This window comes from Streptomyces sp. a15 (genome assembly GCF_059026085.1).
In genome coordinates this window covers 1-42,220 of the sequence record NZ_JBWLKM010000056.1, presented here as the reverse complement: position 1 = coordinate 42,220, position 42,220 = coordinate 1, and the positions used below count along the sequence as shown (strand labels likewise).

Below are 42,220 nucleotides of genomic sequence, written 5' to 3'. Positions count from 1 at the left end.
ACCCCCCGGGCAGGACCCACCCCTCGACCCACCGAGACGAACGGCGGGCGGGCAAAGGCCCGGGGTCTGAGGGCGGAGCCCCCAGGGCGGCGGTCACCTCTTGGCCGACCGAGTCGGGTGGTGGGTGGGCAAAGGCCCGGGGGTCCAGGGGGCGGAGCCCCCTGGGGGCGCGCTAAAAGGGGCCGGCTCAGAAGCCGAGTTTGCGTAGTTGCCGAGGGTCCCGTTGCCAGTCCTTGGCGACCTTGACATGGAGGTCGAGGAACACCGGCGTACCCAGCAGCGCCTCGATCTGCTTGCGCGACTTGATGCCGACCTCCTTCAACCGCTTGCCCTTGGGACCGATGATGATCCCCTTCTGACTGGGCCGCTCGATGTACACGAACGCGTGGATGTCGAGGAGGGGCCTGTCGGCGGGACGGTCCTCGCGCGGGAGCATCTCCTCCACCACCACGGCGATGGAGTGGGGAAGCTCGTCCCGCACACCTTCCAGCGCGGCCTCACGGATCAACTCCGCGATCATGACCTGCTCGGGCTCGTCGGTGAGATCACCCTCGGGGTAGAGGGCCGGGCCCTCCGGCAGAAGCGGGACGATCAGATCGGCCAGCAGACCCACCTGCGTGTCCGCGACCGCCGACACCGGCACGATCTCCGCCCACTCGAACCCCAGCTCCCGCCCGAGCTGGTCGATCGCGATGAGCTGCTCGGCCAGCGTCTTGCCGTCGACGAGGTCGGTCTTCGTGACGATCGCGATCTTCGGCGTCTTCTTGATGGCCGCCAGTTCCTTGGCGATGAAGCGGTCACCGGGACCGAGCTTCTCGTTCGCCGGCAGACAGAAGCCGATCACGTCGACCTCGGCCCAGGTCGTACGGACGATGTCGTTCAGCCGCTCGCCCAGCAGCGTGCGCGGCTTGTGCAGCCCGGGGGTGTCCACCAGGATCAGCTGGGCGTCGGGCCGGTGCACGATCCCCCGTACCGTGTGCCGCGTCGTCTGCGGCTGGTTGGCGGTGATCGCCACCTTCTGCCCGACCAGAGCGTTCGTGAGGGTGGACTTGCCCGCGTTGGGGCGGCCCACGAAACAGGCGAAGCCCGCGCGGTGGGCGGCCTCCGACGATTCCGACGGCTCGGATGACTGGCTGCGAACGCTCATGCGGCCCATTCTCCCTGATCCACAGAGCCCCGCCGCACAAGCGTCCGCCCGCACTCATCACCGCCGGACTCCGCACCGTCGGCCGCGCGCGAGCGAGGAGCGGGAGCAGACCGGTCCGGACCTTACGGTGCCTGCCGAGACCGCATACGATCACGGCGTCCCGGGCCACGCCGCCCCGGTCACCGCCTCCGTCCCCTCCGCCCGGAAGGTCAAGTCCCAGGCATGAAGCTCATCACCGCGATCGTCAAGCCGTACCGCCTCGACGAGGTCAAGACCGCCCTCCTGGAGCTCGGCGTGCACGGTCTGACCGTGACCGAGGCCAGTGGCTACGGCCGTCAGCGCGGCCACACCGAGGTGTACCGCGGCGCCGAGTACCAGATCGACCTGGTCCCCAAGGTGCGCATCGAGGTCGTCGTCGAGGACGCGGACTCGGACGCCGTGATCGACGCGATCGTCAAGGCGGCGCAGACGGGGAAGATCGGCGACGGGAAGGTGTGGGCCCTCCCGGTGGAGACCGTCGTACGGGTACGGACGGGCGAGCGCGGCCCCGACGCACTGTAGGCAGCGGGGCCGCGTTCGCGCGCGGCTCAGTCGAACACGAACGGACCCGGCGACTGCGGGCCGGCCGCCGTGCAGGTGATGGTGATCCCGAGGACCGTCATCTGGAGGGAACCGCCGAAGGCCTCCAAGGTGTCGCCGGAGGCCACGGTGCCGTCGAGCGGGCCGACCGTGACGGGGTCGCCGGCCGCCATGGCCGGGTTCTTCGTGCCGGTGAAGGCGGTGGTGCCGCCCGCGGTGTTCACCAGGGTGAGGGTGGAGCTGATCGAGTCCTGCCCGAGGGCGATCGGCGCGGTGATCGCCGAGGACGTGACGGTGACGGTGGCGGCGGTGCCGTCCTGCGTCGCCGTCAGGGTGGCCTCGCCGCCGCCGAAGGTGCCGCAGTCGGCGGTGATGGTGGCGGTGTCCGGGGTGACGGCCACGGCCGTGGGTGCGAGGGCGAGGCCGGTGAGCGCGAGGGCTCCGACCAGGACTGCCGCACCTGTTCCTGTGCGCTTGCGCTTGCCTCTCATGGGGTCCGGCTCCCTTTCCGTAATCTCCACGAATCTGACGGGCCATCAGAACTACTGGTTTCATTGATGCGCAGGGGACTGATGACGGCAAGAGCGATATTCGGCCGGTCACGCCCGCACTGCTACAAACAGTGCACGTTAAGTATTTTCGGCGCATCGACAAATTGACGGCGGACCGAACAAACAGAGCGGAACAATAAAGTCCGGATTCGCGTCTCCCGGCGAGAACTGCCAGGTCGTAGGGGAATTTCCGCGCCCGCACGGCCGACCTGCGGAACAGCGGATAAACGTCCGTCGTTACGGTCGGGATGATCCTCCCAATTCTGACCGAAACGAACCAGCGAGTACGTGTAGCATCGACTGACAGCGGCCCACTAATTCACCGGCGAAGGAAGTCGGGCCATCAACGGGGGCACCACCGCTGCACCCGCGCACTCTCTTCACGCACGCGAATGTTTGACGCGAACGAAGGGATCGCATGTCATCGATTCGAGTCCTGCTCGTGGACAGCGAGCGCCTAGTGGCCGAAGGGTTCCGGAAGTTACTGGAGGGCTTCTCCGAGTTCTCCGTGGTTTCCGTCGCCCGCGACGGGATGTCGGCCTTGCAGGAGGTACGCCGGGAGCGGCCGCATGTCGTCGTCATGGGCCTGTGTCCCGCCGGGTCCGACGGGGCGCAGGTCGCCCGGGCGATCCGCCGGGACTTCCAGCACGTACGGATCGTCGTCCTCGCCACCAACCAGCAACCGGTCTACATGCGCGAGGCGTTCGCCGCCGGCGCCAACGCCTACCTCTCCCGGAACATCGGCGCGGACGAGCTGCGCGACACGCTGCTCACCGTGCACCGCGAGGGCGCCGCACTGTCCACCGTCGCGGCCGGCCAGGTCCTGGAGCTTCTGTCCGGGCGTCCGGCGGACGGCGGTTCACCGCTGTCCCAGCTCACCGAGCGCGAGCGGCAGATCCTGTTCCTGGTGGCCGACGAGCAGGCCACACACCGCATAGCCAAGCGTCTGGGCATCAGCCCGAAGACGGTCCGCAACTACCTCAGCCGTATCTACGCCAAGCTCGGCACCCAGAACCGCGTGCAGACAGCGCTGTACGCCAAGCGCTCCCTGGATCCGCAACCGGTCACCGAGCTCTGACCCGTCCCACCTGCCGTGTTGGCGCGCCTGGCCTTCTCCTGAGCAAATACGATACGCTTCTCGTAGCGTATTTGAATGGTTCGCATATGAACGACCGGAGGAGGGGGCATGGCGCCCAACCGGTGGTGGACGCTGACAGTGGTGTCCGTGGGCAGCTTCATGCTGCTGCTCGACGTCACGATCGTGAACATCGCACTGCCCGACATCGAGGAGGCCCTGGACGCCACACTCACGGACCTGCAATGGGTGGTCGCGGCCTACGCCGTGGCGCTGTCCGCCGCCCTGCTCACCGCCGGCTCCCTCGCCGACCGGTTCGGCCGGCGGGCCGTCTTCTCCTGGGGCATGGGGATCTTCACGCTCGCCTCCCTGCTCTGCGGCATCGCACAGGACCCGCTCACGCTCATCGCGGCCAGGGTGCTGCAAGGGGTGGGCGGCGCCGCCCTGCTGGCGACCTCGCTGGCACTGCTCGCCGCGGCGTACCCCGACCACCGCGACCGGCATGTGGCCCTCGCGGTCTGGGGTGCCGTCAGCGGTGCCGCGCTCGCCGTGGGGCCGCTCGCGGGCGGTGTCCTGGTCGAGGCCGCCGGCTGGCGGTGGATCTTCCTGGTCAACCTGCCCGTGGGCGTCCTCGCCCTGCTCGCCACCGCGCTGCGCGTCGCCGAGTCCCGGGCCGAGAGCGCCGGGCGAATCGACTGGCCCGGCTTCCTCACCTTCGGCACCGCACTGGGCGCCCTGTCGTTCGCCCTGCTGCGCGCCAACGAGGAGGGCTGGAGCAGCACCCAGGTGGTGAGCGGCTTCGTGCTGTCCGCCGTATCGCTGGCCGCGTTCGTCCTGGTCGAGCGCGCCCGGCGCGACCCCATGCTCCCCGGCGCCCTGTTCCGGAAGCTCACCACCACGGGTGCCGCCGTCGGCGTACTGGCGATGAGTTCCACGGCGTTCGCGCTGCTGCTGTATCTGACGCTGTATCTGCAGACGGTCCTCGGTCACGAACCGCTGGCGGCCGGGCTACGACTGCTGCCGCTGACCCTCTCCATCTTCGCGGCCTCGGCGATCGCGGCCCGGGTGGGCACGGTGCTGCCGGCCCGCTGGCTGGTCTCCGCGGGACTCGCCTGCATCGGTGCCGGCCTGCTGCTCATGGGCGGGCTCGACGCGTCCGACGACTGGACCGCCCTGCTCGCCGGGCAGTTGGTCACCGGCCTCGGCGTCGGCCTGGTCAACCCGAACGTGGTCGCCGCCGCGATGGGCGCGGTGGAACCGGCCCGGGTCGGGGTCGCCTCCGGGCTGAGCAACACCTGCCGGTCGCTGGGCATCGCCGTCGGCATCGCCTCCCTGGGTGCGGTCTTCGCCGACCGGGTGCGCGACGCGGTGCACGAGGCGCTCGCGGGCACCCCGCTCCAGGAACGGGCGGGCGAGCTGGGCCATGCCGTCTCCTCCGGGCAGATCGGTCCCGCCCTCGCGGAACTCCCGCCGCAGCAGCGGGGGATCTTCACCGACGCGGCGCACTCCGCGTTCGTCGACGGGCTGAACTCGATCCTGACCATGGCGGCGGTGGTGGCCTTCGTGGGCGCGCTCGCCGTGATCCCGCTCATTCGCAGCCGCGACCTCGCCACGACCGCGCCCGACGGCGAGCCCCTGCCGATCGCGGCCGGACACTGACCGGTGCCCGCCCGCACCCGATCCGCACCCACCCCAGGAGCGATCCATGAAGACCGAGACCGCCCAGTGCTGTGTGGTCGGCGGCGGCCCCGCCGGCATGATGGCCGGACTGCTGCTCGCCCGGCAGGGCGTGCGGGTGACCGTCCTCGAGAAACACGGCGACTTCCTGCGGGACTTCCGTGGTGACACCGTCCACCCGTCGACCCTCCAGGTCATCGACGAACTCGGGCTGCTGGACGAGTTCCTGCGGATCCCGCACACCAAGGTCACCGACATCACCGTGCGGACCCCCGCCGGACCCACCACGTTCGCCGACTTCTCCAAGATCCGCGGCCGCTTCCCGTACATCGCCTTCATGCCGCAGTGGGACGTCCTCGACTTCCTGGCCCGCAAGGCCGGCGAACTGCCCGGCTTCACCCTGATGCAGAAGGCCGAGGCGACCACTGTGATCCGGGAGGGCGACCAAGTGCGCGGGGTCCGCGCGGACACCCCGGAGGGCCCGCTGGAGATCCGCGCCGACCTCGTGATCGCCGCCGACGGCCGCCATTCGGCCATGCGCAAGGCCGCCGGGCTCACCGTGTCCGCCAGTGCGGCCCCCATGGACGTGCTGTGGTTCCGGCTCGCCCGCGAACCCGGGGAGACCATGAGCTTCCTGCACACCGGGGCGGGCTTCGTGCTGATCACCATCGACCGCGGCGCCTACTGGCAGGTCGCGTACGTCATTCCGCAGGGCCAGTACGACGCCGTACGCGCCGAGGGCCTGGGCCGCCTCCGGGCCGACGTCTCCTCCGTGCACCCGCCCTTCGCCGGGCGCGTCGAGCGGGAGATCCACGACTGGGACGACGTGAAGCTGCTCGGCGTCCGGGTCGACCGGCTGCGCACCTGGCACCGGCCCGGCCTGCTGTGCGTCGGAGACGCCGCGCACGCCATGTCACCGGCCGGCGGGGTCGGCATCAACCTCGCCGTGCAGGACGCGGTGGCCGCCGCCCGGATGCTCGGACCGGTGCTGCGCACGGGACGTACGCCGACACCGCAGGAGCTGCGCCGAGTACAGCGGCGGCGTGAACTTCCGGTGCGGGCCGTGCAGTTGGCGCAGGTGCACATGCTGGCGGACCTGTATCCGAAGGACCGGCGGTCGGTGGTGGAGCGGCCGTTCGCGGCACGGCTGGTGCGGCGCTTCCCGTTCCTGAACCGGTGGACGGCCCAGTTCATCGGGGTGGGACTGCGGCCGGAGCACGTGTCCTGAGTCCGAGGTCTCAGGCGGCCCGGATCGCCGGCCAGATCGTGTCGACCACCGACTCCGCCCAGTCGGCGGGCGGCGGCGCGCCCTGAACGGCGAACCGGGCGATGAAGGAGCCGGCCAGCATGCTGACGACCGTCTCGTAGTCGGCGTCCGCCCTCAGCTCGCCGGCCTCCACCCCGGACTGAAGGGTCCTGAAGATGACCTCCAGGCGGGGCCCGAGGATGGTCTCGCGGAAGACCTGGGTGAATTCCGGGTCCTCGTCGCCGTGCAGCAGGGCGACCAGGGCCCGGAGCCCGACGACCTCTTCGAGACCGTACCGAAATTGCTTGAGCAAATATACGAGCCGCTCACGCACCGGAAGTCCGGGGGACGGTTCCGGGATGTCCTCGACGAAAGCGAGCGAGGACCGAAGAAGTTCATAACGGTTCTTGTACCGGCGGTAGATGGTCGTCTTCGCGGAACCCGAATACTGGGCCACCGCCTCCACCGTGACACCCTGCGGGCCGCGTTCCCGCAGCAGGGCGAGAGCGGCCATATTGATTCCTCTGGACACTTCCGCACTGCGGGGGCGGCCCGGAGCGGACCGGGCGATATCTTCTTCAACCATTGCGCCCAGTATAGGGACGGCTCCCGGGCGTTTCGTGGCGGCTCAGGGTGGCTCGGAGACCGTTATACGGCGGAACGGGACCCCGGGTAGACGCGGTTCCAGCTCACCGGCACCCCCGCCGTGTGCAGTCGCCCCAGCGCCATGAGCATGGGGGCCGTGCCGTCGGTGCTCCGGCCGAGCGAGGCCAGCCACATGCGTTCCTCGCCGGGCAGGCAACGCGCCCCGAGCCCGGCCAGCGCCCGGCCCGGGCCGACCTCCACGTGGGCGCGTACGCCGAGTTCGTCGAGGGCGCGGACCGCGTCCAGGAACCGCACCGGGCCGCGCAGGTGGCGGCACCAGTGCTCGGGGGCGAGCGGGCCGGTGACCCCGGTGCCGGTGACCGTGGAGGCGAAGGGGATGCGCGGCGGCCGCGTGGGGATCGTGGCGGCCACGGCGCGCAGTTCGGCGAGCGCCGGTTCCTGGAGCGGTGAGTGCAGGCCCGACGACACCGGCAGGCTGCTGGTCCGTATGCCGGAGGCCGTGAGCCGGTCCACGATCCGGGCCAGCGCCGTGGCCCGGCCCGACAGGGACACCTCGCCCGGGGAGATGACCGCCGCGAGGCCCACCGACGGCTCGGTGTCCGCGAGGAGTTGGAGCGCGGCCTCCTCCCCCAGGGCGACCACCGCCATCGCGCCGTCGGTGACCCGCTCGGCCAGCGTGACCTGCGCGCCGAGCAGCCGCACCGCGTCCTCCGGGGCGAGGATCCCCGCCCAGCAGGCGGCGGCGTACTCGCCCGAGCTGAAGCCGAGCACCGCCGCGGGTTCGATGCCCCAGCTGCGCCACAGCTCGGCGAGGGCGATGCCGACGCAGAACGTGCCGAGGGCCGCGTGGGCGAGCCGGTACACCACGGACGGCCCGGCGCCCGGGTCGAGCAGCTCCTGGAGGGGGACGGCGACGAAGGGCCGGGCGGCCTCCGCACACCGGTCGAAGGCGTCCCTGAACACCGGTTCCGTGCGGTGGAGGCCCTGGGCCATGCCGGCGTACTGCGCTCCCTGGCCGCTGAAGAGGAAGGCGACCGGCGGCCGACGGGCCGGGTCGGCGTGTCCCGCGAAGACCTCCCGGACCGGCTCGCCCGCCAGGTGGGCACCGATCCGGTCGGCCATCTCGTCCGCCGTACGGCCCACCACGCCGAGCCGGTGGCCGGAATGCGGCCCTCCGGCGGCCCTGGAGCACAGCGGGGCGGGGGAGGCGTCGCCGAGCGTGGCGAGGTGGGCGGCGGTGTCGCGGGCGGTGGTGGTCAGGGCGTCCGGGGTGGAGGCGGAGAGGGTGAGCAGGTGGGTGGTGCGGGAGGGGTTGGGGACGGAGGGGTTGGGGTCGGAGGGGTCGTAAGCCATGGTGGGAGGCCCTTCACCTGGGGGCGGGGTCTGTGGGCCCCGTGCGCGCCACCGCCCTGCACCAGGCCGCGCCCGCGTCGGCGAGGGCGATCGGGAACGCCATGAACGTGAACGGGCCGTCGGGGAGGGTCCGCAGCCTGGCCAGGCCCTCGATCTGGATGAACTCCCGTCGCCTGCCGTGCAGATGGGTGGGCCACAGGGCACCGGAGTCGCCCGTGGCGAAGAAGTCCTCGACCATCCGGCGGGCCGGCCCGTCGAAGCTCCAGCAGTCCGTGCCGAGCACCTTGACGCCGAGGTCCAGGAGGAGGTCGACGGCCTCGGGAGTGATCGCCGTGGACTCGGTGTAGTACGCCGGGGTGCCTAGCCGCAGATCGGAGTCGGTGCGGAACAGCGTCACCCAGCCGGGTCCGACCTCCGGACCGGCCGTGCGCAGCGCCTCCTTGACGTCGGCCGCCGTCACCCGGCCGCCGCAGCCGCGTACGTCGAGGACGACGCCGGGGCCGTGGAACCACTCCAGGGGCAGGTCCATGACCTTCTTCGCGGGGCGTCCCTCGCACTCCGGGCCGTAGTGGAAGGGGGCGTCGACGTGGGTGCCCTGGTGGACGGACATCCGGTAGAACTCGTTCGACATGAAGCAGCCGTCGGGCAGGTCCTGTTCGCGCAGGCGGCGGCTGCCGGTGAGCCAGCGCAGGTGGTTGAGGAAACGGTCCCGGCGGCTGTCACCGGGCAACGCCCTGATCCTGCGGGAGAGGTGGCGGATGCCGTCCCGGTGGAGCCACTGCTCGAACTCGACGCCGGGGGCGCGGCGGCTGACGGGGATGCTCAGATCGACGAACACGGGCTACTCCTTGGTCGGTCCCGGCTGCTGCTCTCCGGTCGGTCCCGGCTGCTGCTCCTCGGTCGGTCGCGGCTGCTGCTCTTCGCGTGCGTTCCGCTGCCGGCGGACGGCCCGGCGCCGTCCCGTGCCCGCCCTCGTGCCGGGTATCCACGCGGGCACGGCGCGCCGGTAGGCGGCGTACTCGGCACCGAAGGTCTCGGACAGTCCCGGCTCCTCGATCCGGCGGGCGGTCGTCCAGGAGACGGCCAGTACGAGCGCGGCCCACAGGGCGATGACCGGCGCGGACCACAGCAGGGTCTCGGCGGCCAGCACGAGGGTCATCCCGGCGGCCATGGGGTTCCTGATCACGCCGTACCAGCCGGAGCGCACGAGGTGTTCGGGCGGCCGGTCGCCGAGGAGCGTGGGCTGGCGCAGATAGACGCGGTCCACGGCGTCCACGGTCATCCAGGCGCCCAGCAGGACGAGGAGGACCCCGATCGGCAGCGACAGCGCGCGGGGCAGGGGCAGTTGCGGGCGGGGCAGCCACAACCCCAGCACCGTGGGCACGATCCCGGCGACGGTCACGGGGATCAGGAGCGGACCGGGGCGTATACGGCGACGGCGGTTCACGGGCTCGTCGCCGTGTACGCGGTTCACGGAATCCTCACTGTGGCCCTTGTACACAGGGCCGTCCGCGCACACTGGGCTCGCGGGGCCTTGCCCGCGTACCGGGTTCACGGAGCCCTCCACGTGCACTGGGTTCACAGGCCCATACCCGCACCCCTGATTCACGGCCTCCTCGCCGCGGCCCCTGTTCACAGGCCCCTCCGCACGCACCGGGCTCACAGGCACATGTCCGCGCCGGCGCTTCACAGAAGCCTCCGCGCCGACGGCGCGCACACCGTGGCCAGCGCCGGCACCTCGGCCAGCATCGACATCACTCGCTCGCCGTAGGCCTCCCGAACCCGCCCCGCCACCGCCCGCGCGCCCGGCGCATACGTCTGCGTGCCGATCGACTCCAGGGCGAAGGACGCGAGGGCGCAGCCCAGCCGGGCCGCCGCCTCGACCGGTACGCCGAGCGCGAGGGCGGCGAGCATGCCCGCCCGCAGCGCGTCTCCCGCCCCCGTGGGGTCGGTCACCGCGACGCCCGGCACGGCGGGCACGACGACGCTTTCGTGGCCGGCACGTTGCAGGCGTACGCCGCCCGCGCCGAGCGTGGTCACCCAGGTGCCGACCCGGTCCAGGACGCTCGCGGCGTCCCAGCCGGTGCACTCCTGGAGCAGCCCGGCCTCGTACTCGTTGGTGAACAGCCAGCGGGCCTCCCCCAGCAGGAACCGGACGTCCGCCCGGTCCATGCGGGCGAGCTGCTGGGAGGGGTCGGCGACGAACGGCAGTCCGGCGCCGCGGCACTCCTCGGTGTGCCGCAGCATCGCCGCCGGGTCGTTCGGCGACACCACGACCAGGCCGAGCTCCCCGACGCGTTGGCGCACGTCCCGCAGGGCGATGGTGTACGCAGCCCGCATCGCGCCCGCGTGGAACGTGGCGATCTGGTTGTGGTCCGCGTCGGTCGTGCACACGAACCGTGCCGTGTGCTCGCCCGGCACGACCAGTACGGAGTCGGTGTCGACGCCGTGCTGCTTGAGCCACACCTGGTAGTCGGGGAAGTCGGCCCCGGCCGCGCCGACCAGCACCGGGGCCATCCCGAGCCGCCCGAGGCCGTACGCGATGTTGGCCGCGACGCCGCCACGCCGTATCTCCAGTCGGTCGCAGAGGAACGACAGGGAGACGCTGTGCAGGTGGTCGGCGACGAGCTGCTCGGCGAAACGGCCCGGGAAGGACATGAGGTGGTCCATCGCGATGGACCCGGTGACGGCGATGCGCGCCGCGGACGGGCGTCGGGTCACGGCCCCACGGCCCCCGACTCGATCTTCTTCTTGATCCCGGCCTGGTTCTGCCGCGTGTGGGTGTTCATCCGCTCCAGGACGGTCGCGAGCGGGACGTCTAACTTCTCGTCGAGTTCGAAGTCCTGGATCCAGGTCATCCGCGTCCCCTCGGGGACCACCTGGTAGCTCCACCGCAGGTGCATGTAGCCGAACGGGTAGAGGGGGTCGCGGCGTTCGGCGACCACGACGAGCTCGCGGTGGTCCATGATCCGCCAGGAGCGCCAGCTGGCCCCCTCCTCGTTGGTCAGCTCGAACACGATCTCCGTCCAGCGGCCCTCGCGTTCCTCGGAGAGGACCTTGGCGTCGCTGTACTCGTCGAAGATCTCCGACCAGCGGGCGATGTCGTTGGTGACGTCGAAGACGAGCCGGGCGTCGGCGCCGATCACGATGCTGTTCTCGATCCGCGGCATCCCGTCACCCCCGCGCGCCGGTGCCGACGGACAGCAGCCGCCCGACGCATGCCACCAGGTCGCCCACCGTGGTGAACCCGCCCTCGGCATCGGCGTCGATACCGATCCCGAAGTGCTGTTCCAGGGCGACGACGATCTCCACCAGCTCGGTCGAGTCGATGTCGAGGTCCTCGGCCAGCCGTCGGCCGTCCTCCAGTTCGGCCCCGTCGAATCCGACGCCGCGCATGACGGCGACCACCTGCTCTCGTACGTCCATTGCTTCCCTCTCCTGGTTCGTGTGTTTTCTGTGGTTCTTGTGGTTCCTGTGGTTTCGTCTAGACGGCGAGGGCGATCGCCACCGCGAGCCCCGCCTCGTGCGTGATGCTCAGGTGCAGTCCGGTGAACGAGGCCCGCCGGAACGCCTCCTCGGCCCGCCCGGACACCCGCGGCACCGGCTGCCCGGACACCGCGCGGCCGATCTCGATGTCCAGCCAGCCGCAGCCCCGGCCGTGCTCGCCGAGCGTCTTGCGGACGGCCTCCTTGGCCGCGATCCGGCCGGCGAGGCGGTACGCCCGGTGGCGTGGCGAGCCGCCCTCGCACAGGGCCTGTTCGGCGGGCGTGAACAGCCGGTCGTACAGGGGCTGTCCGCGGCGTTCGAGCATCGCCCGCAGCCGTTGTACGTCCACGATGTCGATGCCGATTCCGCGGACCGCCGCGGGGGCGTCCCGGAGGGCTTCCGCGATCAACGCCTCAGCAGCAGACACGCGTTCACACCCCCAAGACCTCGGGACACGACCAGCGTGTGCTCCCACTCCGGGACCGGCCGTCCCTCGCCGCGCACGAGGTCCAGGTCGATGCCCGGCGCCTGGCGGTCGAGGTTCACCGTGGGCGGGACCGAGCCCGCCGCCATGGCGCGCAGGGCGAGGGCCGCGTCGGCCGGGGCCGCCGCGCCGAGCAGGTGGCCGAAGCCGGACTTGGGTGCGGTGACCGGGAGTTGGGCCGCGTCCTTGCCGAACGCCTCGTGCAGTGCGTAGCCCTCCGTCACGTCCTCGAAGGGGATGCCGGAGCCGTGCGCGAAGACCGCGCCCAGGTCGCCGCCGGTGATCCCGGCGCGCTCGGTGGCGGTGCGCATGGCGCGGCCCAGCACCTGGCCGGTGGGTTCGACGGTGTAGTACGGCAGGTAGCCGTCGGTGCTGACGCCCCAGCCGGCGAGTTCGCCGAGGATGCGGGCGCCGCGCCGCTCGGCGTGCTCGCGCCGCTCCAGCACCAGGAACACCGAGCCCTCGGCGAAGACGCTGCCGCCGTGCCCGGCGTCGAAGGGCCGGTACAGCTGGTGCGGGGCGAGGGAGCCGCGGGCCTTGGCGACGAGCCCGCTGGTCTCCAGGCACAGCCAGCCGTACGGCGACAGCGGCGCCTCCACGCCGCCCGCGAGGACGACGTCGGCCCGGTCGCGCAGCAGGGTCTCGGCGCCGCCGATCAGCGCGTAGGCGCCGCTGGCCCGGTCGGCGACGAAGGTGCGGGCCGGGCCCTTGATGCCCTGGTCGATGCAGATGTTGCCCTGCGGGGCCGCCGGGAACCAGGCGGTGGCCTGGTACGGGCTGACCGCGCGCGGTCCGTCGGTCCACAGCTTGCGCAGCTCGCGCTCGGCGAACTCCCAGCCGCCGAGGATGTTGCCCACCATGACGCCGGTGCGCTCGGGCGCCACGTCGGTGCCGACCGTGACCCCGGCGTCCGCGAGGGCGCGGCGGACGCTGTGCACGGCGAGGTGGGTGAAGCGGTCGGTGCGCTTGACGAAGCGGGAGGGCAGTTCGGCCTCGGCGTCGAAGTCGGCCTGGCCGGCGACGGGGCAGGCGTAGTCGCCGGCGTCGAAGCGGTCGATGGCGGCCAGGTGCGAGGTGCCCTCGCGGGCGCTGTTCCACAGGGGTTCGAGGCCGTCGCCCGCCGGGGTGACGGCTCCGGCACCGGTGATGACGATGCTCATGACCGGCCCCCGTCCCGCACGGCCCGGAGGACCATCGCCGCATGGAGCCCGGCGAAGCCGCTGGCGTCCTTGAGGATGACCTCGCCGTCCCAGGGACGGCCGGTGCCCGGCACGTAGTCGAGGTCGCAGGTGGGGTCGGGGGTCTCGTAGTTGGCGGTGGGGTGCACGAAGGAGTGGCGGCTCGCCAGGGCGCACAGCACGATCTCCATGGCGCTGGCGGCGGCCAGGGCGTGGCCGAGCATGGACTTCGCGGAGTTCACCGGGATCTCGTGGGCGCGCTCGCCGAGCGCCAGTTTGAGCGCGCTGGTCTCGCAGGTGTCGTTCTGCCGGGTCGAGCTGCCGTGCGAACTGACGTGGTCGATCGCGCCGGGCGCGACCCCGGACGCCTCGACGGCCTGGCTCATGGCCCGGGTCAGGTCCTCGCCGTCGGACAGCAGGTCGGTCATGTGGATGGCGTTGGAGGTGTGCGAGAAGCCGCTGATCTCGAGGTAGGCGGTGGCGCCGCGGCGTAGCGCGTGCTCCTTCTCCTCCAGTACGACGACACCGCAGCCCTCGCCGAGCACGAAGCCGTCCCGGTCCGCGTCGTAGGGGCGGGAGGCGGCCTCGGGGTGGTCCCGATGGGCGCGGGAGAGGCAGTTGATGATCTCGAAGGAGGCCACGGTCACCGGGGTGATGGGGGCCTCGCTGGCGCCGGCGATCATGACGTCCGCGTCGCCGTGGGCGATCGTCTCGAAGGCGTGGCCGACCGCGTCGATGCCGCCGATGCAGCCGGTGGACAGGGTGACGCAGGGCCCCTGGGCACCGAGCAGGGCCGACAGGACGGTCCCGGGCGTGTTCGACATGGACGCGAGATACAGGTCGCGGCCCGCCTTCGCCGGGTCGATGGGCTTTCGGCCCTCGTCCGTGACGGCGAGGAACTCCTCCTCCATCTTGGGTGTGCCGCAGATCGCCGTGGAGAGCGAGATGCCGGTGCGTTCCGCGTCGTAGCCGCCCGCGTCGAGGCCCGCGTCCCGTACGGCCTGCAAGGCCGCCGCGACCGCGAACTGCACATAGCGGTCCAGCCGTTGGACCTCCGGGGGAAGTGAGGGTATCTGATCCTCGAATCCGGGAACCTCGGCTATCGCGTCGGAGGCGAATTCGAAGGACGTGAAGAGCGTGGAACTCGTGATGTCGGAAAGGGATTTCGTGACGCTCTTTCCTGCCGAGACCGTGTCCCAGAAAGCGTCTTTCCCGATTCCCGCCGGGCTGATCACGCCGAGCCCGGTGACGACCACTTCTCGCATGGTTACCGCCTTTCTCCTGTCTGGGCCGTCACCAGCCCGCGCGTTACGCATTCCTTCGCCGTCACTCCGGCTTCTTCCATGAGGGCGCGGTATTCTTCCGCCGCCATTACGGCCCCGTCCGCGGTGTTCACCCGGAGGCTGAGCCCGAGCATCGGCCGGCTCAGCGCGGGCCGCCCCGGCTCCGGCCGCATCACATCCGCCAGCAGCAAGCTGCCCCCTGGGCGCAGCAGCCGGGCGCACTCCCCGACCAGCCGGGCCGTGGCCGAGGGCCCCGCGAAGCGGCCGGCGTGCGCCAGCACCACGGTGTCGAAGCCGGCGTCGGCGAAGGGCGGGGCGGCGAAGTCGGCGGACACGAACCGGAACCTGTCGGCCACCCCGAACTCCGCCGCCCTCGCCCGGGCGGAGCCGAGCAGCACCGGATCGTCGTGCGCGGTCACCTCGGCGAGCGGATCGGCGGCGGCCAGGGCGATGCCCCACTCGCCGCCCCCGCAGGCCAGGTCCAGCACCCGGCCCGTCCGGCCCGCCCCGCGCAGCCCCAGCGCCTCGACCGCCGCGAAGGCGACCCGTACGGCGATCGGGAAGCCGCCGCCGAACAGTCCCGGGTGCCGGCCGCGCGAGGCCGGTGCGCCGAGGTCCCCGGAGCGTTCGCCGGAGCGGACGACCGAGGTCAGCGCGGTCCAGCGGTCCCACTGGCCGAGCACCTCGGCGAAGTGGTCGCCCAGGTAGGCCGGTTCGCCCTCGACGAGGTAGGCACGGGACAGCTCGGTCGGTTCCTGCCCGTCCTCGGTGAGCAGCCCGAACTCCGTGAGGACGGCCAGCAGGTCGCCCAGCGCCCGGGAGTCGCAGCCGAGGGCCGCCGCGAGGTCCCCGGCGGTGCGCGGGCCCCGGGCCAGTTCGGTGAAGACGCCCAGGTCCAAGGCCGTACCGAGCGCTCTGGCCCGGGCGAAGCCGAAGTTCAGGGCCAGGAGCGGAGCGGGGTCGGGGGCGGTCGTGTAGCGGGCGAGGGCCGCGGCAGGGGAAGCGGGGGGCGCGGCCGGCGCCGAGGTGTCCGTCATCGTGGCGTCCTACTTGGTGGCCGTGAGCAGGCCGGAGAGCAGGGACACCGTGCGGGTCCCGGTCTCCCGGAACCCGGCGTCCTCCACCCAGGCGCGGATCTCGTCCACGTCGCGGACCTCGCCCTCCTCGGTGTTGACCAGGAGGATCAGCCCGAACATCGACGGGAAGAGCCCGGTGGCCAGGGCGGGCATGTGGGAGTGCACCAACAGGAGCCCGTCGTCGGGGAGATGGGCGTGGATGCGCTTCACCAGGTGCGCGGCGCGCTCGGGGCCGTAGCCGTCGAGCACGTGGGACAGGAGGACCGCGTCGGTCTCGGGCCAGGGGTCCTCCATGATGTCGGCGGGCCGGACCTCGATCCGGTCCGCCAGACCGGCCTCCCGCACGTTGGCGCGGGCCAGGTCGGTCACCGCTGGGTAGTCGAGGGCGGTGACCTTCAGCTCCGGGTGGTGCGTGGCCAGGGCGATCGAGTAGTCGCCCGAGCCGCAGCCCAGGTCGACAACGCGGCGCACACCGGTCAGCGGGGCCGCGGCGGCCAGCTTGCCCGCCTGAAGACGCGAGCTGACCCGCATGGCCTGGATGAGCCGCCCGGTGCCCTCACGGCCCTCGCCGGCCGCGGCGCCCTGGTCGCGGTAGCCCTGCTTCAGGACGCGCTGGTTGAGCGAGGTGTTGGTGCGTACGGCCTCGTCGAGGCGGGAGAAGTTCCCGAAGTGGGTGTTCTGGTGCGCGGCGAACCCGCCCATGTACTCGGGCCGCCCGGCGACCAGGTAGCGGCTCGCCTCGTCGGAGTTGCGGTACGTCCCGCTCTCGGTCCGCACCAGGTCGAGGCCCTTGAGCGCGACCAGGAGGGCACGGGCGGGACGTTCCTCCAGCTCCAGCCCGCGGGCCAGTTCGGCCAGGGTGCGCGGGCGCTCCTCCAGCGCCTCGAAGACGCCGAGGTCGAGCGCCGTGAACACGGCCTTGGACTGGAGGTAGGCGGTCAGGATGGAGTGGACCCGGGACGAGGCCCCGTCGGCGGAGGCCTGCGCGGCCTGAGGGCTGGTCACTTGCTCTCCAGGAGGTTGGTGTACTCGGGCATCTGCGTGTACTCGTAGGGGTCCTCGGAGAGGAACACGTTGCGCACCGGCGGCCGCTCGCACGGGGCGACCACGAGGAACCGGCACGTCTGCCCGGGCCCGGTGACGAAACCGTGCGGCTCGCCCCGGGGTATGAAGATGGCCTCGCCCGGCCCGACCTCCTCGGTGCGGCCCTGGTCGGGCAGCACGAGCCCCATGGAGCCTTCGAGCACATAGATCTCGTGCTCCCACTCGTGGAAGTGGGGCGGGGTGGAACCATTGGGCGACACCTCGAACTCGGTGAGCACGAAGCGGTCCGCGCCGTCCGGGGTGTCGATCAGTTTCCGGTGCGTCGTTTCCTTCGCTCCCGGCTCCCTTACGATTTCCGCCTTCACGTCGGTTCGGTGCACGCGTTTCATCGGCCGCCTTTCGCTCGCCGGTACCCGGAAGCTGTGATCCGGAATCTCGTTCGGAAAGCGACTCTAGGGCGGTCATGCGAAACACCTCTACGGGCACCCGTCACCGCACATCCGTGACAATCACCCAGCACCGACCGGGACATACGCCCACCCGGCCGGGACACCCACCCACGCCGCACACCGACCGGAACTTTGCCGGAATTCGACTGTGGCCGACATGTGGAAGCCGTAATTCTGAATCCGTGAACAAGGACCGAATTCTCAGCGCGGCCCGTCAGTAACTCTGCCGAAACGGCTTCGAAGGGACGACACTGCGCGCGGTGGCGCACCGGGCGGGGGTGGGACGCACGGCTGGTGAGCTACTACTTCGCGGGCAAGGAGCAGCTGTGCACCGAGGCCGTCCGGCTGCCCTGGGACTCCCCCTCCGCCGGCCGCGCGGCGCTCGCCGCCGCGCTCACGCACCGGCCCTCGGCCGCGCGGCTGAGCGACGCCCTCGGGTCCGCGCTCGGCGAGATGTGCCGGACGGCGGGGGCGCGGGACCCGGAGCTCGGGGCGGCGACGACGGCGAGCGTCCTGCTGGGCCTGGCGCTGCTCTCCTGCGCCGGGGTCCCCTCGCTGGATCCGCCCGGGCCCGGGACGGCCGCGGCGGTGTCGGAGTACATCGGATTCCTGCTGGAGGAGACGCCGTCATGAGTCGTGGCAGCAAGGGCCGGCGCCCGGGCACCGGCAGTGCCCGGGCGGAGATACTCGACGCGGCCCGGACCGCCTTCGCCGAACACGGCTACGAGGGCACGACCCTGCGGGCCATCGCCTGCGCCGCGGGGGTCGACGCCTCCCTCATCCACCACTTCTTCGGCCCGAAGGAGGACGTCTTCCTGGCCGCGATCGGCCCGGCGCCGCGCCTCACCCCGCCCCCACCGGGCGCTCCTGGTGAAGCCGGGGAGCGGATCCTGCGGTCCTGCCTCGACCAGTGGGAGTCCCCGGAGCACCGCGCCCCCGTCCTGGCGATCCTCCGCTCCACGGTCTCGCACGCCCAAGCGGCCGCGCGGCTACGGCACTTCGTCGCCGCCGAGCTCCACGGCGCCCTCGCCCGGACCCGCTCCGGCCCCGACCCGGCGGTCCGGGCCACCCTGGTGGGGTCCCAGCTGATCGGCCTGATGGTGGCACGGCACGTGGTCCCGATGGAGCCCCTGGCCTCGGCCGACCGGGACACGGTGGTGCGGCTGCTCGCGCCGGCACTCGGGCGGTGTCTGAACACGCCCCCGGGCCGGTGACGAGATCAGCCCGCGGAAACCCGCACCCGCACAGCCCCGTCCGGCCCCGCCACCAGCACCGGCGTCTCGGGCCCGCCCAGATCCCGTACGGCCGCCCGGTCCTCGGGCGCCGCGGACTCCGCGTCCGTCACCACCGCGGCCGCCTCCAGGGACTTGGCGCCCGAGGCCACCGCCATCGCCACCGCCGTCTGCAACGCGCTGAGCTTCAGCGAGTCGAGGTCGACGGTCCCGGCGACATACGTCCGCCCGGTGTCGTCGCGTACGGCCGCCCCCTCGGGCACGCCGTTGCGGGCCCGCGCCGAACGGGCCAGGGTGACGATCTTGCGGTCCTCGGGGTCGAGCGCGCTGCTGTCGGTCATGAGGCGAGCATACGTAGCACCGCCACGGCTACCCCGCCACGGGGTACATCGCCCCGCGCCGCCCCTCCGGCGAGGCCGGCCACTCCGGCTTGCCCGCGGTGTTCGCCTCTCCAGCGGGGTGTGCAGGACGACCGTCAGACCGGGCCGGGCGTGCACCTTCATCGCCGTGGACTCCACGCACACCGCTCCCACAGCGCGGTGAACTCCGGGCTCGCCACGTGCATGTGTCACCTGGGCGCGATCATCTCCTACGGCCTCACCGTCATCTCCGGCGTCCCCGACGGGGCAACAGAGCCTGGCCACCGGCCTGGTCACCTCCACCCAGCAGGGGGGCATCATGATCGGCCTCCCGCTCCTCGGCGTACTCGCCACGACGTCGGGCGCCCTGATGTCCGGCGTCCACACGGTGCCGGCACTCGACGCGGCGATCGTGCCGACCGCGGCGGGGCTGGTGGCGACGGAGCTGGTGGCGACGGGGCTTCGGGTCCGCCGGGGCGGCTCAGGGGCGGTCGAGGCGGAGGCGGTCGGCGCGCGGTAGACGGGCCGCCACCAGGTCGTACGAGTCCTCGACGAGCTCCCGGACCAGCCGGTCCGGGAGGCCGCCGTCGACGGTGACCGTGTTCCAGTGCCGCTTGTTCATGTGGTAGCCGGGGATGACGAGCCCCGGGTACTCGCCGCGCAGGCGGATCGCGTCCTCCGGGTCGCACTTCAGGTTCACCGTGAGGGGCCGCGCGTCGAGGTTCGTCAGGGCGAACAGCTTGCCCTGCACCTTGAAGACGGACGTCTCCGGGTTGAACGGGAAGTCCTCCACGGCCGCGTTGAAGGACAGGCAGAACGCGCGCAGCTCCTGCGGGGTCACTCCGCCTTCGCCTCCTCGTCCGCGGGGGCCCCGACCGGGTCCACCGGCTCCACCAGCACCGTCACGATCTTGTTCCGGCGGCCCGCCGCGGCCTCCGCCGTCAGCCGCAGCTCGCGCCCGTCGGGAAGGTCGACCACGGCCGACGCCCCGGCGATCGGGACCCGGCCCAGCGCCTTGGCCAGCAGCCCGCCGACGGTCTCCACGTCCTCGTCGTCGTACTCCTCCAGGCCGTACAGCTCGCCCAGGTCGGTGATGTCGAGGCGGGCGGTGACCCGGTGCCGGTCGTCGCCCAGGTCCTCCACGGGCGGCAGTTCGCGGTCGTACTCGTCGGTGATCTCGCCGACGATCTCCTCGAGGATGTCCTCGATGGTGACGATGCCGGCCGTGCCGCCGTACTCGTCGATGACGACGGCCACGTGGTTGCGGTCCTGCTGCATCTCCCGCAGCAGGTCACCGGCGTTCTTGGTGTCCGGCACGAAGGCGGCCGGCCGCATGGCCGTGGACACCAGCTCGCTCTCCGCGTCCCGGCTGATGTGCGTCTTGCGGACCAGGTCCTTCAGATACACGATCCCGACGATGTCGTCCTCGCTCTCCCCGGAGACGGGAATCCGCGAGAACCCGGACCGGAGCGCCAGGGTCAGCGCCTGACGGATCGTCTTGTAGCGCTCGATGACGACGAGGTCGGTCCTCGGGACCATGACCTCCCGCACGAGCGTGTCGCCCAGCTCGAAGACCGAGTGCACCATACGGCGCTCCTCGTCCTCGATCAGCGACTCCTTCTCGGCGAGGTCGACCAGCGCCCGCAGCTCCGCCTCGGAGGCGAAGGGGCCACGGCGGAAACCCTTGCCTGGGGTGAGCGCGTTGCCGATGAGGATCAGCAGCGACGGGATCGGGCCCATGATCCGGGCGAGCGGCACCAGGATGTACGCCGCTGCCGTGGCCGTGTTGAGCGGATGCTGGCGGCCGATGGTCCTCGGGGAGACCCCGACGGCTACGTACGACACCAGGACCATCACCCCGATCGCGACGAGGAGCGCCTCGGTGGTTCCGGCGAACTCCTGCAGACAGGCGTAGGTGATGAGGGCGGCGGCCGCCATCTCGCAGGCGACGCGCACCAGCAGCGCCACGTTCAGATAGCGGGTCGGGTCGGCGGCGACCTGGGCAAGCTTCACGCTGCCCCGGCGGCCGGTCCGTACGGCCTCCTCGGCCCGGAAACTGGAGACCCGCGCGAGGCCCGCCTCCGCGCAGGCGGCGAGCCAGGCGACGACCACCAGGGCGATCGCGCCGGAGACGAGCGTCGCGCTCATGAGACAGTCGGGGCCGGGGACGGACCGGTCAGGCCCTTCTCCGCACGCCAGCCGTCCACGATGGCCGCCTGCAGACCGAACATCTCGGCCTTCTCGTCGGCCTCCTCGTGGTCGTAACCGAGGAGGTGCAGCACTCCATGGACGGTGAGGAGCTGGAGCTCCTCGTCCATGGAGTGCTGCGTGTCCGCGTCCTTGCCCTGCTTCTCGGCGACCTCGGGACACAGCACGATGTCACCGAGCAGCCCCTGCGGGGGCTCGTCGTCGTCCTTCGACGGCGGACGCAGCTCGTCCATGGGGAAGGACATGACATCGGTCGGCCCCGGCAGGTCCATCCACTGGATGTGGAGCTGCTCCATGGCGTCGGCGTCCACGGCGATCACCGAGAGCTCGGAGAGCGGGTGGATGCGCATCCGCGCGAGCGCGTAGCGGGCGATGTCGAGGATCGCCTGCTCGTCGACCTCGGTTCCGGACTCGTTGTTGACGTCGATCGACATGGTCGTGCTGGTCTACTTCCGCTTGTTACGGGCGCCCTTGTGGGTGCCGTTCTCCGTACCGTTCTCGCTGTCGTACTTCTCGTACGCGTCGACGATACGGCCGACCAGCTTGTGCCGTACGACATCGTGGGACGTGAGCCGCGAGAAGTGGACGTCGTCGAGACCCTCCAGGATCTCCTGGACCTGCCGCAGACCGGACTTCGTCCCGGTCGGGAGGTCCACCTGCGTCACGTCACCCGTGACCACGACCTTCGAGTCGAAGCCGAGGCGGGTGAGGAACATCTTCATCTGCTCGGCGCTGGTGTTCTGGGCCTCGTCCAGGATGATGAAAGCATCATTAAGGGTTCTACCGCGCATGTATGCCAGCGGCGCTACCTCGATCGTCCCCGCCGCCATCAGCCGCGGAATCGAGTCCGGGTCCAGCATGTCGTGCAGGGCGTCGTAGAGCGGGCGCAGGTACGGGTCGATCTTCTCGTACAGCGTGCCGGGCAGGAAGCCCAGCCGCTCCCCCGCCTCGACCGCGGGCCGGGTCAGGATGATGCGGTTGACCTGCTTGGACTGGAGGGCCTGCACCGCCTTGGCCATGGCGAGGTAGGTCTTGCCGGTACCGGCGGGGCCGATGCCGAAGACGATCGTGTGCTTGTCGATCGCGTCGACGTACCGCTTCTGGTTGAGGGTCTTGGGGCGGATGGTGCGGCCGCGCGAGGAGAGAATGTTCTGCGTGAGCACTTCGGCCGGGGTCTCCTGGCCGTCGCTCTCGCCGTTCTCAGTCGCTCTCAGCATGGCGATCGAGCGTTCCACTGCGTCCTCCGTCATCGGCTGTCCGGTGCGGAGCACCAGCATCATCTCGTCGAACATGCGCTGGATGAGGGCGACTTCGGCGGCGTCGCCGACCGCGCTGATCTCGTTGCCCCGGACGTGGATGTCGGCCGCCGGGAAGGCCCTCTCGATGACACGCAGAAGGGCGTCGCCGGAACCCAGCACGGTCACCATGGGGTGCTGGGCGGGGACGGTGAACTGTGCTCTCGCCTGTCCCTGCGCGAGGGTGTGAGCTGTGGGTGTCTGAGTCATGGGCCGGCGCTGTAGGCCTGCGGTTCCTCCTCATCACGGCCGCGTAGCTGAGAGCGGCCTCGCGATACCAAGGGTACGACGGTGGACTGACAACGCCGTAGGGCTTTTATGGTTGCCCATTCATCCAACCGAGTCGGGTGGTGAATGGGCAGAGGCTCACGCCGACCGCCCGAACCCGATCGTCGGCACAGCCCTCCGCAACGGCCACGGCCGCGCCGCCGCCTCCGGCACCAGCCCCGCCAGGAACCCGTACCGCTCCAGCGCCGCCGGATCCTGACCGTCCACCGACTGCACCTTCCGCCACCACGCCCCGATCTCGGACCACCCGGGCGCCGACAGCGACCCCCCGAACTCCTGCACCGACAAGGCGGCCGTCAGCCCCGCGAAGGCCAGCCGGTCGGCCAGCGGCCACCCCGCCAGCGTCCCCGTGACGAACCCCGCCACGAACACGTCCCCCGCCCCGGTCGGATCGAGCGCCTCCACGGCGATCGCCGGCACCTCGGCCGTCTCCCCCGTCCGCCGGTCCACCGCGTACGCCCCCTCCGCACCGAGCGTGACGACAGCCACCGGAACGTAGTCGGTCAACGCATGCGCGGCCTCCCGCGGACACCCCGCCCCCGTGTACCGCATCGCCTCCTCGGCGTTCGGCAGAAACGCCTCGCAGTGCTCCAGGTCGGCCAGCCCCGCCAGATCCCACGCCCCCGTGTCGTCCCATCCGACATCGCCGAAGATCCGCGCCCCCTTGCGGGCGGCCTGCGCGATCCAGGGCGCGCGCTTGCCCGGCGTGAGGGAGGCGATGGCGGCACGCGCGCGGGGCGGGCAGTCGGGCGCGGGCTCCTCGGGGGGCGGCTCGTGGCCGTGGGAGACCATGGTGCGCTCCCCCTCGTAGGCCATGGAGACGGTGACCGGCGAGTGCCAGCCGGGGACGGTCCGGGACGGTGCGAGGTCGATGCCCTCGCCCGTCTCCAGCGCGTCCCAGCAGTACTCGCCGTAGTGGTCGTCGCCGAACGCGGCCGCGAGGGAGGTCCGCAGGCCGAGGCGGGCCAGCGCGGTCGCCATGTTCGCCACGCCGCCCGGGCTCGACCCCATCCCGCGCGCCCAGGACTCGGTCCCGCGCACCGGGGCTGAGTCGAGGCCGGTGAAGATGATGTCGAGGAAGACGGTGCCCGTGAGGTAGACGTCCCAAGGCGGGTCGCCGGGTGTGCGCAGGGCGGTGAGCGGGTCGACCTGGGCCCGAGGGTGCCCGGCCTCTCCGATGTGCGACGGTCCCTTTCCGGTGGACGCGGTGGACGCGATCACGGTGCGCTCCCTGACGTGGTGCCGATCAGGCCAGTCTGCACCACACGACTGACAACCCGCCGTCGTCACACGGTCGCCGCAGGTCGCCGCGGGTCGCGGCAGGGCGCGGCAGGGCGCGGCAGGGCGCGGCAGGGCGCGGAAAGTTGCGGCAGGCCGCTGCAGGCCGCTGCAGGCCGCGGCCGGTGCGGCAGGCCGCTGCAGGTGCGGCAGGTGAGGCAGATCGCCGCAGGTGCGGCAGGTGAGGCAGGTCGCGGCCCGTGCGACAGGTGCGGCAGGTCGCGGCAGGTGAGGCAGGCCGCTGCAGGTCGCGGCAGGTGAGGCAGGTCGCGGCCCGTGCGGCAGGCCGCCGCAAGTGCGGCCGGCGGGGCCGGTCGCGGCAGGCCGCCGCAGGCCCGTAGGTCCCGGACGGGCCGTACCGGACGGACACGCGCCCTCCCGACCGCGCCCGGCGCGCCCTCCGGCGCCGCGGCCGCCCCGAAGCCTTCCCCGCCCGTGTCCGGATCTGGTCGTGCCGGGCGCGCACGCGGGCGCACATGATGCCGGCGCTCTTGCCGCACCCGCAGCTCCGCCGCGCCCGCCGCCCCCAGGAGCGGGACACGCGGCGCGACGGACCCGCCCGGGCCGCCGATGCCCTACCAGCGCGGCACGGTCGGCGTGACCCACCCCGGCTCGGCGACCCGCATCGCCGCCGCGTCGTCCCGCTCGCGCAGCGACCCGTCGCCGTCCAGCCAGCGCCGGTGGAGGAACCGAAGCCTGTCCCGGTCGAGTTCGACGCCCAGGCCGGGCGCGTCCGAGACGATGACCTTGCCGCCCTTGAAGGTGAGGCGTTCGGTCAGCACGTCCTCCGACTGCCAGGGATAGTGGGAGTCGCAGGCGTGGTGGAGGTCCGGGACGGTGGCCGCGACATGGGTCATCGCGGCCAGCGAGATCCCCAGGTGGGTGTTGGAGTGCATGGACACCCCGACGCCGAAGGTGCGGCAGATGGCGGCGAGTTGCTGCGTGTTGCGCAGCCCGCCCCAGTAGTGGTGGTCGGAGAGCACCACCTGGACGGCATCGCGGGTGAAGGCCTCCTTGATCTCGGCGAAGGTCGTCACGCACATGTTGGTGGCGAGGGGAACATCCGTCCGGGCGGCGACCTCGGCCATGGCCGGTGTACCGAGCGCCGGGTCCTCCAGGTACTCGAGGACGTCCCCGAGTTCCTGCGCCACCTTCAGCGAGGTCTCAACGCTCCACGCCCCGTTGGGGTCGAGCCGCAGCGGATGCCCGGGGAACGCCTCGGCGAGCGCCCGCACGGCCGCGATCTCCTCGTCCGGCGGAAAGACACCGCCCTTGAGCTTGAAGGAGGTGAAGCCGTAGCGCTCGGTGAACTTCCGGGCCTGCTCGACGATCCCGGCCGGGTCGACGGCGGCACCCCAGTCGTCCTTCTCTGCCGTCACGCCCTCGGGATGGTCCGCCCACTCGTAGAAGAGGTACGCGCTGTACTCCACCGCATCCCGCAGCTTGCCGCCCAGCAGCGCGTGCACGGGCAGGCCGAGCGCCTTGCCCAGCGCGTCGAGGCAGGCCACCTCGAAGGCGGACACGACGGACAGCCGCAGCTTGTCGGCGGTCTGAACGCCGCGCAGCCCGCCGACGTCGACCTGACCGGCGACGCGGGAGCTGTCGACGACCACCTCGTCGGCGAGGACGAACAGCCCGTTCAGGTCGCTCACCTGGCGTCCGACCAGCTTCTGGGCGAACGGCCGTGCCAGCTCCAGGTACTTGGTGTCGCCGTACGTCTCGCCGACGCCGGTGACCCCGTCGGCCGTCACCACCTCCACGATCAGCCGGGGCGTGTACGGCTGGTGCACGCCCTGCGTGTTCAGCAGCGGCGGGTCGGCGACCAGGATCGGCGTCAGCCGTACGTCCGTGACGGAGAGGTTCACAGGGCGGCTCCTACGAGGTCGAGTCCGGCGGTCAGCAGCAGCTCGAGGTCGGCCAGGTCGGCGGCCGAGGGATCGGTGAGCGGGGCGCGGACAGGGCCCACCGGGCGGCCACGCAGCCGGGCCGCCGCCTTCACCAGGGACACGGCGTATCCGGGCACCCGGTCGCGGAGTTCGACGAGCGGGACGTAGAAGTCGCGCAGCAGCTTGTCGACCGTGCCGTCGTCGCCGCCCTGGAACGCGGTGAAGAAGGCGTTCGCGATCTCGGGGGCGAAGGCGTGCACGGCGGAGGAGTAGGCGGGGACGCCGACGGTGGCGTACGCCCGGGCCTGAATCTCGGCGGTGGCGGCCCCGTTGAAGAAGAGGAAGTCCTCGGGGGCGGCCAGGGTGAGGCGCTGGAGCCGGTCGAGGTCGCTGTGGCCGTCCTTGAGGCCGACGACGGTCGGGATGTCGGCGATGCGCTTCAACGAGGCCACGGAGAAAGCGACTTGGCCGCGCTGGTAGGCGATGAGCGGCAGCCGGGTGCGGGCCGCGATCTGCTCCACCTGCGCGACCAGCCCGTCCTGCGGGGCGGTGACCAGGTAGTGCGGCAGGACGAGGAGGGCGTCCGCCCCGGCCTCCTCGGCGATGCGCGCGAACCGTACGGCCTGCGCCCAGCCGTAGCCGGTCCCGGCGACGACGGGCACGCGTCCGCCGGCCTCCTCGACGGTGATGGTGACGACCTGCCGGTACTCGTCCTCGTCCAGCGAGAAGAACTCGCCGGTGCCGCACGCGGGGAAGACGGCGCCGGGGCCGGTGGCGATCCGCTCCGCCACGTAGGCGCGGAAGCCGTCCGGGTCGAGGGAGCCGTCGTCGTGGAAGCTGGTCAGCGGGAACGACAGCACGCCGTCCGCCATGCCCTTCCGCAGCCTCCGCACCACGGTGCCCGTCTCAGGACTCACCCTCATTCATCTCCCTATGTAGACGACATCCACGTATGAGGATGAAGATTAGGCACGCGAACGATCCCCGTCAATGGGCCCGGCACCCGCGCTTACGATCGACGCATGTCAGAGACAGGGGGCGTCCGCGAGGTGAAGTCGGCCGCGCGCACGGTCGAGCTGCTGGAACTGCTCGCCACGCGGGGCGACCGTCCGGCGCGGCTGCAGGAACTCGCCGACGAGCTGGGCGTGCCGCGCAGCTCGATGTACGCGCTGCTGCAGACCCTGATCTCGCGCGGCTGGGTCCGCACGGACGTCACCGGCTCCCTGTACGGCATCGGCCTCCACGCCCTGCTGACCGGCACCAGCTACCTCGACTCCGACCCGCGCGTGCGCGTCGTACGGCCGTATCTCGACGAGGCGTCCCAGGCGCTGGGCGAGACGATCCACCTGGGGCGCCTGGACGGCCGGGGGGTGGCGTATCTGGCGACGCGCGAGTCGCACGAGTACCTGCGGACCATCAGCCGGGTCGGGCGCCGGCTGCCGGCCCACGTCGGCGCGCTGGGCAAGGCACTGCTGGCCGAGCGGGACGACACCGAGCTGCCCGAGGGGCAGTACGAAGCCCTCACCCCGAACTCGCACACCGGCAGGGAATCACTGGCCGCGGATCTGGCGCAGGTCCGCGCCCGCGGCCACGCGATCGACCGCGAGGAGGGCGTCCTCGGCATCGTCGGTTTCGGCTTCGCCCTGCGCTACGACTCCCCCGCCCAGGACGCCATCAGCTGCTCGGTACCGGTGGCCCGCCTGACGCCGGAGCACGAGGAGCGGATCGTCGCGGTGATGCGGGAGATAAGAGGCAGGATCGAGGCGACGGCGCCGGGCACGGGGGGCGCGCCGCACTGGCGTTAGCGGGGACACCGGAGCCAGGAAAAGGCCCTCACCTACCCGACCTCACCCACCCCAAACACAACGTGTGCCACATCACATGCCCCCGGCTTCTTTCCCGAACCACGTGCTTGATACAAATTGCCCGCGCGTTCCTGTCCGTCGACGGTCGTCGCCCACCCCCTTTCTGAGCCGCTTCTTTCGCATGCCCTGGGAACGCCCGTGTTCGCCCGCACCACCCCTTGGTCCCTCGTTGCCCTTTTCACGGCCGGGTACCTCGCCCCGTACCTCCTCCCGACCACCGTCGGCAGGCTCGACTCGGGGCTTCCGCTGTCCGCCACGCAGGCGGGCGCCATCGGCAGTGCCCTGCTGCTGAGTTCGGCGTCGGCGGGCTTCCTGCTCGCCTCCCGCGTCGAGCGGATCGGCGCCCGGACCCTGGCCCGCGCCGGACTGGCCCTGGCCTTCGTCGGCTACGGCACCGCCGCCCTGACCGCCTCCGTCCCGGCCGTGGTCGCGGGCGCCCTGCTCGGCGGCTTCGGCTCCGGTACGGCCACCACGGTCGCCGCCACCGGGATCGCCGCCCAGCCGGATCCGCACCGCACGACCACACTGGGCCTGCTGAGCGTCTCCGCGCTCGCGGGCACGGTCTATCTGACGGTCCCGCACCTCGGCCCCGCCCACGGACTGCCGCTCGCCGCGATCGCCCTGACCGCGGCCGCCGTCTGGCCCCTGACGAGCCGCCTCCCGGTCCGTACGGCCGCCACCCGGCAGGCCCGCCGGAACCAGGACCCGCTGCCCCACCTGCGCGCCGGTCTCGTCCTCGCCGTCGCCATGCTCTTCTGGTCGCTCGCGCAGAACTCCCTGTGGGGCGTCAGCGGCCGGATCGGCCTCACGCAGGCGCATCTGACGGAGGCGACCGTCGGTGTCGTCTTCGCCGTCGCGCTGGGCGCCGGGCTCCTCGGGGTGATCGGCGCGGGCGCGCTCGGGCCGCGACTCGGCCGGGCATTGCCCGTCGGCGCGGGCACCGTCCTCATCGCCGGCTGCATCGCGCTGAGCGCCTCCGCCACCGACCTGCCGACCTTCGCGGCCGGCGAGATCGCCTGGAACACGCTCTACCCGATCGTCCTGTCGTACGTCATCGGCCTCGCCGCCTCCCTCGATCCGCGCGGCCGCTGGGCGGTACTCGTCGGCTCCGCGTCCTCGCTCGGGACAGCGGCCGGTCCCCTCATCGGCAGTCTGCTGGCCGCCGAGGCCGGCTTCCCGGCCATGGGCGCGCTGCTCGCCCTCGGGCTCCTGGCCGTCACCCTCCCGATGACCGCTGTGGCTCTGCACACCGGCGGGCGCCCCCTGCTCACCGGCGCGGTGCGCCGCCGGGGCGGCACCCCGGCCGCCGTGGTCGCCGCCTCGACCGGGACCCCGGCGGACGCGCTCCCGCAGGCGGGTCTCTCCGAACAGCCGGTCGTGGAGATCCCGATCGACGCCCCGGCCGTCCCTGCCCGGCAGTCCTACGACACGGCAGGACCCCGGCAGGCGGGCACCGCCGCACCGGGGTCCTGACAGACCGACGGCCTACGGGAACTCGTACGCCTCCACCTCCGCCAGATACCGCGCCCGCCGCTCCTCGTCGTGCTCCAGGAAGGACGCGACGAAGGAGTTGCGGGCCAGCTCACGCAGCCGGTCCTCACCGAGACCCAGCGCCTGGCGTACGGCGTCGAAGTTGTCGCCCGCGTAGCCGCCGAAGTAGGCCGGGTCGTCGGAGTTGACCGTGCACAGCAGCCCGGCCTCCAGCATCGCGGGCAGCGGGTGCTCAGCGAGGACGTCGACGGCACGCAGCCGGACGTTGGAGAGGGGGCAGAGGGTCAGCGGGACGCGGTCCCGGACGAGCCGCTCGACCAGTTCGGGGGACTCCATGCACCGCAGCCCGTGGTCGATCCGCTCGACGCCGAGTATGTCCAGGGCCTCGGTGATGTACTCCGGCGGCCCCTCCTCACCGGCGTGCGCCACGCGCCGCAGCCCGAGCGCGGCGGCAGCCTCGTACACCTCCCGGAACTTCACCGGCGGATGCCCGACCTCGGCCGAGTCCAGCCCGATGCCGACGATCCGGTCGAGATACGGCTTCGCCGCCTCCAGGGTCTGCAGCGCCGACTCGGCGGACTCGTCCCGCAGGAAGCACATGATCAGCTGAGTGGAGACGCCGTGCGCTGACTCACTGTTCCCCAGTGCCTGCCACAGCCCCTCGACGACCGTCCCCATGCCGGCCCCGCGCGCGATGTGCGCCTGCGGGTCGAAGAAGATCTCCGCGTGCCGCACGCCCTGCGCGGCGGCGCGGGCGAGGTAGGCGTTCGCCAGGTCCGCGAAGTCCTGCTCGGTGCGGAGCACGGCCATGAGCTCGTAGTACAGGTTCAGGAAGGACTGGAGGTCCTCGAACTGGTACGCCTTGCGCAGCTCGTCCGTGTCGGCGTACGGCAGCTCGACATCGTTGCGGGCGGCCAGCTCGAAGGCCAGCTCCGGCTCCAGGGTGCCTTCGATATGGAGGTGCAGTTCAGCTTTGGGGAGGGACATCGAAGCATGGTACGGGGGTTTCACCGACGCTTCGGAACCGGCACCCTCAGCAGATCGTGCGCGACCGTCAGCTCCCCCTCGAACCCGGCGGCCCGCGCCTGCCGCTCGAACTCGTCCGGCTCGGAGTAGCGCTGGCTGAAGTGGGTGAGCACGAGATGCCGTACGCCGGCGTCCCGCGCGACGCGCGCTGCCTGAGTGGCCGTCAGGTGGCCGTGCTCGACGGCCAGTTGTTCGTCCGCGTCGAGGAAGGTCGACTCGATGACCAGCAGGTCGCAGCCCTCGGCCAGCGCGTGCACGCCGTCGCACAGCCGGGTGTCCATGACGAACGCGAACCGCTGGCCGCGCCGCGTCTCGCTGACGTCGTCGAGCAAGACGCCGTCCAGCGAACCGTCGCGCTGGAGGCGGCCGACGTCCGGGCCCTTGATGCCGTGCGCGGCGAGCCGGTCGGGCAGCATGCGGCGGCCGTCGGGCTCGATCAGGCGATAGCCGTAGGACTCGACGGGGTGGGAGAGCTTGCGGGCCTCCAGGGTGTAGCCGCCCGGTTCGGCGATCACCCCGTCCGCGCTCACCGGCGCCTCGACGAGCTCGACCGTCTCGCGGTAGGCGGTGGCGTACCGCAGCCGGTTGAAGAACCGCTGCCCCGAGCGCGGATAGTGGGCGGTCACCTCGTGCGGGACCCGGTCGAGGTTGATGCGCTGGATGACTCCGGCGAGGCCCAGCGAGTGGTCGCCGTGGAAGTGCGTGACGCAGATCCGGTTCAGGTCGTGCGCGGCGACCCCGGCGCGCAGCATCTGCCGCTGTGTGCCCTCGCCGGGGTCGAACAGGATGCCCTCGCCGTCCCACCGCAGCAGGTAGCCGTTGTGATTGCGGTGCCGGGTCGGGACCTGGCTCGCGGTGCCGAGGACCACCAGTTCACGTACGGACACGTCGAGTTACCCGGGGGGCCACTCGAGGCCGCGGCCACCGAGGACGTGCGCGTGGGCGTGCCAGACGGTCTGCCCGGCGCCGCTGCCGGTGTTGAAGATGATGCGGTAGCTCTCCAGCTTCTCGTCGTCGGCGACGGCCTGGGTCTCGCGCAGCACGTCGGCGGCGAGCTCCGGGGCGGCGGTGGCGAGCGCGGCGGCGTCCCTGTGGTGGGCCTTCGGGATCACCAGGACGTGGGTGGGCGCTTGGGGGTTGATGTCCCGGAACGCGACGGTCGTGTCGGTCTCACGGACGATCGTCGCCGGGACGTGCCCTTGGACGATCTTGCAGAACAGACAGTCGTCCTGAGGTTCCCCTGCCATGCGTGTGCCTCCTTCACGCCGGTGATCTCCTATAGGGGCATGCTATCGAGGTAGAGGCCCGCCTCTTGTCCGACCGAGTCGGGTGGTGGGTGGGCGCAGGCCGGGGGTCTGGGGGCGGAGCCCCCAGGGACGGTCACGGCAACGTGGGCGGCTCCTTGGCAGGCGCCGACTCCAACGCCTCCAACGCCAGCCGAACCGCCTCGTCCAGCTGTACATCCCGCCCCGCCGCATAGTCCTGCGGCCGCTGCACGACCTCCACGTCCGGGTCGACGCCGTGGTTCTCGACCCCCCACTCGTACCCCTCCAGCCAGAACGCGTACTTCGGCTGCGTGATCAGCGTCCCGTCGACCAGCCGGTACCGGCTGTCGATCCCGATCACCCCGCCCCACGTCCGCGTCCCGACCACCGGCCCGATCCCGAGCGCCTTGATCGCCGCGTTGACGATGTCCCCGTCGGACCCGGAGAACTCGTTGGCGACGGCGACGACCGGCCCGCGGGGCGCGTCCTGCGGATAGCTGTACGGCCGCATCCCGCGCGGCACGGCCCAGCCGACGATCCGCCGGGCCAGCTTCTCGACGACGAGCTGGGACGTGTGCCCGCCCCGGTTCTCGCGGACGTCGACGACCAGCCCTTCCCGTGCCACCTCCACCCGCAGGTCTCGGTGGATCTGGGCCCAGCCGGGCGCCTGCATGTCCGGCACGTGGAGGTAGCCCAGCCGGCCGCCGGACTTCTCGTGGACGTACGCCCGCCGGTCCGCGACCCACGCGTGGTAGCGCAGCGGTTCCTCGTCCGCCGTCGGGACGACCACCGCGTGCCGTACCTCGCCCCCGCCGGACGGCGAGATCGTCAGCTCGACCGGCTTGCCCGCCGTACCGACGAGGAGCGGCCCGGGCCCGGTCACCGGGTCGACCGGCATCCCGGCCACCGCCACGATCGCGTCCCCGGCGCGGACCGCGACACCGGGGGCGGCGAGCGGGGAGCGGGCGTCCGGGTCGGAGGTCTCGGTCGGCAGGATGCGGTCGATGACCCAAGTGCCGTCCGCATGGCGGGAGATGTCCGCACCGAGCAGGCCCTGCCGGGGCCCGCCGCCGTGGCCGCCGCGCGGGACGACGTAGGCGTGCGAGGTGCCCAGCTCGCCCTGGACCTCCCACAGCAGGTCGACGAGGTCGTCGTGGGTGGCGACCCGGTCCAGCACCGGACGGTAGCGGTCGAGGACGCCGGGCCAGTCGACCCCGTTCATGTCCGGGCGCCAGAAGTGGTCCCGCATGACGCGGCCCGTCTCCTCGTACATCTGCCGCCACTCGGCCGCCGGGTCGACTCTCTGCCGTACGCGGGTGAGGTCGACGGTGATGTTCGTGTCGCTGTCGTCGTCGTTCGAGGCCCGCCGGTCGCTGGGGACGACCTTGAGCCGGCCGTCGGTCCACAGCAGGACCCGCTTGCCGTCGCCGCTGACGGCGAAGTGGTCGGCGTCGACGGCGAGGTGCTCGATGCGCTGCTGGGCGAGGTCGTAGCGCTCCAGCTCGGTGTGCGGGTCCGGGTCGTCCGGGGTGGCCCGGGAGGAGCCGAGGACCCCGCGCACCGGGTGCCGCAGCCACAGCACGCCGTCCTTCGCCGCGCGCAGGTTGGAGTAGCGGGCCGCCTCGACCGGGAAGGGCACGATCCGGTCGGCGAGGCCTTCGAGGTCGATGCGGGTGGCCGGGGTGCCCTCGCTGTCGGGCGTCTCGTCCTTGTCGGGGGCCTCGAAGGGGCGGCCGTGCCGCTGCGGGCCGAACGGCGAGGGCGTGGTCGCGGCCAGCGTGATCAGGTGCGGGCGGTCGCCGACCACGAAGGCCAGGTCGAAGACGTGCTCGTCGTAGACCGGGTCGAAGGAGCGGTTGGACAGGAAGGCGAGGTGCTTGCCGTCGAGGGTGAAGGCCGGGGCGTAGTCCCGGAACCGCAGCGGGGTCGCCTCGGTGACCGACAGGTCGGTGGTGTTGGCGAGCCGCAGCTGGCGCAGCGGGCCGGGACCGGGGTGCGACCACGCGAGCCAGGCCGAGTCGGGCGAGAAGACCAGCCCGGAGACGTCGCCCTCCTCGCTGCGGTCGACCTCGCGGACCTCGCCGGTCTCGCGTTCGACGAGCAGGACGCGTCCGTCGTGCGCGGCGACCGCGGCGCGGCTGCCGTCGGGTGCCATGGCCAGCCCGAGGACGCGGCCCAGCTGCCCGGCGGCGAGGCGACGCGGAGTGGCACCGGGCGCGTGGCCGGTGGCGGGCGCGAACTCCAGGGCGTCGTCGCCCTCGGCGTCCGTCACCCACACCACCCATTCCTCGCCCTCGGCGCGGAAGGTGCGCGGCAGCCGGGCCCGTACGCCGGGTTCGGCGGAGAGTGCGCGGGCCGGTCCGGCGCGGTGGGTGACCCAGTGCACGGCGCCGCGCACGGCGACCGCGCTGCCGCGCGCGGTGTGGTCGGGGGCGGCCGACCCGAACCAGCGAGTGGCGTTCACCGTGAACGGCTGCCGGTCGGTGTGCTGCCCGCCGAGCCGCACGTCGAGGCGGCGGGGCTCGGCGCCGTCGAGGTCGTCGAGGATCCACAGTTCACCGGCGCAGGAGTACACGACCCGGGTGCCGTCCCCGGCCGCGTGCCGGGCGTAGTAGCCGTCGAGTGGGGTGTGCCGCCGCAGGTCGGAGCCGTCGGCGAGGGAGGAGTACAGCGCGCCCGTGCCCTCGTGGTCGGACAGGAAGGCGATCCGGTCCCCCGTCCACACGGGGTACTCGATGTTCCCGTCCAGGTCTTCGTGCAGCCGTACGAACTCCCCGGCACCCTCCCCGTCGCGGACGTCCCTGTCGATCCACAGCTTGCCCGCCGTACCGCCGCGGTACCGCTTCCACCAGGCCGCCTCGCGTCCCATCGGCGCGGACAGCAGGACCGTGCCGGGACCTCCGTGGGCGACATCGCCGACGGGTCCGTACGGCAGGGTCGTGGCCGGGCCGCCGTCGAGCGGGATCGCGCGGGCCCAGCTGCGGCGGAGGCTGGCCTGGCCGTAGGTGCTGAGCGCGAGGACCTCGCCGTCCGCGGTCCAGCCGCGCACCTGGGTGCGGGAACTGCCCCAGTGGGTCAGGCGTTTGGACGGTCCGCCGTCGACCGGGGCGATGTGCACCTCGGGGGCGCCGTCGCGGGTGGAGGTCCAGGCGACGGTGGTGCCGTCGGGCGAGATACGGGGGTGGGTGACCGGCACGTTGTCGGCACTGACCCGCCAGGCCCGGCCGCCGTCGAGCGGGGCGAGCCACACGTCGTCCTCGGCGGTGAAGGCGACCAACTCGCCGTGCAGGTGGGGGAACCGGAAATACGCTGAGGTTGCGGCGGTCGCTGACTGTGTCACCCGATCACCCTATGCACGCCCGGCGACCGGGGACAGGGGTTTGAACCAGGTTTGGATCACGCGCCCGACCGCCTCGACCGCGGCTCACTTGCCGTCCGGCCAGCACTGCGGCGCCTTCTGGCAGTAGACGGTCTTGGTGACGGTCACCGTGACCGTCGGCCCCGGCTGGTCCGGGTTGTTGACGGGCGGGGTGGTCCGCGCGTTGCAGTTCCCCAGCCCCTCCACGTGGAACCACTCCTTGCCGTCGATCTTCGCGGTGAGGTCCCCGCGTACACACGCGCCGCTGACCGCGCGGGTGACCTTGCCGGTGACGGTGATGTCCTTGCCGTCGTCGGTCTCGCCCTCGCAGTCGACCTCGGCGACGGCGTTCTCGGTGGCCGTGGGCGTCGAGCCGCTGTCGCCGTACGAAGCCGTGCAGTTGAGCCAGCGCACATCCGCGTTCTGCCGCTCCAGCTCGTCCGTCACGGTCTGGTCGGTCGTGTACGCCACGGTCGCGGAGTTCAGTCCGCTCGGATCGCAGGCGACCGTCCCGCCCACGGCGAGCCCGCCCAGCACCACCGCAGCCGCCACCCGCCGCCCGCGCGACCGACGCCGAATCCTCCTCAACGCCCCCATGCGCGGCAGCCTGCCACCGCCCCGGCCGTCGCGGTAGAGCGCATATGGCCACCCCGCGCGCCCCACCTCTACCGTGGACGGATGCGCAAGCAACACAGCCCGCGAAGGCTCGTCGTGGACGAGCGGACCGTCTACCTGTGGACCGTCCGCCACTGGCACGGCGACGGCGAGCCCTGCCGCGAGACCCTCAGCCTGAACCGCGACGGCATCCGCACCCGGATCGTCTTCCGGTCCGGCGAGGGACGCGACGCAGGCGGCGGCTACCCCGGCCACTCGGGCGGCGTGAGCGACGCCCACGGCCACTACGCCAACCTGAACGAACCCGGCGTCGTACGCGCCCTGGTCGACGAGGCGTCGAGGCGCGGACTGCTGTCCGGCGGCGGCGAGTTGGACGGCTGGGACCTGCTGCCGGCCGTGGCCGTCAGCCGCGCAGCAGCAGCCACTCCTGAAGCTCCACCAGGTTGCCCTCCGGGTCCTTGAGGTGCGCGACCCGCATCCGGTCGGTCATCGCGGCCGGTCCGTAGAGGAGGGTCGCCCCGCGGGCGGTGACCTGCGCGCAGTAGGCGTCCAGGTCGTCGACGCGCAGCACCACCAGGGAGCGGTGGCCGGTGGCCCCGTCGCCCAGCTCGTCGCCGAGGACCGCGGACATCATGTCCCGGTCCTGGAGGGCGATTCCCGCGGAGCCGACGGCCGGGCTGAACTTCTCGTACGGCCCCTCGGCCGCCCCCGACTGGGGCTTCAGGCCGAGGACCTCCGCGTAGAAGCGGTAGCAGGCGGCGAAGTCGCCGACGAGCAGGCGTACCTGGGCGAGTTCCATGAACCGTTCTCCCGAGGGCAGGGGTCAGGACCAGCGGCCGGAGCGGCCGAGGAGCAGGGCGGTCGCGGCGGTCCCGGCGGTCGACGTGCGCAGCACGGTGGGTCCGAGCCGGTAGGCCTTCGCGCCCGCCTCCTCGAAGAGCGCCAACTCCTCGGGGGAGACGCCGCCTTCGGGGCCGACGACGAGCACGATCTCGCCCTCGGCGGGCAGTTCGGCGGTGGCCAGGGTCTCCGTGCCGCTCTCGTGCAGGACGGCGGCGAAGTCGGCTTTGGCGAGAAGTGCCGCAACCTGTTTGCTCGTCGCTGCGTCCGCGACCTCGGGGAAGCGGACCCGGCGGGACTGCTTGCCGGCCTCGCGGGCGGTGGCCCGCCACTTGCCGAGCGCCTTCAGACCGCGGTCGCCCTTCCACTGCGTGATGCAACGGGAGGCCGCCCAGGGCACGATCGCGTCGACGCCGGTCTCGGTCATCGTCTCGACGGCCAACTCACCCCGGTCACCCTTGGGAAGAGCCTGGACGACGGTGATACGGGGGGACGGGGGAGGTTCCTCGGACACGTCGGCCATGTGGACGATCAGCCGGTCCTTGCCCTCGGTGCCGACCACCTCGCACTCGGCCCGGCGCCCGGCACCGTCCGTGAGGACGACCCTCTCCCCGGGCCGCAGCCGCTTCACGGAGACGGCGTGGCGCCCTTCGGGGCCGTCGAGGACGTACCGCCCGGCGTCGTCGGTGTCGAAGTGCTCGACGACGAACACCGGCGCCGTCACAGCGCCCCGCCGCGCGACAACGCTGTCCCGGCGGCGCCGAGTTCGGCCGCCAGCACCTCCACCAGCTGCCCGGCGGGCAGTTCGCGGGCCATCCGGTACCCCTGCCCCGCCCACAGCGCCATGCCCTGCGCGTCGCCCGCCTTGGCGGCCGCCTTGCGCAGCGGCGAGGTCAGGTGGTGGATCTCCGGGTAGGCCGCGGGGGCGTACGGGCCGTGCTCGCGCAGGAAGCGGTTGACCAGTCCGCGGGCCGGGCGGCCGGAGAAGGCACGGGTCAACTCGGTACGCACGTAAAGGGGGTTGGTCAGTGCCTGCTTGTGCACGGCGCTCGCACCGGACTCGGGCGTGGCGAGGAACGCCGTGCCGAGCTGGGCCGCGCTCGCGCCGGCGGCGAGCACGGCGGCGATCTGGCTGCCGCGCATGATGCCGCCGGCTGCGACGATCGGGATGGTCACGGTCTCGCGGACCTGCGCGATCAGCGAGAGGAGGCCTATGCCGGCGCCGTCGGTCTCCGGGATGTCACGGTGCGTGCCCTGGTGGCCGCCCGCCTCCACGCCCTGCGCGATCACCGCGTCGGCACCCGCCCGCTCCACGGCGAGGGCCTCCTCCGCGGTGGTCGCGGTGACCAGGGTGAAGGTGCCGGCCCGGCGCAGCGAGTCCAGGACGTCCGGGCTCGGCACACCGAAGTGGAACGACACCACCGGCACCGGGTTGTCGAGCAGCACCGCGAGCTTGGCCTCGTAGCCGTCGTCGCGGCCGCTCTCCGGGTCGCCGAGCTCCGTCTCGTACCAGGCGGCCTCGCCGGCCAGCTGGTGGGCGTACACGTCGACGGCGGCCGCAGTAGGGGGTGCGGCGACAGCCGCTCCGGTGGAGCCGGTGCTTGCACCGGGGTACTCCGGCTGCGGCATGAAGAGGTTCGCGCCGAAGGGGCGGGCCGTGAGGCTCCGCAGCTGCTTGATCTCCTGATACAGGCCGTCGGCCGTCTTGTACCCGGCGGCGAGGAACCCCAGCCCGCCGGCCTCGGACACGGCCGCGGCGAGCGTCGGCACGGAGACGCCGCCCGCCATGGGGGCCTGCACGATCGGATAAGGGAAGAGATCGGTCAGTGCGGAGGACATGACGGCATGTTGTCACGTCCTCCGAACAAGTCCGAATCGAACCTTCCGCCTGGCATAGGCCAACGGCACCGGCGAGAACTCGGCCCCGTCAGCGACCGTTGAACGCATCCTTCAACCGCGAGAACAATCCCTGCTGCCCCGGCTGGAACTGCCCCAGAGGCCGCTCCTCGCCCCGCAGCTTGGCCAGCTCGCGCAGCAGCCGCTCCTGCTCGGGGTCCAGCTTGTTCGGGGTCTGGACCTCGACGTGGACGATGAGGTCGCCGCGCCCGCCGCCGCGCAGGTGTGTGACGCCGCGGCCGTGCAGCGGGATCGACTGGCCGGACTGGGTGCCCGGGCGGATGTCGACCTCCTCCAGGCCGTCGAGGGTCTCCAGCGGGACCTTGGTGCCCAGGGACGCCGCGGTCATCGGCAGCGTGACCGTGCAGTGCAGATCGTCGCCGCGCCGCTGGAACTGCGAGTGCGGCAGCTCGTGGATCTCCACGTACAGGTCACCGGCGGGACCGCCACCGGGCCCGACCTCGCCCTCGCCGGCGAGCTGGATCCGGGTGCCGTTGTCGACACCGGCGGGGATCTTGACGGTGAGGGTCCGGCGGGACCGTACCCGCCCGTCGCCCGCGCACTCCGGGCACGGCGTCGGGACCACCGTGCCGAAGCCCTGGCACTGCGGGCAGGGGCGCGAGGTCATGACCTGGCCCAGGAAGGACCGCGTCACCTGCGACACCTCACCGCGGCCGCGGCACATGTCACACGTCTGCGCGGAGGTCCCCGGCGCCGCGCCCTCACCACTGCAGGTGGTGCAGACGATCGCCGTGTCGACCTGGATGTCCTTGGTGGTGCCGAAGGCCGCCTCGTCGAGCTCGACCTCCAGCCGGATCATCGCGTCCTGGCCGCGCCGGGTGCGCGAGCGCGGACCCCGCTGGGACGCCGTACCGAAGAAGGCGTCCATGATGTCCGAGAAGTTGCCGAAGCCGCCCGCACCGAAGCCGCCCGCGCCACCGGCGCCGCCGGCCTGCGAGAGCGGGTCGCCGCCGAGGTCGTAGACCTGCTTCTTCTGCGGGTCCGACAGCACCTCGTAGGCGGCGTTGATCTCCTTGAACCGCTCTTGGGTCTTCGGATCGGGGTTGACGTCCGGATGCAGCTCGCGTGCGAGCCGCCGGAAGGCCTTCTTGATCTCTTCCTGCGACGCGTCGCGGCGCACGCCGAGAACGGCGTAGTAGTCCGTGGCCACTTACGACTCCGCCAGGATCTGTCCGACGTACCGTGCCACTGCGCGTACCGCTCCCATCGTTCCCGGGTAATCCATGCGGGTCGGTCCGACCACGCCGAGCTTGGCGACTGCCTCGCCGCCCGAACCGTAGCCGACCGACACCACCGAAGTGGAGTTGAGTCCCTCGTAGGCGTTCTCGTGACCGATGCGTACGGTCATGCCCGAATCCCCCGCCTCGCCAAGGAGCTTGAGAAGCACGACCTGCTCCTCCAAGGCTTCCAGAACGGGCCGGATGGTGAGGGGAAAGTCATGTCCGAAGCGGGTGAGATTGGCGGTGCCGCCGATCATCAGCCGCTCCTCGTTCTCCTCGACGAGCGTCTCCAGCAGAGTGGAGAGCACCGTCGAGACGGTGCCGCGGTCCTCGGTGTCGAAGCCCTCTGGCAGGTCCTCCACCAGCTGCGGCACATCGGCGAAGCGGCGACCGGCGATCCGGCTGTTGAGCCGCGCCCGCAGATCGGCCAGCGACGCCTCACCGAACGGCGCCGGGCAGTCGACCATCCGCTGCTCGACCCGCCCCGTGTCCGTGATCAGGACGAGCATCACGCGCGCGGGGGCCAGCGACAGCAGCTCGACGTGCCGCACCGTCGACCGCGTGAGCGACGGGTACTGCACGACGGCGACCTGCCGCGTCAGCTGCGCGAGCAGCCGTACGGTCCGCGCCACGACGTCGTCGAGATCGACGGCGCCGTCGAGGAAGTTCTGGATCGCGCGCCGCTCGGGCCCGGTCATCGGCTTGACGCCGGCCAGCTTGTCGACGAACAGCCGATAGCCCTTGTCGGTCGGGATCCGCCCCGCGCTGGTGTGCGGCTGGGCGATGAACCCCTCGTCCTCCAGGGCCGCCATGTCGTTACGCACGGTCGCCGGGGAGACACCGAGGTTGTGCCGCTCGGTGAGCGCCTTGGAGCCGACCGGCTCCTCGGTGCCGACGTAGTCCTGGACGATGGCGCGCAGCACCTGAAGCCTGCGTTCACTCAGCATCGCGCACACCTCCAGAAAGTCGACCCCTCGGCGCCCCGCCTGGCACTCGTCACATCCGAGTGCCAACGCACCCCGGCCAGTGTACGGCTGTCGGGTACGCCCGGGGCAAGGCCGGGCCTGCGAGGTCGTGCCCGAGGAGGCTTCCCCGCTAGCGTCGCGGTATGACGGTGACTTGGGAAGAGCTGCGGTGGGAGCGGCTGGCCACCGGGGTCGGCCGGTGCCGGCTTCCGGTCTGGGACTGCACGGCGGGGCTGGTCGTCGGGGCGGGCGCGGCCCTGCTGATCGACGCCGGGTCGAGCCTGGCGGAGGGGGTGCGGCTGCGGGCGCAGGCGGAGGAGCTCGCCGGCCACCGTGTGACCCATCTCGCGCTCACCCACCCCCACTTCGACCACGTCTTCGGGGCGGCGGCGTTCACGGGGGCGAAGGTGTTCGGCGCGGTCGGCATCGACACGGTGTTCACCGCCCGGCACGGCCGCGAGGAGCTGCGCGCGGACGCGGTGGGCAACGGGCTCGACGCGCGCCTGGCCGACGAGGCGGTCGACGCCCTGGCCCTGCCCCGCCATCATGTCTCCGGCGAGTGGACCCTCGACCTGGGCGGCGACCGCCAGGTCCTGCTGGCGAACGTGGGCCCGGCCCACACGGCCCACGACCTCGTGGTGCTGGTCCCCGGCTCGCCGGAGGTGGTGTTCTGCGGCGACCTCGTCGAGGAGTCCGGCGAACCCCAGGCGGGCCCCGACGCCGTACCGTCCCACTGGCCGGCCGCCCTGGACCGGCTGCTGGACCTGGGCGGCGAGGACGCGCTGTACGTGCCCGGTCACGGAGCGGTGGTGGACGCGGCGTTCGTACGGGCGCAGCGGGACGCCCTGGCCGCCCGCTTCGGCGTGTCGCTGTGACCGCCGCCGAGCTCCTCCTATCGTCATCCGAATGCGCCAGTACACTCCGGACCTGACCCCGCCGTGGAAGAAGCCCAAGCCGGCCCCCGAGGTCCCGGCCGAGCCCGGCCTGGTGGTCGAGGAGCCGGGGACGGGCTTCTGCGGTGCGGTGATCCGCTGCGAGGCGGGCACGGTCACCCTGGAGGACCGCTTCGGCAAGCACCGCGTGTTCCCCCTGGAGCCGCGCGGCTTCCTCCTGGAGGGCCGGGTGGTGACCCTCGTACGCCCCACCGGCCAGGCTCCGGTACGCCCCAACCGCACCGCCTCCGGCTCGGTCGCCGTCCCCGGCGCCCGCGCGCGCGTGGCCCGCGCCGGGCGCATCTACGTCGAGGGCCGGCACGACGCCGAACTGGTCGAGAAGGTGTGGGGCGACGACCTGCGCATCGAGGGCGTGGTCGTGGAGTACCTGGAGGGCGTCGACGACCTCCCGTCCATCGTCGAGGACTTCGCGCCGGGGCCGGATGCCCGGCTGGGGGTCCTGGTGGACCACTTGGTCCCGGGCAGCAAGGAGTCCCGTATCGCGGCGTCGGTGACCAGCGAGCACGCCCTCGTCGTCGGCCACCCGTACATCGACATCTGGGAAGCCGTGAAGCCGTCGGCCGTCGGAATCGAGGCCTGGCCCCGCGTCCCGCACGGCCAGGACTGGAAGACGGGCGTGTGCCGGGCACTGGGCTGGCCGGAAAACACGGGCGCGGTATGGCAGGCGATCCTGAAGCGGGTGGGCTCTTACCGGGACCTGGAGCCGGAGCTGCTGGGACGGGTGGAGGAACTGATCGACTTCGTGACGGCCCCGGAGTAAGGCCGCGCGCCAAGGGTTTTCGCCCCCGCCGCCCCTACCCGTCCCGTCCCTGGGGGCTGCGCCCCCAGACCCCCGCTTCGGCCTGAACGGCCTCGTCCTCAAACGCCGGACGGGCTGAAAATCAGCCCCTCCGGCGTTTGAGGAGCGGGGTCTGGGGCGGAGCCC

The 42,220-nt window shown here is 72.1% G+C and carries 44 protein-coding genes and 2 pseudogenes; 12 read left to right on the top strand and 34 right to left on the bottom strand.

Annotation, left to right across the window (positions count from 1 at the left end; translation table 11 throughout):
• Window positions 1-187: 187 nt before the first annotated feature.
• Entirely contained in the window at window positions 188-1,156 is a 969-nt protein-coding gene (gene era / locus AC5P09_RS36890; RefSeq protein WP_266439724.1) for a GTPase Era, read from the bottom strand.
• 213 nt (window positions 1,157-1,369) lie between these two features.
• Here era and AC5P09_RS36885 point away from each other — a divergent pair, with 213 nt between their 5' ends.
• The gene (locus tag AC5P09_RS36885) at window positions 1,370-1,708 is read left to right on the top strand and encodes a P-II family nitrogen regulator (RefSeq protein WP_266439722.1); all 339 of its coding nucleotides are present in this window, start codon (window positions 1,370-1,372) and stop codon (window positions 1,706-1,708) included.
• Between the two features lie 26 nt (window positions 1,709-1,734).
• Here AC5P09_RS36885 and AC5P09_RS36880 read toward each other — a convergent pair whose 3' ends face one another.
• Entirely contained in the window at window positions 1,735-2,217 is a 483-nt protein-coding gene (locus tag AC5P09_RS36880; protein ID WP_266439721.1) for a hypothetical protein, read from the bottom strand.
• A 478-nt stretch (window positions 2,218-2,695) separates the two neighbouring features.
• Here AC5P09_RS36880 and AC5P09_RS36875 point away from each other — a divergent pair, with 478 nt between their 5' ends.
• From AC5P09_RS36875 to AC5P09_RS36865, 3 genes are all read left to right on the top strand, one after another.
• A complete protein-coding gene (locus AC5P09_RS36875; RefSeq protein WP_493878064.1) occupies window positions 2,696-3,355 on the top strand; it encodes a response regulator in 660 nt (219 codons plus the stop codon).
• Window positions 3,356-3,463: 108 nt separating this feature from the next.
• Window positions 3,464-5,011, top strand: a complete 1,548-nt coding sequence (locus tag AC5P09_RS36870; RefSeq protein ID WP_493878063.1) for a DHA2 family efflux MFS transporter permease subunit — start codon at window positions 3,464-3,466, stop codon at window positions 5,009-5,011.
• Between the two features lie 46 nt (window positions 5,012-5,057).
• Window positions 5,058-6,257 (top strand): FAD-dependent oxidoreductase, encoded by a 1,200-nt coding sequence (locus AC5P09_RS36865; RefSeq protein WP_493878062.1) that lies wholly within the window; start codon window positions 5,058-5,060, stop codon window positions 6,255-6,257.
• Window positions 6,258-6,267: 10 nt separating this feature from the next.
• On the opposite strand, the gene AC5P09_RS36860 is transcribed toward AC5P09_RS36865, so the two are convergent.
• From AC5P09_RS36860 to AC5P09_RS36800, 13 genes are all read right to left on the bottom strand, one after another.
• Window positions 6,268-6,789 (bottom strand): TetR/AcrR family transcriptional regulator, encoded by a 522-nt coding sequence (locus AC5P09_RS36860; protein ID WP_493878061.1) that lies wholly within the window; start codon window positions 6,787-6,789, stop codon window positions 6,268-6,270.
• Window positions 6,790-6,923: 134 nt separating this feature from the next.
• A complete protein-coding gene (locus tag AC5P09_RS36855; protein WP_493878060.1) occupies window positions 6,924-8,234 on the bottom strand; it encodes an acyltransferase domain-containing protein in 1,311 nt (436 codons plus the stop codon).
• Between the two features lie 13 nt (window positions 8,235-8,247).
• The gene (locus AC5P09_RS36850; RefSeq protein WP_493878059.1) at window positions 8,248-9,072 is read right to left on the bottom strand and encodes a cyclase family protein; all 825 of its coding nucleotides are present in this window, start codon (window positions 9,070-9,072) and stop codon (window positions 8,248-8,250) included.
• 3 nt (window positions 9,073-9,075) lie between these two features.
• Window positions 9,076-9,708, bottom strand: a complete 633-nt coding sequence (locus AC5P09_RS36845; RefSeq protein ID WP_493878058.1) for a methyltransferase family protein — start codon at window positions 9,706-9,708, stop codon at window positions 9,076-9,078.
• Window positions 9,709-9,920: 212 nt separating this feature from the next.
• A complete protein-coding gene (locus AC5P09_RS36840) occupies window positions 9,921-10,904 on the bottom strand; it encodes a carbohydrate kinase family protein (RefSeq protein WP_493878079.1) in 984 nt (327 codons plus the stop codon).
• A 47-nt stretch (window positions 10,905-10,951) separates the two neighbouring features.
• Window positions 10,952-11,404 (bottom strand): SRPBCC family protein, encoded by a 453-nt coding sequence (locus AC5P09_RS36835; protein WP_493878057.1) that lies wholly within the window; start codon window positions 11,402-11,404, stop codon window positions 10,952-10,954.
• Between the two features lie 4 nt (window positions 11,405-11,408).
• Window positions 11,409-11,660 carry an acyl carrier protein gene (locus tag AC5P09_RS36830; RefSeq protein ID WP_493878056.1) on the bottom strand — a complete coding sequence of 84 codons (252 nt, stop codon included), beginning with the start codon at window positions 11,658-11,660 and terminating at the stop codon, window positions 11,409-11,411.
• Window positions 11,661-11,718: 58 nt separating this feature from the next.
• Window positions 11,719-12,147 (bottom strand): holo-ACP synthase, encoded by a 429-nt coding sequence (gene acpS / locus AC5P09_RS36825; protein ID WP_493878055.1) that lies wholly within the window; start codon window positions 12,145-12,147, stop codon window positions 11,719-11,721.
• Window positions 12,126-13,364 carry a beta-ketoacyl-[acyl-carrier-protein] synthase family protein gene (locus tag AC5P09_RS36820; protein WP_493878054.1) on the bottom strand — a complete coding sequence of 413 codons (1,239 nt, stop codon included), beginning with the start codon at window positions 13,362-13,364 and terminating at the stop codon, window positions 12,126-12,128. Before AC5P09_RS36820 ends, acpS begins: the two co-directional genes overlap by 22 nt.
• Window positions 13,361-14,647: a beta-ketoacyl-[acyl-carrier-protein] synthase family protein gene (locus AC5P09_RS36815; protein ID WP_493878053.1), complete on the bottom strand. Its 1,287-nt coding sequence runs from the start codon at window positions 14,645-14,647 to the stop codon at window positions 13,361-13,363. Before AC5P09_RS36815 ends, AC5P09_RS36820 begins: the two co-directional genes overlap by 4 nt.
• Window positions 14,648-14,649: 2 nt before the next feature.
• On the bottom strand, window positions 14,650-15,702 hold the full coding sequence (locus AC5P09_RS36810) for a methyltransferase domain-containing protein (RefSeq protein ID WP_493878052.1): 1,053 nt from the start codon (window positions 15,700-15,702) through the stop codon (window positions 14,650-14,652).
• Between the two features lie 9 nt (window positions 15,703-15,711).
• Window positions 15,712-16,746 carry a methyltransferase gene (locus tag AC5P09_RS36805; RefSeq protein WP_493878051.1) on the bottom strand — a complete coding sequence of 345 codons (1,035 nt, stop codon included), beginning with the start codon at window positions 16,744-16,746 and terminating at the stop codon, window positions 15,712-15,714.
• On the bottom strand, window positions 16,743-17,150 hold the full coding sequence (locus tag AC5P09_RS36800) for a cupin domain-containing protein (RefSeq protein ID WP_307674738.1): 408 nt from the start codon (window positions 17,148-17,150) through the stop codon (window positions 16,743-16,745). The genes AC5P09_RS36805 and AC5P09_RS36800 overlap by 4 nt, the downstream gene beginning before the upstream one ends.
• Before the next feature lie 378 nt (window positions 17,151-17,528).
• Here AC5P09_RS36800 and AC5P09_RS36795 point away from each other — a divergent pair, with 378 nt between their 5' ends.
• Together AC5P09_RS36795 and AC5P09_RS36790 are read left to right on the top strand one after the other, a co-directional pair.
• The gene (locus tag AC5P09_RS36795; RefSeq protein WP_493878050.1) at window positions 17,529-17,867 is read left to right on the top strand and encodes a hypothetical protein; all 339 of its coding nucleotides are present in this window, start codon (window positions 17,529-17,531) and stop codon (window positions 17,865-17,867) included.
• Window positions 17,864-18,448 (top strand): TetR/AcrR family transcriptional regulator, encoded by a 585-nt coding sequence (locus AC5P09_RS36790; RefSeq protein WP_493878049.1) that lies wholly within the window; start codon window positions 17,864-17,866, stop codon window positions 18,446-18,448. Before AC5P09_RS36795 ends, AC5P09_RS36790 begins: the two co-directional genes overlap by 4 nt.
• 5 nt (window positions 18,449-18,453) lie before the next feature.
• Here the strand turns inward: AC5P09_RS36790 and AC5P09_RS36785 are convergent, their stop codons facing one another.
• Window positions 18,454-18,807: a cytidine deaminase-like protein gene (locus tag AC5P09_RS36785; RefSeq protein WP_493878048.1), complete on the bottom strand. Its 354-nt coding sequence runs from the start codon at window positions 18,805-18,807 to the stop codon at window positions 18,454-18,456.
• A gap of 28 nt (window positions 18,808-18,835) precedes the next feature.
• A pseudogene (locus AC5P09_RS36780) lies at window positions 18,836-19,008 on the bottom strand (XRE family transcriptional regulator); the annotation flags it as partial.
• 21 nt (window positions 19,009-19,029) lie between these two features.
• Here AC5P09_RS36780 and AC5P09_RS36775 point away from each other — a divergent pair.
• Window positions 19,030-19,345: pseudogene (locus AC5P09_RS36775) on the top strand (MFS transporter); the annotation flags it as partial.
• On the opposite strand, the gene AC5P09_RS36770 reads toward AC5P09_RS36775, so the two are convergent.
• From AC5P09_RS36770 to AC5P09_RS36740, 7 genes are all read right to left on the bottom strand, one after another.
• Window positions 19,307-19,666: an MmcQ/YjbR family DNA-binding protein gene (locus AC5P09_RS36770; RefSeq protein ID WP_493878047.1), complete on the bottom strand. Its 360-nt coding sequence runs from the start codon at window positions 19,664-19,666 to the stop codon at window positions 19,307-19,309. The pseudogene AC5P09_RS36775 and the gene AC5P09_RS36770 overlap by 39 nt on opposite strands.
• Window positions 19,663-20,973, bottom strand: a complete 1,311-nt coding sequence (locus tag AC5P09_RS36765; RefSeq protein ID WP_266439680.1) for a hemolysin family protein — start codon at window positions 20,971-20,973, stop codon at window positions 19,663-19,665. Before AC5P09_RS36765 ends, AC5P09_RS36770 begins: the two co-directional genes overlap by 4 nt.
• Window positions 20,970-21,467: an rRNA maturation RNase YbeY gene (gene ybeY / locus AC5P09_RS36760; RefSeq protein ID WP_266439678.1), complete on the bottom strand. Its 498-nt coding sequence runs from the start codon at window positions 21,465-21,467 to the stop codon at window positions 20,970-20,972. Before ybeY ends, AC5P09_RS36765 begins: the two co-directional genes overlap by 4 nt.
• A gap of 12 nt (window positions 21,468-21,479) precedes the next feature.
• Window positions 21,480-22,538: a PhoH family protein gene (locus tag AC5P09_RS36755; RefSeq protein ID WP_493878046.1), complete on the bottom strand. Its 1,059-nt coding sequence runs from the start codon at window positions 22,536-22,538 to the stop codon at window positions 21,480-21,482.
• Window positions 22,539-22,694: 156 nt separating this feature from the next.
• Complete coding sequence (locus AC5P09_RS36750) at window positions 22,695-23,837, bottom strand: carbohydrate kinase family protein (RefSeq protein ID WP_493878045.1); 1,143 nt, start codon at window positions 23,835-23,837, stop codon at window positions 22,695-22,697.
• Window positions 23,838-24,469: 632 nt separating this feature from the next.
• The gene (locus tag AC5P09_RS36745; RefSeq protein ID WP_493878044.1) at window positions 24,470-25,759 is read right to left on the bottom strand and encodes a glucarate dehydratase family protein; all 1,290 of its coding nucleotides are present in this window, start codon (window positions 25,757-25,759) and stop codon (window positions 24,470-24,472) included.
• Window positions 25,756-26,703 (bottom strand): 5-dehydro-4-deoxyglucarate dehydratase, encoded by a 948-nt coding sequence (locus AC5P09_RS36740; protein WP_493878043.1) that lies wholly within the window; start codon window positions 26,701-26,703, stop codon window positions 25,756-25,758. The genes AC5P09_RS36745 and AC5P09_RS36740 overlap by 4 nt, the downstream gene beginning before the upstream one ends.
• A gap of 99 nt (window positions 26,704-26,802) precedes the next feature.
• On the opposite strand from AC5P09_RS36740, the gene AC5P09_RS36735 reads away from it, so the two are divergent.
• Window positions 26,803-27,585 (top strand): IclR family transcriptional regulator, encoded by a 783-nt coding sequence (locus tag AC5P09_RS36735; RefSeq protein WP_493878042.1) that lies wholly within the window; start codon window positions 26,803-26,805, stop codon window positions 27,583-27,585.
• 198 nt (window positions 27,586-27,783) lie between these two features.
• Complete coding sequence (locus tag AC5P09_RS36730; RefSeq protein ID WP_493878041.1) at window positions 27,784-29,118, top strand: MFS transporter; 1,335 nt, start codon at window positions 27,784-27,786, stop codon at window positions 29,116-29,118.
• A 12-nt stretch (window positions 29,119-29,130) separates the two neighbouring features.
• On the opposite strand, the gene AC5P09_RS36725 is transcribed toward AC5P09_RS36730, so the two are convergent.
• The 5 genes from AC5P09_RS36725 to AC5P09_RS36705 all read right to left on the bottom strand — a co-directional run bounded on the left by AC5P09_RS36725 (window position 29,131) and on the right by AC5P09_RS36705 (window position 35,382).
• Window positions 29,131-30,123, bottom strand: a complete 993-nt coding sequence (locus AC5P09_RS36725; RefSeq protein ID WP_493878040.1) for an adenosine deaminase — start codon at window positions 30,121-30,123, stop codon at window positions 29,131-29,133.
• A 20-nt stretch (window positions 30,124-30,143) separates the two neighbouring features.
• The gene (locus tag AC5P09_RS36720) at window positions 30,144-31,049 is read right to left on the bottom strand and encodes a ribonuclease Z (protein ID WP_493878039.1); all 906 of its coding nucleotides are present in this window, start codon (window positions 31,047-31,049) and stop codon (window positions 30,144-30,146) included.
• 6 nt (window positions 31,050-31,055) lie between these two features.
• Window positions 31,056-31,409 carry a histidine triad nucleotide-binding protein gene (locus AC5P09_RS36715; RefSeq protein WP_493878038.1) on the bottom strand — a complete coding sequence of 118 codons (354 nt, stop codon included), beginning with the start codon at window positions 31,407-31,409 and terminating at the stop codon, window positions 31,056-31,058.
• A 133-nt stretch (window positions 31,410-31,542) separates the two neighbouring features.
• Entirely contained in the window at window positions 31,543-34,767 is a 3,225-nt protein-coding gene (locus AC5P09_RS36710) for a S41 family peptidase (RefSeq protein WP_493878037.1), read from the bottom strand.
• Between the two features lie 84 nt (window positions 34,768-34,851).
• A complete protein-coding gene (locus tag AC5P09_RS36705) occupies window positions 34,852-35,382 on the bottom strand; it encodes a hypothetical protein (RefSeq protein WP_493878036.1) in 531 nt (176 codons plus the stop codon).
• An 81-nt stretch (window positions 35,383-35,463) separates the two neighbouring features.
• Between AC5P09_RS36705 and AC5P09_RS36700 the strand changes: the two genes are divergently transcribed.
• Entirely contained in the window at window positions 35,464-35,862 is a 399-nt protein-coding gene (locus tag AC5P09_RS36700; RefSeq protein ID WP_493878035.1) for a hypothetical protein, read from the top strand.
• Here the strand turns inward: AC5P09_RS36700 and AC5P09_RS36695 are convergent.
• The 5 genes from AC5P09_RS36695 to hrcA form a co-directional block, all read right to left on the bottom strand.
• Complete coding sequence (locus tag AC5P09_RS36695) at window positions 35,804-36,199, bottom strand: VOC family protein (protein ID WP_493878034.1); 396 nt, start codon at window positions 36,197-36,199, stop codon at window positions 35,804-35,806. The genes AC5P09_RS36700 and AC5P09_RS36695 overlap by 59 nt on opposite strands.
• 24 nt (window positions 36,200-36,223) lie before the next feature.
• Window positions 36,224-36,964, bottom strand: a complete 741-nt coding sequence (locus AC5P09_RS36690) for a 16S rRNA (uracil(1498)-N(3))-methyltransferase (protein ID WP_493878033.1) — start codon at window positions 36,962-36,964, stop codon at window positions 36,224-36,226.
• Window positions 36,961-38,079, bottom strand: coding sequence for a nitronate monooxygenase (locus AC5P09_RS36685; protein WP_493878032.1), 1,119 nt, complete (start codon window positions 38,077-38,079; stop codon window positions 36,961-36,963). The genes AC5P09_RS36690 and AC5P09_RS36685 overlap by 4 nt, the downstream gene beginning before the upstream one ends.
• An 88-nt stretch (window positions 38,080-38,167) precedes the next feature.
• Complete coding sequence (gene dnaJ, locus AC5P09_RS36680; protein ID WP_266439653.1) at window positions 38,168-39,307, bottom strand: molecular chaperone DnaJ; 1,140 nt, start codon at window positions 39,305-39,307, stop codon at window positions 38,168-38,170.
• Window positions 39,308-40,324 (bottom strand): heat-inducible transcriptional repressor HrcA, encoded by a 1,017-nt coding sequence (gene hrcA / locus AC5P09_RS36675; RefSeq protein WP_266439652.1) that lies wholly within the window; start codon window positions 40,322-40,324, stop codon window positions 39,308-39,310. It lies immediately after the preceding gene.
• Window positions 40,325-40,485: 161 nt separating this feature from the next.
• Here hrcA and AC5P09_RS36670 point away from each other — a divergent pair, with 161 nt between their 5' ends.
• Window positions 40,486-41,217: an MBL fold metallo-hydrolase gene (locus AC5P09_RS36670; protein ID WP_493878031.1), complete on the top strand. Its 732-nt coding sequence runs from the start codon at window positions 40,486-40,488 to the stop codon at window positions 41,215-41,217.
• A 31-nt stretch (window positions 41,218-41,248) separates the two neighbouring features.
• Entirely contained in the window at window positions 41,249-42,055 is an 807-nt protein-coding gene (locus AC5P09_RS36665) for a DUF3097 domain-containing protein (protein WP_493878030.1), read from the top strand.
• The last annotated feature ends 165 nt before the right edge of the window (window positions 42,056-42,220 follow it).

Coding starts and splice junctions, on each gene's coding strand:
- AC5P09_RS36735 (WP_493878042.1), top strand. CDS start 26,803: ATGTCAGAGACAGGGGGCGTCCGCGAGGTGAAGTCGGCCGCGCGCACG.
- AC5P09_RS36860 (WP_493878061.1), bottom strand. CDS start 6,789: ATGGCCGCTCTCGCCCTGCTGCGGGAACGCGGCCCGCAGGGTGTCACG.
- AC5P09_RS36755 (WP_493878046.1), bottom strand. CDS start 22,538: ATGACTCAGACACCCACAGCTCACACCCTCGCGCAGGGACAGGCGAGA.
- AC5P09_RS36740 (WP_493878043.1), bottom strand. CDS start 26,703: ATGAGGGTGAGTCCTGAGACGGGCACCGTGGTGCGGAGGCTGCGGAAG.
- hrcA (WP_266439652.1), bottom strand. CDS start 40,324: ATGCTGAGTGAACGCAGGCTTCAGGTGCTGCGCGCCATCGTCCAGGAC.
- AC5P09_RS36790 (WP_493878049.1), top strand. CDS start 17,864: ATGAGTCGTGGCAGCAAGGGCCGGCGCCCGGGCACCGGCAGTGCCCGG.
- AC5P09_RS36670 (WP_493878031.1), top strand. CDS start 40,486: ATGACGGTGACTTGGGAAGAGCTGCGGTGGGAGCGGCTGGCCACCGGG.
- AC5P09_RS36765 (WP_266439680.1), bottom strand. CDS start 20,973: ATGAGCGCGACGCTCGTCTCCGGCGCGATCGCCCTGGTGGTCGTCGCC.
- AC5P09_RS36855 (WP_493878060.1), bottom strand. CDS start 8,234: ATGGCTTACGACCCCTCCGACCCCAACCCCTCCGTCCCCAACCCCTCC.
- AC5P09_RS36880 (WP_266439721.1), bottom strand. CDS start 2,217: ATGAGAGGCAAGCGCAAGCGCACAGGAACAGGTGCGGCAGTCCTGGTC.
- AC5P09_RS36700 (WP_493878035.1), top strand. CDS start 35,464: ATGCGCAAGCAACACAGCCCGCGAAGGCTCGTCGTGGACGAGCGGACC.
- AC5P09_RS36665 (WP_493878030.1), top strand. CDS start 41,249: ATGCGCCAGTACACTCCGGACCTGACCCCGCCGTGGAAGAAGCCCAAG.
- AC5P09_RS36715 (WP_493878038.1), bottom strand. CDS start 31,409: ATGGCAGGGGAACCTCAGGACGACTGTCTGTTCTGCAAGATCGTCCAA.
- AC5P09_RS36840 (WP_493878079.1), bottom strand. CDS start 10,904: ATGGACCACCTCATGTCCTTCCCGGGCCGTTTCGCCGAGCAGCTCGTC.
- AC5P09_RS36695 (WP_493878034.1), bottom strand. CDS start 36,199: ATGGAACTCGCCCAGGTACGCCTGCTCGTCGGCGACTTCGCCGCCTGC.
- AC5P09_RS36810 (WP_493878052.1), bottom strand. CDS start 15,702: ATGACGGACACCTCGGCGCCGGCCGCGCCCCCCGCTTCCCCTGCCGCG.
- AC5P09_RS36785 (WP_493878048.1), bottom strand. CDS start 18,807: ATGACCGACAGCAGCGCGCTCGACCCCGAGGACCGCAAGATCGTCACC.
- AC5P09_RS36705 (WP_493878036.1), bottom strand. CDS start 35,382: ATGGGGGCGTTGAGGAGGATTCGGCGTCGGTCGCGCGGGCGGCGGGTG.
- AC5P09_RS36835 (WP_493878057.1), bottom strand. CDS start 11,404: ATGCCGCGGATCGAGAACAGCATCGTGATCGGCGCCGACGCCCGGCTC.
- AC5P09_RS36885 (WP_266439722.1), top strand. CDS start 1,370: ATGAAGCTCATCACCGCGATCGTCAAGCCGTACCGCCTCGACGAGGTC.
- AC5P09_RS36685 (WP_493878032.1), bottom strand. CDS start 38,079: ATGTCCTCCGCACTGACCGATCTCTTCCCTTATCCGATCGTGCAGGCC.
- AC5P09_RS36815 (WP_493878053.1), bottom strand. CDS start 14,647: ATGCGAGAAGTGGTCGTCACCGGGCTCGGCGTGATCAGCCCGGCGGGA.
- AC5P09_RS36865 (WP_493878062.1), top strand. CDS start 5,058: ATGAAGACCGAGACCGCCCAGTGCTGTGTGGTCGGCGGCGGCCCCGCC.
- AC5P09_RS36830 (WP_493878056.1), bottom strand. CDS start 11,660: ATGGACGTACGAGAGCAGGTGGTCGCCGTCATGCGCGGCGTCGGATTC.
- AC5P09_RS36725 (WP_493878040.1), bottom strand. CDS start 30,123: ATGTCCCTCCCCAAAGCTGAACTGCACCTCCATATCGAAGGCACCCTG.
- ybeY (WP_266439678.1), bottom strand. CDS start 21,467: ATGTCGATCGACGTCAACAACGAGTCCGGAACCGAGGTCGACGAGCAG.
- AC5P09_RS36820 (WP_493878054.1), bottom strand. CDS start 13,364: ATGAGCATCGTCATCACCGGTGCCGGAGCCGTCACCCCGGCGGGCGAC.
- AC5P09_RS36870 (WP_493878063.1), top strand. CDS start 3,464: ATGGCGCCCAACCGGTGGTGGACGCTGACAGTGGTGTCCGTGGGCAGC.
- era (WP_266439724.1), bottom strand. CDS start 1,156: ATGGGCCGCATGAGCGTTCGCAGCCAGTCATCCGAGCCGTCGGAATCG.
- AC5P09_RS36875 (WP_493878064.1), top strand. CDS start 2,696: ATGTCATCGATTCGAGTCCTGCTCGTGGACAGCGAGCGCCTAGTGGCC.